Here is a 57,671-nt window from a genome sequence, read left to right on the forward strand (position 1 = left end):
ATGAATGAGTGCAGATAGCAGACACAAAGGACTACTCAACGTTAGGTGAGACCCTGAATCCAGTCAAACCGGGCTTCCACGGCCTGTTTGTACAGAACTGCCCACACCTGTGGACAACTGCCCTGGCCGCGGTCCTGCCGTGGCATTGTGAGTGATGTCCCAAGTGGCACGGGGGCGCAGGAATCCAGCTACCGAGAGCCGAAATGATGATCTAGGCTTGGCGCTGGGTGTTTTATCCACGGGTGTGCATAACTCTGTGGATGATCCTCCGGAATCCAGGCCTGGTTTCCGGTTTCTTAGATCGCCATGCGGCGTCACGAGAGGTTTTTGTGGGTACGGACGAAATCAACGATGTCGGCAGCTCCTGGCGCAAGGTCATCCGAACCCTGGAGACCGACGACAGGGTCTCTCCCCGTCAGCGCGGTTTCGTGGTCCTTGCACAGGCGCAGGGACTGATTGGAACCACTCTGCTGGTCGCTGTTCCCAACGAACTCACCCGGGAAGTACTGCAGACGCAACTCAAGAACATCCTGGATGAAGTACTCAAGACGGTTTTCCAGGCAGATATCCAATGCGCATTCGTCATTGATGCGGATCTGACGCCGGTTGCCCAGGCCGAGCCGGAACCCGAGCCCGAAGAGCCTGCCCCGTCTCCGGTACCTACAGGAGAGAGTGCTCCGTCCCCGACGCCGCCCAGCACGTCACAGGAATTCGGCCGGCTGAATCCGAAGTACGTCTTTGAGACGTTCGTCATCGGCTCATCGAACCGGTTTGCCCACGCGGCAGCAGTAGCCGTGGCTGAAGCTCCGGCGAAGGCCTATAACCCCCTGTTCATCTACGGGGACTCCGGACTGGGCAAGACCCACCTGCTGCACGCCATCGGCCACTATGCCCGGCACCTCTACACCGGCATCCGCGTGCGCTACGTGAACTCCGAGGAATTCACCAACGACTTCATCAACTCGATCCGCTACGACGAAGGCGCCAGCTTTAAGCAGCTGTACCGGAACGTGGACATCCTGCTGATCGATGACATCCAGTTCCTGGCCAATAAGGACGCCACGCAGGAGGAGTTCTTCCATACCTTCAATGCGCTGCACAACCACAACAAGCAGGTTGTGATCACCTCTGACCTGCCCCCGAAGCAGCTCTCGGGATTTGAAGAGCGGATGCGCTCCCGCTTCGAGTGGGGCCTGCTCACCGACGTCCAGCCGCCGGAACTGGAAACGCGCATTGCGATCCTCCGCAAGAAGGCCATCGGGGATTCGCTCAGCGCCCCGGACGACGTCCTCGAATACATCGCTTCGAAGATCTCCACGAACATCCGGGAACTGGAGGGTGCCCTCATCCGGGTTACCGCCTTTGCGAGCCTGAACCGCCAGCAGGTCGACGTCGGCCTGGCCGAAATCGTGCTGAAGGACCTGATCACCGATGACGGCGCCCAGGAAATCACGGCAGCGTCGATCCTCGGACAGACAGCGGCGTATTTCCAGATCAGCCTCGAGGAACTGTGCAGCAAGTCGCGGACCCGGACGCTGGTGACCGCCCGGCAGATCGCCATGTACCTCTGCCGTGAGCTCACTGACATGTCCCTGCCGAAGATCGGCCAGGAGCTCGGCGGCAGGGACCACACCACCGTGATCCACGCCGACCGGAAGATCCGCGAACTCATGGCGGAACGCCGGGCCATCTATAACCAGGTCACCGAACTGACAAACCGCATCAAGCAGCAGCAGCGTGAAGCCTAGAAAACCCCGTCCCTCCGCGGATGTAAGGGCCCCGAAGGGGCTCGAAATTAACAAGTGTGGACAAGGGTGTGGATAACTCGGTGGACAACTCGTCGTTAGGGCGTTCAGCCTGTGGATACGCGGAACTGTCAAAAAGTTCCCAACAGGGTCCATCAGCGCGTAGGCTGACTGTCCACAAGTTATCAACAGCCTTAATCCGCCAACCCGGCTCGGCAGAGCGAGTTATCCACAGTATCCACAAGGGTTATTAACACTACGAATCTTAAGAATTTGGGTTCCACCAAATAACATCTGACCTTCCAGCCCAGACATCCGATGTTCCAACGAGCCCTTCTTTCAACCTGGCAGGTGCCCATTGGGCAACAGCACAATCGCTCCCGGATGCCCTTCTTGCGGCCCATGCAGCCAAGCACCGCTGAAGGTAAGCTGGCACAGGGTATTGTGGTGATTCCCAGGCGGACAGCCGCGCGGCCCAGCCGCACGCAATGCTCCCTCACGTTCATGAAAGTTCAGTAGTACTGATAAGTACGTTGTGAAAGGCGGCACCCTGCAGTGAAGTTCAGAGTTGAGCGGGATGTCCTGGCCGAGGCGGTTACCTGGACGGCACGGTCCCTCTCACCCCGCCCGCCGGTTCCTGTCCTTTCCGGCCTGCTGATCAAGGCCGAGTCAGGTTCGTTGAGCATCGCGAGCTTCGACTACGAGATCTCCGCACGCCTCCAGATTCCTGCTGACATCTCCGAAGAGGGCACGATCCTTGTCTCGGGACGGCTCCTTGCCGAGATCTGCCGCAGCTTGCCTTCCGCTCCGGTCGACGTCGAAACCGACGGGTCGAAGGTGACTCTCACCTGCCGCAACAGCCGCTTCAACCTGGCCACCATGCCGGTCTCGGAATACCCGGAACTCCCGGTACTGCCCGATGTCAGCGGCGTCGTCGACGGAGACGCGTTCGCCCAGGCCGTCTCCCAGGTCATCATTGCCGCGAGCCGCGATGACACCCTGCCGATCCTTACGGGCGTCCGCATGGAGATCGAAGACGACCTGATTACCTTCCTTGCGACTGACCGTTACCGGCTGGCACTGCGGGAGCTTCCCTGGAAGCCTGCAACCCCCGGTATTTCAACGAGTGCTCTGGTCAAGGCGAAGACCCTCAACGAAGTTGCCAAGACCCTCGGCGGCGGAGGCGACCTGAACATTGCACTTTCCGAGGACAGCGAGCTGATCGGCTTCGAAAGCGGCGGCCGGCGCACCACCTCGCTGCTGGTCGACGGCGACTACCCGAAGATCCGTTCCCTTTTCCCGGACAACACCCCGATTCACGCCACCGTGGAAACATCCGCTCTGGTTGAAGCGGTGCGGCGTGTGTCGCTCGTTGCCGAACGGAATACTCCGGTGCGGCTGGCCTTCACTGACGGCCAGGTGACCCTCGATGCCGGCACGGGAGAGGACGCCCAGGCATCCGAGGCACTTGAAGCTTCACTGATTGGTGACGAGATCACAGTCGCCTTCAACCCGCACTACCTCAGCGAAGGCCTTGGCGCCTTCCCGAGCAAGTACGTCCGTTTCTCCTTCACCACCCCGCCGAAGCCTGCTGTGATCTCCGCCCAGGAAGAACTCACCGGTGACGACCAAGAGGATTACCGGTACCTTCTGATGCCAGTCCGGCTGCCTAACCAGTAAGGCTTCCACCGGAGCAGTTCGGGAGCCTTTCCGCCCACCTTCGTGGACAGCAGAGAGGAACCGACATGCACATTGGCCTCATTGGACTGGGCAAGATGGGCTTCAGCATGCGCGAGCGGCTGAGGAACAACGGCATCCAGGTGACAGGGTTCGACAAGAACCCCGTAATCAGCGATGCCGGATCCCTTGCCGAACTCGCTGCTGAACTGCCTGCACCCAGAATCGTATGGGTCATGGTTCCCAGCGGGGCCACCACGGCAGCGGTCATCAGCGACCTCGCCGAAGTGCTCGACGGCGGGGATCTGGTCATCGACGGCGGCAACTCCCGCTTTTCTGATGACCTGCGCCATTCCGAACTTCTGGCGCGAAAGGGCATCCGTTACCTCGACTGCGGCGTGTCAGGCGGAATATGGGGCCTCGAAAAGGGATACGGCCTCATGGTCGGCGGTTCCGCCGCTGATGTTGACCGGGCGTTGCCGCTTTTTGACGCGCTGCGTCCTTCCGGCCACCGGGCGGACAGCTTCGTCCACGCCGGCGGAACCGGAGCCGGACACTACGCCAAAATGGTGCACAACGGGATCGAATACGGCCTGATGCAGGCCTATGCCGAAGGGTATGAGCTCCTAGCGGCCCAGGAGATCATCGACGACGTTCCAGGGATCCTGCGGGCCTGGCAAAGCGGAACCGTCATCCGTTCCTGGCTGTTGGAACTGGCGGTCCGGGCCCTGGAGGAGGATCCGGGACTGGAGAGAGTAGCGGGATTCGTTGAGGATTCCGGGGAGGGACGGTGGAGGAAGCAATGGCCGCTGAAATTCCGGCTCCTGCCATCGCGTCGGCTGTCTTTGCCCGGTTCGCCTCCAGGCAGGACGATTCTCCTGCCATGAAGCTGGTTGCTGCCCTGCGCGGACAATTCGGCGGCCACGCAGTGAAAACGGCCCGGCAGGAACAGGATCCGGGACGGGGAGGGGTTCCGCTGAGCGCAGCGGAACAGGCCATCCGCGATGCCGGGACGCCGGAGTAGCCGGCGGTAGGCTGTTCAGGACGGATGCCTGGCTTCAGGGCCGGCAGTGATGGCATTGAGGAAGACGGACAGGACGGATAGACCAGGTGGCCCAGCGTGTACGTTGATTACCTTTCGCTGACGGGTTTCCGCAGCTACGGGCAGCTTGACCTGAGTCTGGAGCCCGGAGTCAGCGTCTTTGTCGGCCCCAACGGCACAGGCAAAACCAACATTGTGGAATCGATTGGGTATCTCGCGTCCCTGTCCTCACACCGGGTCAGTTCCGATGCTCCGCTCGTGGCGTTCGACGCCGACCAGGCCCTGGTTCGGGCACGGATCGTGCGCGGGTCCCAGGCCACGGCGCTGGAAGTGGAAATCAATCCCGGCCGGGCCAACCGTGCACGGATCAACCGTGCCAATCCCGTAAGGGCCCGCGACATTCTCGGCATTTGCCGCACGGTGCTCTTCGCCCCTGAAGACCTGGCCTTGGTCAAAGGGGATCCCTCCGCCCGCCGCAGGTTCCTCGATGACATGATCGTTTCCCTCGTTCCCCGGCATGCCGCGACCCGCGCCGACTACGAACGCGTGCTCAAACAGCGCAATGCACTGTTGAAATCGGCCCGGATGAGCGGGCGTTTCACTTCTGCGCATGAAGCAACCCTGGACGTCTGGGATCACCACATGGCCGCTGCCGGAGCACAGCTCCTTGCGGCCCGGCTGCAGGCTCTGGACCGGCTGAGCCCGCACCTTGCCGGCGCCTACGCAGACCTGACCGACGGCTCGAAAGCCGCCAGGGGCGTGTACCGGTCAACTTTGCTGGGACAGGTAGAGGACGACGGCGCCGCTGAGGGACCTGCAGATTCTGCAGAACTGCTGGGACTGGGACAGGAGGAACTGCAGGAGCGGTTCCTGCAGGCCTTCGCCGCCAACCGCAAGCGCGAAGTGGACCGCGGAATTTCCCTGGTCGGTCCGCACAGGGATGAAGTTGAACTGCTGCTGGGGCCGGCGCCCGCCAAAGGCTATGCCTCGCATGGAGAAACCTGGTCCCTCGCGCTGGCCATGCGGCTGGCATCCTACTACCTGCTGCGGGACGACGACGATGCTCCCGGCAGCGGCCCGATCCTGATCCTGGACGATGTCTTTGCCGAACTCGATGCCGGCCGGCGCCAGCGCCTGGCAGCCATAGTTTCCGGCGCCGAGCAGGTGCTGGTGACGGCTGCCGTGGGCGAAGACATTCCGGCTGCCCTCTCCGGCCGGCAGATTCCGGTTATCCCTGGAGGCGTCAGTGCTGCCGCCGGCTAATTCTCCGGAGCATGCCGGGCCGGACGGAGGGGACGACCGCCCCGATGCTGCCCGGGAACAGCTGAATCGGATGCGCCAGGCTGCGCAGGCGCGCGGCAACCAGCGCGTTCCGGCGAGCCGGCGCAAACAGGGACAGCGCCGGCAAACCCCTTTTGTTCCGGGCGAATACACCGGGCGCGACCCTCAAGGCCTGGGCAAAGTCTTCAACCGGTTCGTCAACGAACGGGGCTGGAATTCTCCGGTGGCCGTCGGTTCCGTAATTTCCCGCTGGGAGGAGCTGGTAGGCCCGGACGTTAGTGCGCACTGCAAACCGGAGTCCTTCTCGGACACCACCGTCCAGGTCCGCTGCGATTCCACTGCCTGGGCCACGCAGCTGCGGCTGCTTCGGGAGACGCTGATTGCCCGTTTCGAAGCGGAACTGGGTCCCGGCGTCGTCACCCGGATCGAAGTCATTGGCCCGGCAGCACCCAACTGGCGGAAGGGACTGCGGAGCGTCAAGGGCAGGGGACCGCGGGACACCTACGGATAAAGCACGCGCGGCCGGAAAAAAGTTGTTGAAAAATGCCGGTTTCTGTGCTCGCGTTCACACCCGCTGCACCCGCCATAGACGGCTGAAAACCCCATCGGACGTATCCGGCCTCGTCTGGGGCCCGGAAAAGCGCGTGGAACCCGCTTTAGTGGCCTCCTAAGGGGTGTTTTGGCCAGCAAAGGTACCCTCAGCACGGTAGAATTGCTAGGAGAGGTGCCCTCTCCGCTGGTCAGGGTGCCAAATTCTGACCGACACAAGAGGAGTCGACAGCACCTGTGGCTAACGACAATGAGCTAGACAACACGGAGCCCGCCCCGGAGGATCACAACGACGCTCAGGCGCCCCACGAATACGGCGCCAATGAGATCACTGTCCTGGAAGGCCTTGAAGCCGTCCGCAAGCGTCCGGGCATGTACATCGGCTCTACCGGCCCGCGCGGGCTGCACCACCTGGTCTATGAAGTGGTGGACAACTCCGTTGATGAAGCGCTGGCCGGCTACTGCGACCGCATCGATATAACGCTCCAGGCCGACGGCGGTGTCCGCGTCTCGGATAACGGCCGCGGCATCCCCGTGGACATGCACCCGACCGAGAACATGCCCACCGTCCAGGTGGTCATGACCATCCTGCACGCCGGCGGCAAGTTCGGCGGCGGCGGCTACGCCGTTTCGGGCGGCCTCCACGGCGTGGGCATTTCCGTAGTGAATGCCCTTTCTGCCCGGGTGGAAACCGAAGTGAAGCGGCAGGGCTTTGTCTGGCGCCAGACCTTCGAAAACGGCGGCGTCCCGGTCGGAAGCCTGCGCAAGGGTGAAGAGACCGAAGAAACCGGTACCACGCAGACGTTCTACCCGGATCCCGAGATCTTCGAGACCACGGAATTCGATTTCGAGACACTGCGCGCACGCTTCCAGCAGATGGCCTTCCTCAACAAGGGACTGCGCATCGTCCTGACGGACGAACGCACCCTGGACGAATCCGCTGAGGAGATCGCGGAGGACGGCGCCGAGACCGAAGAGAGCGCACCCAAGCACCGCACCGTTGACTACATGTATGCCAACGGCCTGCTGGACTATGTCCACCACCTGAACAGCTCCAAAAAGGTCGAGGTCATCCACGACGACATCATTGCCTTCGAGACCGAAGACAATGACAAGAAGATGGCCGTGGAAATGGCCCTGCAGTGGACCACCGCGTACTCGGAGAGCGTCCACACCTACGCGAACACGATCAACACGCATGAGGGCGGCACCCACGAAGAAGGCTTCCGTGCCGCCATGACCTCGCTGATCAACCGGTACGCACGCGAGAAGAACATCATCAAGGAAAAGGATGACAACCTCACCGGTGACGACATCCGTGAAGGCCTGACCGCCGTCATTTCCGTGAAGATCGCCGAACCGCAGTTCGAAGGCCAGACGAAGACCAAGCTCGGCAACTCCGAGGTCAAGGGCTTTGTCCAGCGTGTTGTCACGGACCAGCTCGGCGACTGGCTGGAACGCAACCCCGGCCCTGCCCGTGATGTGATCCGCAAATCGATCCAGGCCTCCCAGGCGCGGCTTGCAGCCCGCAAGGCCCGCGAATCCACCCGCCGCAAGGGCCTGCTGGAGTCCGGCGGCATGCCGGGCAAGCTCAAGGACTGCTCCTCCAAGGATCCCTCGCGGTCGGAAATCTACATTGTGGAGGGTGACTCTGCAGGCGGCTCCGCCGTCCGCGGACGCAACCCCGAAACCCAGGCCATCCTGCCGCTGCGCGGCAAGATCCTGAATGTGGAGCGCGCCCGCCTGGACCGCGCCCTTGGCAACGCCGAAGTCCAGTCCATGATTACGGCCTTCGGCGCCGGCATCGGTGAGGATTTCGACGTCGAAAAGGCGCGGTACCACAAGATTGTGCTGATGGCCGATGCCGACGTTGACGGCCAGCACATCACCACGCTGCTGCTGACGCTGCTCTTCCGCTACATGCGTCCGCTGATCGAGCAGGGCTACGTGTACCTGGCGCAGCCCCCGCTGTACCGGATCAAGTGGTCCAACCACCCGCACGACTACGTCTACAGCGACCGCGAACGCGACGAAACCGTGGCCCGCGGGCTGGCCAACAACCAGCGACTGCCCAAGGACAACGGAATCCAGCGCTACAAGGGCCTTGGCGAAATGGACTACACCGAACTCTGGGACACCACCATGGACCCGGACCACCGCACTCTCCTGCAGGTAACCATGGACGATGCCGCCTCGGCGGACCAGATCTTCTCGGTGCTTATGGGTGAGGACGTCGAATCCCGCCGCAATTTCATCCAGCAGAATGCCAAGGACGTGCGCTTCCTCGACATCTGATCCTGCCGGCGGCTTCGCGCCGCCGCAGGACAGGGTCGCCGGTGGTCGTGCAAACGCCCCGGGAAACGTACACGGACTTGAACTTAGAACGGAACAGAATTAAATGAGTGATGAGACCCCGGAGGTCCCCGGCGGCGAACTCGAGCCCCTGAGCGGGAACGTCCTCTCCGACCGCGTCGAGCAGATCGACCTGCAGACGGAAATGCAGCGTTCCTACCTCGACTACGCCATGGCAGTCATCGTTGGACGTGCCCTCCCCGATGTGCGTGACGGCCTGAAGCCTGTGCACCGCCGCGTCATTTACGCGATGTACGACGGCGGCTACCGGCCGGACCGTTCGTTCAACAAGTGTGCGCGCGTGGTCGGCGAAGTCATGGGCCAGTACCACCCCCACGGCGACTCCGCGATCTACGATGCGCTGGTCCGCCTCATCCAGGACTGGGTCATGCGTGCCCCGCTGGCGCTCGGCCAGGGCAACTTCGGTTCCCCCGGAAACGACGGCGCTGCCGCCCCGCGTTACACCGAGACCAAGATGGCGCCGCTGGCGATGGAAATGGTCCGTGACATCGACGAGGAAACCGTCGACTTCATGGACAACTACGACGGCCGTAACCAGGAACCCACCATCCTGCCGGCCCGGTTCCCGAACCTCCTGGTCAACGGATCCTCGGGCATCGCCGTCGGCATGGCCACGAACATCCCGCCGCACAACCTGCGCGAAGTTGCCGACGGTGTGCAGTGGTACCTGGAGCACCCGGAAGCCAGCAACGAGGAACTCCTCGAAGAGCTGATCAAGCGGGTGAAGGGACCTGACTTCCCCACCGGTGCGACGATTCTTGGGCACAAGGGCATCGAAGATGCTTACCGGACCGGCCGCGGCTCCATCACCATGCGCGCCGTGGTCAACGTCGAGGAACTGCAGGGACGCACCTGCCTGGTTGTCACCGAGCTGCCGTACATGGCCAACCCGGACAACCTGGCCATCAAAATTGCCGAGCTGGTCAAGGACGGAAAGATCACCGGCATCGCCGACATGCGCGATGAGACCTCAGGCCGCACGGGCCAGCGCCTGGTGATTGTGCTCAAGCGCGACGCCGTCGCGAAGGTCGTACTGAACAACCTGTACAAGCACACCCAGCTGCAGGAAAACTTCGGCGCGAACATGCTCGCAATCGTCGACGGCGTGCCGCGGACGCTGAGCCTGGACGCTTTCATCCGTCACTGGGTCACCCACCAGATGGAAGTTATCGTCCGGCGTACGCGCTACCGGCTGCGCAAGGCCGAGGAAGTTGCGCACATCCTGCGCGGCCTGCTCAAGGCACTCGACGCGCTCGACGACGTCATCGCCCTGATCCGCCGCTCCTCCACCGTGGAGGAAGCCCGGACCGGACTGATGCAGCTGCTGGACATCGATGAACTGCAGTCACAGGCCATCCTGGATATGCAGCTGCGCCGCCTGGCCGCACTGGAACGGCAGAAAATCCAGGACCAGCACGCCAAGCTGGAACTGGAAATTGCCGAATACAACGCGATTCTCGCATCGGATGAACGCCAGCGGCAGATCGTCAGCGAAGAACTGGCCGAAATCGTTGCCAAGCACGGTGATGACCGCCGCACCAAGATCCTGATGGGCTACGACGGCGACATGAGCATGGAAGACCTCATTCCCGAAGAGGAAATGGTGGTCACCATTACCCGCGGCGGCTACGTGAAGCGCACCCGCAGCGACAACTACCGTGCCCAGCACCGCGGCGGCAAGGGAATCCGCGGAGCCCAGCTGCGCGGGGACGACGTCGTCGAACACTTCTTCGTCACCACCACGCACCACTGGCTGCTGTTCTTTACCAACTTGGGCCGGGTTTACCGGGCCAAGGCGTACGAACTGGCCGAGGCCGGACGGGATGCCAAGGGCCAGCATGTGGCCAACCTGCTGGCCTTCCAGCCGGGAGAGCATATTGCCCAGGTACTGGACCTGTCCGACTACGACGTCGCTCCGTACCTCGTCCTTGCGACCAAGCGCGGACTGGTGAAGAAGACCCGCCTGCAGGACTACGACACCAACCGTTCCGCCGGCATCATCGCGATCAACCTGCGTGAAGGCGATGAACTGGTCTCGGCCCAGCTCGTGAGCGAAACAGATGACCTGATGCTGGTCTCCCGCATGGGACAGTCGCTGAGGTTCACTGCTTCCGACGAAGCGCTTCGGCCGCTGAGCCGGGCAACCTCCGGCGTCACGGGCATGAAGTTCCGTGAGGATGATGAGCTGCTGGCTGCCGACGTCGTCACCGAGGACTCCTTCGTCTTCATCGTGACCGAGGGCGGCTATGCCAAGCGGACATCGGTAGACGAATACCGGGTCCAGGGCCGCGGCGGGCTCGGGATCAAGGTCGGAAAATACAACGAGGAGCGCGGCCATCTGGTCGGCGCCATGGTCGTCCAGGAAGAGGACGAAGTCCTGGTGGTCATGCAGGGCGGCAAGGTTGTCCGCTCCGCTGTTTCCGGCGTTCCGGCCAAGGGCAGGGACACCATGGGAGTCATCTTCGCCAAACCGGACAAGAACGACCGGATCATTGCGGTAGCCCGTAACTCCGAACGCGACTTGGCGGTCGAAGAGGTGGACGGCGATGAGAATGCCGAGTCTGTGGAGGTGTCTGTGGATGAAGTACCGTTGTCTACAGATGAAACGGCTGGGCGCGACGCGCAGTCTGCTGAAGATGGAGGTACCGAGTGAGCTCGACCAACTCTAACGCCAGGTCCGGCGGCGGTCCGCGGGTAAAGGCCCCGGCCCGGCCCGCCCAGCGGCCTGGTACGGGTCAGAGCGCGTCAGGCAACCGGCAGCCACTGGTCAAGCCGGCACCCAAGGCCAAGGCCCGCAAGGCCCGGCTGCTCGTAAGCAAGATCGATCCGTGGTCGGTTCTGAAGATGTCCTTCCTCCTGTCCGTGGCCCTGGGCGTGGTGACTGTTGTCGCCGCCATCGTGCTGTGGACCGTTTTGGACCTCACCGGAATCTTCGACCAGGTGAACCGGCTCCTGGGCGAGATCGCAGGGTCCGAATCCGGCGGCTTCGACCTCCGCGAGTTCGCCTCGCTGGGCCAGGTAGTCTCTTTTGCGACCATCATCGCGGTGGTCAATGTGCTCCTGCTGACGGCGCTTTCCATGCTTTCAGCGGTCCTGTACAACATCGCCTCCACCTTGGTGGGCGGCATCGGCGTCACCCTCACGGACGACTAATTCCGCCGGTGTTCCGGCGCGGACTCCAGGTCCGCGCCGGAACATTGGGATCCGGATTTGGGGAACGGGTCGAGGGTACGGTAGAGTCTTATCTCGGCCCGGTGAGGTATCGGGGCGTATAGCTCAGGCGGTTAGAGCGCTTCGCTGATAACGAAGAGGTCCCAGGTTCAAGTCCTGGTACGCCCACGGAAGACCACGAAAGTGGTTGACCACAACGGCAAGGAGACACTGTGAAGAAGTTGTTCGCACTCGCGGCAGTAACGGCAGCAGGCGTCTTCGCCTTCAAGAAATGGCAGGAAACTGCTTCGGAGAAATCCGACTGGAAGGCTTCAACCGATAAGGTTGAGTAGCTCCGCAGGAACCGGCTTGGTTTGAACACCCGCCAGGGTGGGATATACTGGAGCAGTTCCAATTCGGGGGCATGGCGCAATTGGTAGCGCACCTGCTTTGCAAGCAGGGGGTTCGGGGTTCGAGTCCCCGTGCCTCCACCGAAAGAAAGTCCCGGCCCCTGCGGCCGGGACTTTCTGCGTTAACGCGCATGGTCTCCTCCGCCATGGACCATGCTCCGGCGCGGCCGCCAGCGGGCGCCGGGAGCAGGCCCTAATCTCATTGAGTGACCTTTTTCCTTGCCCTCGTCGGCGTACTGGGTGTCTCGGCTTCCGGGCCCATCATGGCTGCCACTGCTGCCCCTGCACTGGCGATCGCTTTTTGGCGCAATGCGCTGGGCGCACTGATCATGGGAGCGCCGGCAGCGCTGCGGAGACCGGCTGACTTCCGGCGCCTCACCAAAAGCGACCTGCGCTGGACCGCGCTTGCAGCTTTGGCCCTGGCACTGCATTTTGCCTGCTTCATCACCGCGCTCCAGCTGACGTCCGTCGCTGTCGCGACCGCACTGGTATGCCTCCAGGCGGGCTGGATTGCCCTCTTTGGGGTGTTCCGCGGGATCCGGATCGCACCAGCGACACTGGCTGGCCTCCTGGCTGCCTTCGCCGGCGTCGTCGTGATCACGGGTTTTGACGTGGCACTCTCGCCGCAGGCACTTCTCGGGGACGCCCTGGCGCTGGCCGGAGGTGCGCTGGCCGGCTTGTACACGATTGCCGGCGGCAGGGCTCGCCAAACCATGACCACCGGAACCTACACGACCCTCTGCTACGGGGCTTGCGCGGTCATACTCGCACTCATGTGCGCCGTCTTCCGGCAGCCGGTCATCGGCTTCGAGCCTGGTGCCTGGCTCGGGATCCTGGCGGTCACAGTGATGGCGCAGCTTCTGGGGCACACCGTGTTCAACCATCTCCTGGCAGTGATCAGTCCACTCGTGGTGTCCATGATCATCCTGCTTGAGATCCCGGGTGCGGCCATCCTGGCAGCGGTCTTCCTTGGCGAGGAACTGCCCGGCGGGACATATCTTGGGCTGGCGGTCATTATCGCCGGACTCGCCGTCGTTCTCTGGGGACAGGCTAAACGCCGGGGGAAGGAGCCGAATGGTGCGGCGGAGGATCCGCTGCCCCCTGCCCCGCCGGTCCTTGGCGGTGACGTGGATCGTTAGGAGAAGCTCCCGCAGGTCCCGGATCCGCGGCTGCCGTGCAGGCCAGGCCCAAACGAAGGAAGGGACCCCGGATTACCGGGGTCCCTTCCTTCGGTCCGGCCGGAAGGCCGGATTAATGCTACTTCTCGTTCTTGTCAGCCTTGGCGCTGGAATCCGCGTGCGCTCCGCCGGACTTGGCGGACGTGGATGCTGCTTCCTTGCTGTGCTTGGCGGCCTCCGTGGCCTTCTCGCCTGCCTTGGAAGCGGAGGAAGCAGCAGCTTCCTTCACGGTCGCAGCGGAGTCCTTGGCCTTGCCGGCAGCGGCAGAGACTGAGTCCTTGGCCTTCTCGGTGGCCGAAGGAGCGGACGGCTTGGTGGCTTCGGCCGCGGGAGCGGGCGCCGGGACCGGGACTGTTGCCGGCTTCGGCTGGGCCGGAGCGGGAGTCTTCCACGGGTCTTCCACCGGACGCGAAGCCCGCCATGCCGCAACAGCGGCAACTGCCGCAGAAACGATGATGCCGAACACAAGCCAGCCCTTGCCGCCGCGCTTCTGCTGCTTCTTCAGTTCCTTGGCAGCCTTGGCAGCGGCTTTCTGGGCCTGCTTCATGGCCTTCTTGTTGCCGGTCGCCTTGGCCACGGCTGCCTGCACCGGCAGCGAGGCGTTGCCCAGTCCGCGCGAGACGGAGTCTGCAGCGTCTCCGATACGGGAGGACAGGTTGGGGATGTAGTCGTCGACAACCTTGTCCTTGGCATGAGTCAGGGCCGGGGTCGCGCGGTCAAGCGTCGTCTGGATCCTCGGCGTTGCGTCGTCGACGACCTGGCTGATTCTCGGTCCCACCTTCTGGAGGCCGTCCTGGATCCGCGGGGTCACCACGGCAACGCCCTGCGCGATCTCGTCGGCAGCACGCTTGAGCCCATCCTGGATCTTGGGCGAAGCGGTCTCGATTCCCTTTTCGATGCGGGGAACCGCCCATCCGACAGCTGCTTCTACTTTGGGGGTTGCCCAGTCACGCGCCGATTCCACGCCTGCGGTGACATTCGCTTCGAAGTCACGGGCAATGCGGTCCTTCTTGTTCAAAACTACCTCCCAGGAAAGTGACGGTTCAGCCTTAGCCTACGTGCAATGACAGTTCTGTGCTATCAGAGGGCCAGGGGCGGCGAAGTTTTCACTGTGCGCTGAACAGGCCGTTTTCCCCCCACGCCAAAGTCGGCCGTGGAAGAATGTTGTTATGACTGCTATTCCTACAGCACAAGCAACCGTCCACACCTCCAAGGGCGATATCCGCATCAACCTCTTCGGCAACCACGCCCCGAAGACGGTCCGGAACTTCGTCGGCCTTGCCACAGGTGAGATCGAATGGACCGATCCGGCGACCGGCGAGAAGACCAGCCGCCCGCTCTATGACGGCACGATCTTCCACCGCATCATCAAGGACTTCATGATCCAGGGCGGCGATCCCCTGGGCCGCGGCACCGGCGGACCGGGTTACCAGTTCGACGACGAAATCAGCCCCGACCTGGACTTCACCGCTCCGTACAAGCTGGCCATGGCCAACGCAGGCATCCAGATGGGCCGCGGAACGAACGGATCGCAGTTCTTCATCACCTCTGTGCCGACCACTTGGCTGCAGGGCAAGCACACCATCTTCGGCGAGGTGGCAGACGACGAGTCCAAGGCCGTCGTTGACGCGCTGAATGCTGTCGATACCGACATGCGGGACAAGCCGACCGAAGACATCGTCATCAACAACATCACGGTCGAGCAGCTCTAACCTGACCGCCGAATGTACCCCGGCCGGGATCCGGCCGGGGTACATCCATAAGCACTCATCGGAGCCGAACACCAATGTCCTACGGAGTACCGGCCGGAGAGCCGGCCCATGATGTACCCGTCTGTCCGCGGCACCCCGACCGGGTCAGTTACATCCGCTGCCAGCGCTGCGGCAGGCCGGCGTGCCCGGAATGCCAGCACAGCGCGCCCGTGGGCATCCAATGCGCGGACTGTTTCCAGGAGAGCCGGGCCGGCACGCCTGCCTACCGGACGTCATACGGCGGCGCGGTCCGTTCCGGTAAGCCTGTAGTCACGATCACCCTCATGGCCCTGTGTGCCGCCGCCTATGTCCTGCAGTGGATTGCACCGGGTTTCACCGAACTCTTCTGGTTTGCTCCCGTCTACACGGACATCGAGCCTTGGCGGCTGCTGACAGCTGCTTTCCTCCACTCCCCCGGGTTCATCTTCCACATCGCGTTCAACCTCTATGCCCTCTGGCTTCTGGGAAGGTCACTTGAGCCGCTGCTTGGCAGGCTGCGCTTTACGCTGCTGTACCTGATCTCCGCGCTGGGCGGCTCAGTCGGCGTAGTCCTCCTGGCGCCGGCCTTCCAGGCAGTTGTGGGTGCATCCGGCGCAATCTTCGGCCTCTTTGGTGCTCTCTTCGTGATCCAGCGCCAACGCGGAGGCGAAGTCAAAGCCCTGCTGATCCTGATTGGCATCAACCTGGTGCTGGGCTTTGTCTATCCCAACATTTCCTGGCAGGCACACCTGGGCGGGATTCTCACCGGTGCTGCCTGTGGGGCTGTCCTCGCCTACGCCCCCAAGGGTCCCCGCCGGGCGTTGGTTCAGTTTGGCGGCTTGGGCGTTATCGCCCTCATCCTGACAGCAGTGGCCCTGCTGTGGACGCCTAACTTCTAGGTTCCAGTTTGGCAGCGGCCCCCGGATTTCCCGGGGGCCGCTTTTCCTTTAAACGGAGCGGGGCCCGGACCGGATCGCACACGGCCCTGGTACTGAACGGCGACACTCTCCACAGGGCATAGCAGTCTTATCCACAGAGATACCCACATTGTTAATAACTTACAGGCGTGTAACTCATGGTCCTGCGGGGGTGACCTGGCTATCTGACGCAGCTCCCGGAACCCTACCTCAGGGTTTTCCACAGAGCATTCGTGAAGTTGTGCACAGGCGGTGCCCAAAGCCGTTGAAGAGTTATCCAGTGTTGTCTCCGAGTTACACACATGTAATTCCACAGGTGTGGATAACTCGGATCCCTAGGCTGGCGCGGTTTGGCTCCTGAAGGGGCCGAAAGTTCTCCACAGTTGTGGACAACTCTGTGCACATGTTGGGTATAGGGTCCCGGTTGTTAGCTCCCGGTTATCCCCAGCTTATCCACGTTGAACTGTGGATAACCCCCTTCGGGGGACACCTTTCTCTGTGCAGGGTGCCCCTGCGTTCTTGAACAGGTTATCCACGGCTGTGGATAAGTGTCTGTGGATAAGTAGGGTGCCTGTGGGTAAGCCTGTTTAAAACAAAACTCCCGGTGTGGCAGGCACACCGGGAGTTTGAACCAGTCGCAGGTCAGCGCCACCGGGTCGTCATCAGGAAGCCCACGATCGCAACGCCGAAGCCAACCAGGATGTTACCGCCACCGAGGGCCGGAATCGGGTACACACCCTGGGAAATGTAAAACACGATGATCCAGAGCAATCCGATGATCATGAGGCCGAACATTACCGGCTTGTACCAAACGGGATTCGGCTTGGGGGCTGCCTTTCCCTTGGCTGCAGCGGGCGCCGCTGCGGCTGCTGGCTTCTTGCGGGACTTTGACTCGGGCACGGATCCTCCTAGCGGAACCGGCTCACTGGACGCCGGTGCGGGTTATTGTCTCTGGGAGCCCCGAACTTCACTCGCCCGGCAGGGCCTGGGCCTATATCCTGTCTGGGTATCGGCGGTGGGCTGGGCAGCTGTTGCAGGGTCCCTCTCTTCAATCGTAGCGAATGACCAGTTCCGACGCGGCAGTACGCCGGATGGATTACCGAGAGGACCAGTGACAGTATGACGGGTGCGGTGGACCAAACGGCCGACTCCGCTTCGGGAAGACTCACGGAAGACAGGCCGGAAAACCGGCGGAACAGGAACGGCAGGCCGCGCAGCCGCGGTTCCATGGCCGTGCAGGTGCTCGGGGAACTGCTTATCACTGCCGGACTGGTGATCGTACTCTTCGTCGTCTGGGAACTGTGGTGGACCAATATTGAGTCTGACCGTTTGCAGGACGCCGCCATGGAAGAGCTCTTTGACGGTTTTGAGGTGCCGCCCATGTCCAGCGAGGCTCCCCCGCCGGAGGACTACGGTGATCCGGCGGTGCTGCCCTCACCCGAGTCGGACGGCACTACGTTTGCGGCCATTTACATTCCCCGTTTCGGTCCCGACCATGCGAGGCCCATCACCGAGGGAATCGGACCGGAAGTGCTGGACACTCTCGGCTTGGGCCACTATCCAGAGACGGGAATGCCGGGGGAAATAGGAAACTTTGCCCTTGCCGGACACAGACAGACCCATGGACAGGTGCTGGACGCCGTCGACACCCTGGTCCCGGGTGACCGCATCTACGTCCAGACGGCGGAGGGGTACTACACCTACGTGTACCGCAACAGCCAGATAGTTCTGCCGGAGCAGGTCGACGTGCTGGCAGCCGTCCCGACGCAACCGGGTGCGGAGCCGCAGGAACGCATCCTGACGCTGACGACCTGCAATCCACGGTTCGGGTCGCAGGAAAGATTCATCGCCTACGCGGTCCTGGACTCGTGGCAGCCCGCCGCAGCCGGGCCCCCGGAAGAAATACGGACTGTGGCATCGGCCACCGCGTCAAGACAGGGATAAAATGTACGCTTGGATCTTCCGGCATTTGCCCGGGCCGCTGTGGATACGCATCGTCACTGCGGTGGTACTCGTCGCCGGTGTGGTGCTGGCCCTTATGACCTATGTCTTCCCCTGGTTCTCGGAGTTCAGTTTCCTGAGCCCCCTGACCGATTCAACGATTGGCGGTTCCTGACCCAATGAGCACCCGTATCCTCGTTGTCGATAACTACGACAGCTTCGTCTACACGCTGGTCGGCTACCTGCAGCAGCTCGGCGCGGAGACTACCGTCGTACGCAATGACGATGTAAGCCTGGATGAGGCAAAGGAACTCGCAGCATCCCGGGACGGAGTCCTGGTGTCTCCGGGCCCGGGAGCGCCGGCTGACGCAGGGGTCTGCATTGAGCTCATTCGCTGGTGCCGCGACAACGGCAAGCCGATGCTCGGAATCTGTCTTGGACACCAGGCCCTCGCCGAAGCATTCGGCGGAACCGTCACCCACGCACCGGAACTGATGCACGGTAAGACCTCGGAAATTGAGCACCACGGAACCGATGTCTTCGCCGGACTTCCCAGCCCGCTGACCGCAACGCGCTACCACTCCCTGGCTGCGGTGGCGGAACAGATCCCCGGCGAGCTGGACGTCACCGCCCGAACCGCCAGCGGAATCATCATGGGGCTCCGGCACCGCACGGCGCCTTTGTCAGGGGTGCAGTTCCATCCCGAATCGGTCCTGACGGAAGGGGGCTACCAAATGCTGGGCAACTGGCTGGAGAGCCTCGGCCTCGAAGGGGCAGCAGCGTACGCGGCAACCCTGAGCCCGCTGATCAGCTCCCGTTCCTAACCCCGTGGGTTAGTCGCCCCCGCGACGGTTGCCCGGTTCCGACGGTGACTCGGAAGTACTGGGCGAGGGTGACGGTTTGGCTGGTTCTTTGGCAACCGTCAGTGTGATGGTGCTGCCCTGCGGAACATCCGATCCGGGGGCTTCGCTCTGCGCAGTCACCGTTCCCGGCTTCACCACGCTGTTTTCCACTTCTTCCACCGTCGCCTGCAGCCCGTACGCAGGATCCGCCAGATACGCCTTGGCTTCTTCCACATCGATATCCACAAGGTTCGGCACAGTGACCTTGCCTGTCGAAAGCACCAAATCTACGGTGCTGCCGACCTGCACCGAGGTACCCACACCGGGCTTTGTCTCGATGACATGCCCTTCCTGCACATCAGGGCTGTTGGCTGTGGCTGTGTTACCGCCCTGAAGGCCCAATAGGCGCAGGGTGTCCCTGGCCTGGGCCTCGCTCATTCCCGGAAGGGTATCCGGAATGAGAACAGCCGATGGTCCCTGGGAAACTAACAGCGTGATGTCGCTGTCGAACCTGACGGTACTGCCGGCACCGGGTTCTGTGCCGATCGCCAGACCGGGTTCCACAGTGTCGCTGTACTCCTGCTCGATCACGGGAGCACGGAATCCATCAGCAGTGATGGTGTTGATGGCATCCGTCTGGCTCATGTTAGCTACATCCGGAATAGCCCCGGTCACGGGCGGGGGCGGCGGCTGGTTGGCCCAGTTGTAGGCAAAGATGCCTCCGGCAGTCAGCAGCAGGGCCACCGCCGTAAACAAGGTGATGATCCAGGCACGGCTCCGGGACTTGTGCCGGGGGTCCCGCTCCTCCCGGGTGCCGACAGACAGTGGGGACTGATCATTGTCGTCTTCGAGCGACTCATCCACGGGAGTTGAGGTGAGCGGTCCGCCCTCGCGCACCCGTGCCATGGCCCGTGTCTGCGGTTCTTCCTCCGGAACTGGCACTGCTGGAGCCTTGGAGACCGCAAGGGCCTCCGTGGGAGCGGTGTCGCCTGAGCGCTGTGGCACGGCGGAAGTCCCGTTGCGGGCTGCTTCAAGGGCGTCCCGGAAGGCATGAGCGTTCTGGAACCGCTCGCTGCGGTCCTTGGCGAGGGCATGCTCCAATACGGCATCAAGGGCCGCAGAAACTTCAGGATTGAAACTGCTGGCTGCCGGTGGAGCTTCCCGAACGTGCTGGTAAGCCACCGATACCGGGCTTTCGCCCACGAACGGCGGCCGTCCGGCGAGCATTTCGAAGAGCAGGCAGGCAGCTGAATACAGGTCACTGCGTGCGTCCACGGTCTCGCCCCGGGCCTGCTCCGGAGACAAATACTGCGCCGTGCCAATGACCGCCTGGGTCTGCGTCATGGTGGCAGCGGAGTCGGCGATGGCGCGTGCAATGCCGAAGTCCATGACCTTGACGTTTCCCTCGGCGGTGACCATCACGTTCGCCGGCTTGATGTCCCGGTGGACAATGCCTGAACGGTGGCTGTACTCGAGGGCAGAGAGAACGCCGAGGGTGTAGGTGATGGCATCGTCCGTGCTGATCTCCCCCGCCTTGATCAGGTCACGCAGCGTCCGCCCGGAGACATACTCCATGACAATGAAGGGCAGCCGGACGTCGTCGGGAGATCCATTGGCGATTTCCTGGTCGCCGGTGTCATACACGGAAACGATTGAGGGGTGGTTCAACCCCGCGACAGCCTGCGCCTCACGCCGGAAGCGGGACTGGAACAGTGGATCCCGGGCCAGGTCTGGGCGCAGCACCTTGATGGCCACTGACCGGCCCAGCCGGGTATCCCGGCCAAGGTAGACGTCGGCCATGCCGCCACGGCCAATCAGTTCACCGACGTCGTAGCGACCGTTGAGGATGCGGTCGGTGTTCAGTGTTGGGTGCCCTCTCAGGAAATCCGCGCTCATGGTTGCCTACGGGGTGTCCGCTTCGGGGGATTCGGGACCCGGACCGGTGGAGACTACGACGGTCACAGCCGAGCCTTTGGCTACAGTGGCACCCTGCTGAGGATTGACGCTGATGACGCGTCCCTCAGGAACGTCGTTTGAAGGCTGTGAGACAACGTCAGGCATGAGTCCAGCGTTGACAAGCTGCTGGCTCACAGCGCTTTCAGGTTGGTTCAGCAGGCCGCCGGGCACGGTTACCTGTTCAGGACCGGATGAGTACGTAACCGCGACGGCATCGCCGCGGGACAGCGTACCCACGGGATTGACGTCCAACACGGTGCCTTCGGGCTGGTCGGACGGTACGGGGTTCCGGCTGACAGCCAGGCCCAGGGAGCTCAGCTCCTGGGAAACAGTGTTCACGTCACGGCCCTGGTACTGGGAAGCGTTGACGGTGATTTCTTCCTCCGCAGCCGACGTGGTGGGGCTGGCTGAAGTCGTTGTCGGGGACGCGGAGCTGGATGTCGGCGAGGCGCTGCTGCGCGTGGGGCTGGCCGACGTAGAACTCGAGGCCGACGGCGACTGTGTGGTCCGGTCCCCGGCGGGATCGGAGTTTAGGTTCACTGCGATGAGGGCGATGATCGCGACCAGGACAAGGGAAAGGACCACGATCAGCGGAATGAGCCACTTCTTACGCTTGGGCTCGTCGTCGTAGCCGTCGTCGTTGCCGTAACCGTCGTCGTCGACGTCGTCATCCGTCCATTCCCGTGAGGCAGCCACCGAACCGGTGTCCTGGCCTGCCGAAGCGGTAACGGGAAGGGCCGAGGTGGAGGGTGAAGCATCCACTCCACGGGTTGCAGAGGTATCCCCCTGCATAGGTACGGGAGCCGTCATCGTTCCCGTGGCAGCGCTGTCTCCTGAACCGAAAAGCAGCATTCCGGGGACTGCCTGCTCGGCCGCGCTGATGTCTCCGCGGCGAATAGCTGCGACGGCACGGGCAAGGGCTTCGGCGTCGGCCGGGCGGTCCGCAGGGTCCTTGGCCAGCATGGACATGATCAGTGCCCGCACCGGAGTGGGGATGGATTCGGGCAGCGGCGGCGGGGTGTCATTGACCTGGGCCAGTGCAATGGCGATCTGGGACTCGCCGGAGAACGGACGCGTTCCGGCGAGCAGCTCGTACCCAATGACGCCGAGGGCATAGATATCGCTTGACCCGGTAGCCTGCTGGCCCGTGGCCTGTTCCGGGGCCAGGTACTGGGCCGTTCCCATGACCTGGCCGGTGGCGGTGAGGGGCACCTGGTCGGCAAGGCGCGCAATGCCGAAGTCGGTGATCTTCACCCGCCCGTCAGGCAGGATCAGGAGGTTGCCGGGCTTGACGTCGCGGTGCACGAGCCCCTGCCGGTGGGCAACGGCCAGCGCGGTGGCAGTCTGGCCGATGATGGACAGGGTACGGTCCGGAGACAGGACCTTTTCACGCTCAATGATGGTGGAGAGCGGCTGGCCGGGGACCAGCTCCATCACGAGGTAGGCGGATCCCTCTTCCTCGCCGTAGTCGAAGACGTTGGCGATGCCTTCGTGATTCAGCAGGGCCGTGTGGCGTGCCTCGGCACGGAAACGGTTCAGGAAGCCCGGATCGCCGGTGTACTCCTCCTTGAGGATCTTAATGGCGACTATCCGGCCCAGGACGAGGTCCCGTGCCTTCCAGACTTCGCCCATGCCGCCGATAGCAATACGATCGGTCAGCTGGAACCTGCCGCCTAAGGTGATTCCCGAAGTAGGCCTCACTTATTCAACACCGCCTCTAGGAGTTTTTGCGCGCTTGGAGTGGTCAATTGGGATCCGGTGGTCAGGTCAACGTTTTCCATCACGATGGAAATGACCACTTCGGGGTCGTCTGCCGGGGCGAAGCCGGTGAACCAGGCATTGTCGCCGCGGTCCTGGACTTCGGCGGTGCCGGTCTTGCCTGCCACCTTCACGCCCGGGATGCGGGCTGCGGAAGCTGTGCCGTTCTCGACTACGCTCACCATCCAGTCGGTCAGCTGCGCGGCGGTGCCGGGGCTGATGGACTCATTCAGGACGGTGGGTTCAGGTTCGTCGAGTACTGACAAGTCCGGCGCCCGCACCGTTTTGATGAGGTTCGGGGTCATTTGGACACCGTTGTTGGCAATGGCGGCGGAGATCATGGCCACTTGGAGCGGCGTCGCGGTGACGCTGCCCTGCCCGATGGAGGACAGGGCGAGCTCTGCCTGGTCCTCGGTCTCCGGGAACTGGCTGGCAGTGACTTGCGTGGGGATGCTGAACGATTCCCCGAAGCCGAACTTCTCTGCCTGCTGGGCCAGGGCATCCTGGCCCACGTCCCACGCAATCTGCGCAAAGACCGTATTGCAGGACTGTTCCAGGGCGAACTGGATGTCGGCCTCGCTGCGGCTGGCACAGGCACCGTTGGTGAAGTTCGGGAGGGAGATATTGGTCCCCGGCAGGGGCAGGGCCGCCGGATTGGGGATCACGGAGTCGGCGTTGAACTTCCCGGTTTCCAGGGCCGCCGCCGCATCCACCAGCTTGAACGTGGAGCCCGGTGCCAGCAGGGACTGGGTCGCCGGGTTCAGATACGGGGACAGTCCCGGGACGGTGAGCAGCTGCTCCATGTTCGCGTTGGCGATTTCGGTGTCGTGGCCGGCCAGCAGGTTCGTGTCATAGGACGGTTTGGACACCATGGCCAGAATGTCACCGGTCTTGGGATCCATCATGACGATCGATCCCTTCTGGCCCTCGGGAATGAGGTCATAGGCAAGCCGCTGAAGCTGCGGATCGACGGTGAGTTCAACGGATGCACCCTCGGCCTGGGCGCCGGAGAACAGCTGGACCAGCCGGTCGTAGAACTGCTGGTCAGTGTTGCCCGTCAGCTCGTCGTTCATCGCGAGCTCGAGCTGGTAGCTGCCCTGGGAGAGCGAGAAGAACCCGGTGAGCGCTGAATACAGCTCAGGATCGTTGTAGACCCGCTGGTAGTTGAACTGGTCATTCGACGGCACCGACTCTGCGATCGGAACACCGTCAACCAGGATGGAACCCCGGTTCTTCCCAAAGTCCTGATACAGGCTGCGGCTGTTGATCGGATTCTTGTTCAGGTCATCTGCGGCAAAGAACTGAACGTAGGTCAGCGAGCCGAGGATGGCCAGGAACATTGCCAGGGCGACGATCCAGCTATTGCGGATTGCTTGGTTCACGAGCGTCCTCCCTCGGCATCATTGGTGGTGTGGCGGCGTGGCCCGGCTGCGGCCGGAGCGGCCAGAGCCGGCTCCATATCCAGGGGCAGCCCGGTGGCCGCCGGGCGCCGGGCGGCGTCGGAAATCAGCAGGAGCAGGGCCACGATGATCCAGTTGGCCAGCAGTGAGGAGCCGCCGGCCGACATGAAGGGTGTCGTCAGGCCGGTGAGGGGGATCAGGCGGGTGACGCCGCCGATCACGACGAAGCACTGCAGCGCGATCGTGAAGGAAAGGCCGACGGCGAGCAGTTTTCCGAAACCGTCCCGGGTGCCGAGCGCCGCGCGGAACCCGCGCGAAACGAGCAGCACATACATGAGGACTATTGCGAAGACACCGATCAGTCCCAGCTCCTCACCGAGGGCAGCAATGATCATGTCCGAGTTCGCATACGCCACGAGATCCGGCCGGCCCTGCCCCAGGCCGGTGCCGGTCATGCCGCCGCTGGCAAGGCCGAAGAGGCCCTGAATCACCTGGTAGCTGCCGCCCGGTGACCGCTCGATCACTTCAGGATCGAAGGCGTTCAGCCAGCCGTCGATGCGCAGGGCAACGTGGCTGAAAATCTGAACGGCAACGAACCCGCCGGCGCCGATGAGCGCCAGGCCAATGAGGACCCAGCTCACGCGGCTCGTCGCGACGTAGATCATGGCCATGAAGAGACCGAAGAACAGGATGGAGGAGCCGAGGTCACGCTGGAACACCAGGACACCGATGCTTACGGCCCAGGCGGCCATCATGGGGCCCATGTCCTTGAACCGGGGGAGCTGCAGCGGCCCGACCTTGCGTCCTGCAAGCAGGATCAGGTCACGGTTCGTGGAAAGATAACCTGCGAAGAATATGGCCAGGGTGATCTTGGCGATTTCGCCGGGCTGGAACGTCCCGCCTCCCACACTGATCCAGATCCGCGCCCCGTTGATCGTCACGCCCAGCGGGGTGAGGGGCAGAAGCAGCAGGACCGCGCTGACGATCAGGGAAATGTAGGTGTAGCGGCGCAGGATGCGGTGATCCTTGATCAGGAAAAGGACAGCTATGGCGGCGGCTACGGCTACGGTGCTCCAGAGGAGCTGCCGGTCTGCGGCATCAGAGCCCTTCGCGATGTCCAGGCGGTGGATCATGGCCAGGCCAATGCCGTTCAGAGCGGTCACGATCGGAAGTATTACCGGATCGGCATACTTAGCCCGGAACCGCAGGACGACGTGGAAAGCCAGTACCAGCGCTACGAGCGTTCCGCCCTGGAGCCAGAAATCCGAGTCGAAGGCACGGTCTTCATCGATTCCCACCAGCATGTTTGCCCCGACGCCGACGGCGAGGGCCACCACCAGCAGGAGGGCTTCGATGTTGCGCCGCGGCTTGGCCGGGGCTGCGAGTTCTGACATCACTGTTCCCCTCCGCACGGGTTGGCGGGTACGGCCGCTCCGTCGTCGGTGGACTCGAGCGCGTCCGCCAATGCCGTGGCTGAGGGCGAGGGCGAAGGATTCGCCGGCTGCGGGCACAGGATCGCCTTGGCGGTCCCCCGCAGCTGGTCAACGATTTGCTCGGCGTGCACCAGGTCCCTGGCTGGAACGGTGTCGTTGACCCGGCCGCGCCAGTATTCGGGGAGGCTGTCTACCGGAATGTTGCTCGTCTCCGCCACGTGGGAAAGCTTGATGGGACCCAGCGTCTGGGAGACCCCGTTGAAGATCGCCACCCGGTTTTCCGATGCGCCCACGTAGTAGCGGGTTTGGGTCCAGGCATAGCCGACCCACAGTACCGAGGCGAGCAGTGCTGCTATGACGGCCAAGACCACCACGAGGATCCAGCGCCTGCGCTTCTTGGGTTCCTGCACTTCTTCCGGCTGGTCCCCAGTGTCGTCGTCGGCCTTGTGCATCAGCATGCGCGCTGCTCGGCGTTCCGCTGAGCGCTCGGTGACGATGGGAATCTGGCCGGTCTCGGTCGCCAGCGCAGCAGCACCAACCAGCTGGTGCGGACGCGAAGCCAGATCGCGGCGGATGATCTCGGCGCGCACAGGATTCGCAGCGTCGCGGTCCTGGTCCGGATCTTCGGTATCGGCGTCGTCCTTGGCTGCGGTTTCGGGGCCTGCAGCAGCCGGAACAGTTCCGGCAGCGTCCCGGGAGCGGGAAGCCGAAGCGGCTTCCTGCACCGGGTTTCCGCCGGTAACGGGTGCGGGTTCCCGGGCAGGTGACGGAGCGGGCGCGCGCTCCTCGTCAGAAATCTCGGCCACTTCGATGATCGCGACGGTGACGTTGTCGGGGGAGCCTCCGGCGAGCGTGAGTTCCACCAAAGTGTCGACGGCCGTGGCGATATCCCTGGATCCGCGCAGGACGGCTTCAATGTCGTCGTCCCTTAGCACTGCGTTCAACCCGTCGGAGCAAAGCAGCCATTTCTCCCCGGCGGCTACCTCAAAGGTTGCCAGATCCAGTTCGGGACTGGCGTCGACGTCCCCCAGCACGCGCATCAGCACGTTCTTATGCGGGTGGGTCTCGGCCTCTTCCGGGCGCAGACGGCCTTCGTCGATCAGCCGCTGCACGAAAGTGTGGTCCACGCTGATCTGCTCGAAGGTATCGTCCTTGAGCCGGTAGGCACGGGAATCGCCGATGTGGGCGAGGGCAACCTTATTGCCTTGGAGCAGCATGGCTGTGACCGTGGTCCCCATTCCCGAGAGCTCAGGAGACGTGGTCACCAGTTCGGAGAGCAGGGAATTTGCTGCCTGGATTTCGTCTGCCAGCACGGTAACGGCGTCGTCATCGAGGTCGGGACGGTCCAGATGGACCAGGTCCAGGACCGTCGAGGCCGATGCCACGTTGCCGCCGGCGTGTCCGCCCATACCGTCGGCAACGACGGCAAGGTAACGCCCGACGTAGGCAGAATCGTCGTTCTTGAAACGAACCATTCCTACGTCGGAGCGGGCAGCGTACCTGAGGGCAAGCGTCACTGCTAGGCCCTCAATTCGATGACCGTTTTGCCGATGCGGATCGGCATTCCCAGGTCAACGGGTTGTGCGCGGGTGAGCTGGGATCCTCCGAGGAAGGTTCCATTCGTCGAACCGAGGTCCTCGATGAACCAGCGGCTTCCCTGCGGGAACAGGCGTGCGTGCCGGCCGGACGCGTAGTCGTCCTCCAACACCAGGGTTGCTTCCTGGGCGCGGCCGAGCAGGATGGGGCTTGCTGCCAGATCAAGGGTGGTGCCGCGGAGCGGACCTTCCGTGACAACCATCTGGCGGGCCTGGACCCGCGCCGGTGCCGGCGGGGTGCGTTCCAGCTCTGGATTCTTCCGTACCTGCCGGGCGGTGGGTACTCCGGTTTTGTTGCGTGCCCCCAGGACGAGATCCCTGCGAATGGCACCCACAACGGCCAGGACCATCACCCACAACAGGAGCAGGAAGCCGTAACGCAGAAGCGTGAGAACAAGGGTGCCGTCCACTACCGACCCCCGGGCCGTACGGGCAGCAGCCGGAAGACAATGCGGGTGCGACCCATGGCAATAGTGGAACCGTCGGTGAGGATGGTTTCTCCTTGGACTTTTTGGCCGTTGACGTAGCTGCCGTTGGTCGAACCGAGGTCTACGGCCCGGACGGTGGAACCATCAGAGCGGATCTCGAGGTGGCGGCGGGAGACTCCGGTGTCATCAACGAGGATATCTGCCTCGGACGATCGGCCCAGGACAACCGATGAAGCGTTCAGCGAATAGCGCTGCCCGTCTATGTCCAGCACCGGCTGCATCCGGGTGGGACCCTGCCGGGGAGCAGGCGGCTGCGGAACGCGTGCAGCAGGTCCCTGGGACTTCTCGGTCTTCGAATCGATTTCGAGGGCGCCCGGCTTGAGGGTGGAGTCCCTTGTGAAGGAGACACGTACGGGGCCCTGGAGAGTGTAGGTCTGGCTGCGCGCATGCTTGATGACGACGTCGCACAGCTCTTCGGCCAGCGGAGCGCCCCACTCCTGGGCGCGGGCGAAGTCAGCGTCTGAAAGGCGTGCGGTGAAGACGTTCGGGGCCAGGGTGCGTCCCTGTCCGACCGTCATGGACTTCTCATCCAGTTCCCGGCGAAGGGCTATTGCCAGTTCCAGCGGTTCAACACGCCCCGAGGAACCGGTGGAAAAAGCTCCACGGACCATTCGTTCAATGCCGCGCTCAACGTTGTCGAGTAGACCCATCTCCGCCTCCTTCCCTTGTCTGGACGTGCCCGCTGTTCGGTTTCATACCTTGCTCCGTCCCGGCTTGGCGCACAGGGCGGTAAGGGAAACAATCTCCGTCGGCCCGTGCAGGGCTGCAGGCAGCCGGAGAGGTTCCAATCACTCCGATACTACTGGGGTCCGCTGAAAATTGTCTTAACACCCTGGCGGTGGGTTCAGATCGCTGATTTAGGTCCCGACGGGTGCGGGGGAAGCGCATCGCAGCCGCAAAAGGGCGATATTCGGAACGCTCAGGCCCTGGTCCGGCGCCGCATGCTGCGGGAGCCAGCGGCCGTGGCGGGGCCCGCCGGCCCCGTTTAGGTGTTTCGCAAAAATGCCGGTATGCTTGATTCTGCTGTTCCCGAGGAATAGGAATGCTCAGGTCTCACCGCACGATGTGAGAAACAATGCATCCGAAGCTGAGGGAAATCACTTTGCGCGAGTGGCGGAACGGCAGACGCGCTGGCTTCAGGTGCCAGTGTCCGAAAGGGCGTGGGGGTTCAAATCCCCCCTCGCGCACCAAACAGAATCACCCCGGCTGGATGGCCGGGGTGATTTTTTTATGTCCGGTACACGCCCTGGGGCCAGTACGGCTGGTTGGGAGGCCCAACACGCCGTGACTGGCCCCTGGGTGGGTGCCGCTTGGGTTTAGCTGCTGGGCTTCTTAGCCGCTTCTTCCTTGACGCGCTTGGCCTCAGCGCGGACAGCGGCAAAGCTGGCACGCTCGGCAACGAGCCAGGCCGGGGGAGCGGCCAGCAGTTCAGTGATCTGCGCGGTGGTCAGCGGATCCGTGATGCCGCCGCGGGCCAGGCCGCCGATCGAGATGTTCAGCTTCTGGGCGACAACCGGGCGCGGGTGCGGACCGTTGCGGCGGAGTTCGACCAGCCATTCCGGCGGGGCAGCCAGCAGTTCGTCGAGCTGCGCGCGGGTCACAGGATTGTCCTGGAACTCCTGCGGAGCTGCGGGAAGGTAAATGCCCAACTTCTTTGCAGCCGTCTCAGGCTTCATGGACTGGGAGGATTTTTCGGGGGTCATGTATCAAGGGTATCCGGCCCTCCACCCGCCCGGCGGTGGGCTACTGTGAACAGGTGTCCCACGAGTCCTCCCAGCCGGTCCGACCGGCAGCTGCACCGCTGAAAGTCTCCTATGTTCCCGGTGTGACGCCGGGCAAGTGGATCTCGCGCTGGAATGAACGCCAGGGCCGGTCCCTGGAGGCACAGCAGGTCGACGAAGCGGCCGTTCTGGAAGAACTGGCTGCCGGCAGGGCGGACCTGGTGTTCCTTCGTATCCCGGAGGACGGCTTCCAGCGCCCCGAGGGCCTGCACGCGATCCCGCTCTACCGGGAGCAGCCCGTGGTTGCCGCGCCGAAAGACCACCCGGTGGCCGCGTTCGAGGAACTGGCCCTGGCCGACCTTGCGGGCGAGAACGTCATGGACCCCGCTGACCTTGGGAGCGTTGCCATGGGGCTGGAAGTGGTTGCTTCCGGCGTCGGGCTCCTGATCCTGCCGATGTCCGTGGCGAGGATCCACTCACGCAGGGACATCATTGCCCGGCCCGTCCAGGACGCACCGGGCACCCGGATAGCGGTGGCCTGGCGCGAAGACTCCGAAGACCCCGACGTCGAAGAGTTCATCGGCATTGTCCGTGGCCGCACGGCCAACAGCTCCCGCCAGCCGTCGGCGCAGGCCGAACCGGGCAAGAAGGCCAGGCGGGGTTCGTCCGCCGGAGAACGATCAGGCCAGGGCTCCGCAGGGAAGACCCAGTCCGGCTCCAAACCGGGCCGGGGCAAGGCAGCACCCGGCAAGCAGGCAAGGCCCGGCAAAGCTGCAGGGACTAAACCGCCCCGCCGTCGTCCCGGCAAAGCACGCTAACCGGGGCGTCTGCGCAACGGATCAGGTGATCCAGCCCCGGAGGGCGTTGAATCCGCCCTCAATGACACCGTAGATCGCGTACACCGAGACGGGCACCATGATGGCCCACTCCCGCCATGACCCTGCGCGGCCGATGACCGGCAGCGACAGGCAGCCGCTCGTTTTCCACAGCTTCGCAACCAGCGGCATCGAAGCGATTTTCCGGGGGCGCTTGATGCGCAGGGGCCACAGGATCATCACCCCCTGATGAGTCAGCAGGTCACCAATGATGTGCACGCCAACGCCCAGCCCGACGGCGAGGGGCAGCCAGCCGTTGTTCTCCGGGGCGTAGAGCGCAATAAAGAGCGACAGGCCGACCGCCAGCAACCAGCTGCGGGCCGCACCTCCCGCAATTTTCAAGGCCTTCAGCGCAAACCCCATCAGCAGCACCGAGAGCAGGCCGGCTCCGATCTCGATCGTCCCGAAGCCGCGGACCTCCGTTGTCATTTCACCCAGCGCACCGGCCAGGGCTACAAAGACAGCCAGTCCCAGCAGGGAGTGGGTGCCCCGGCGGTGGCCGCCGCTGACCCGTTCCGTGATGCGGGCAAGGATCTTGGTCACCGGGGGCAGCGAGTTGGCGATCGTGCCGCTGTGGTGGTCCAGGTCCGGAAGCAGGGCAGCTCCGGCGGTCAGCAGGGCTCCGCTGACTATGCCAAGCGGGCTCACGGGGTACCAGCCCAGGGCATAAGGCGCAGTGGAGGCTACGGCTACCCAGGCTGCAGCGCCGCTCGCGGCGTGGTGGCCACCCATCATGGTGTCGTGCTTTCCTTCCGGGCGGTCAGTTCGCCGGAAATCCGGCAGTTATCCATCTTGCCACCCGGCACTGACAGAGCTGCGGTGATCAGCGGGCCCACACGGTGGAGAAGACCGGAATCACCACGGACTGGAAAGCACTGACGGCCGCGGGCCCGCATTTTCGCGGGCCCGCGGCCGTCAGTTAATCGTGGGGGGCAGCCTAGACCGTGGCGGCTTTATCTGCACCCTTCGGGTGGACAACGTTGGCGGTGGGCGTCAGGTTCTCAGCGTCGACCATCCAGGCGTACTGCTCGAGCTTGCCGATAAAACCGTGCAGGATGTCCGCGGTCGTCGGGTCCTCTTCGTCTACCTGGTCATGGACGTCCCGCATGGTCTGGACAGTTCCACGCAGCAGTGCCACTACCAACGTGACGGTGTCCTTGGTGTCAACCAGGCCCGCGGGGAACGGCGGCAGGGACGTGCCTTCGGCGACGGCCTGGCTGCGGCCATCGGGGACGGCTTCAAGGGCGCGCATACGTTCGGCGAGTTCGTCCGCGAAGAGACGGGCGTCGTCGATAATCTCGTCCAACTGCAGGTGGAGGTCGCGGAAGTTCTTGCCCACCACGTTCCAGTGCGCCTGCTTCCCCTGCAGGTGAAGTTCGATCAGGTCCACAAGGACGGCCTGCAGGTTGGTGGTCAGCTGCTTTGATGCCTTCATATTTCCTCCACTGTTGACGAGAAATGGCCGGTTCGGCCGCGGCGCCGTGCGGGATCTCCGTTTCGGGCCGCGACGGGATATAAGCAAGCTTACCTTCAGCTTGTGATCTGTTGTCCAGTTGGTTACGGTGGGGCCGGGGATGAAATAAGGCCCCTTAGTATTGGGGACTGTTTCACACAGAACAGTGCCACCCGCGACTGAAGGGACACTATGCACACCGTAGAAGAATCCATTGACGTTGCTGTACCTGTGACCACGGCCTACAACCAGTGGACGCAGTTTGAGTCTTTCCCGCACTTCATGAAGGGTGTGGAGTCCGTCACCCAGATCACGGACATGGAATCCCGCTGGACCACCAAGATCGGGGGCGTCGAGCGGACGTTCGACACGAAGGTCACGGAACAGCACCCGGATGAGCGTGTTGCCTGGAAGAGCATCGACGGAAAGTCACACGCCGGCGTCGTGACATTCCATCGCCTTGGTGACGCCGAGACCCGTGTCACTGTTCAGCTGGATTGGGATCCCGAGACGTTTGCTGAAAAGATCGGTGCTGCTGTGGGTGCCGATGACCACCGGGTCAAGGGAGACCTCGCAAGGTTTAAGGAATTCATCGAGTCAAGGGGATCTGAAACAGGCTCCTGGCGCGGAAATGTGGACGCTGCCCCAACAGCGGCCACGGGCGCCGGGGGCCTGAAGGCCGCCCCAACGGCCGACCCCTCACTCGATGATCCGGAGTCGGGCGGCCCCAGGGCGAGCGGCGTTTAGCCGCATCCCTGTCCGATCCGGACATAAAGCCCGGTGCCCCTCCCGTCTAGAGGAGGGACACCGGGCTTTTTGTGTCCTGGACACGGCCGTGCGCGCCCGCTTACGCCGGATCCAGTCCCCGGACCGCGGGTCCTTCCAACACCTCGCCCGTGGCTGTGAAGCGGGAGCCGTGCAGCGGGCAGTCCCAGGAGGCCTCGGCGTCGTTCCAGTTCAGGATGCCGTGGAGGTGCGGGCAGATGGCTGAGCGCCGGGTCGTGACACCGTTGACGGTGCAGACTGCCACCGGCGTACCGCCCTCCCTGACCACGACGCCGAGACCTTCGGACGGGACAGAATCAGCCGTGCGGGCGAGTCCGCCGGCCCAGCCGCTGATCATCTGGAGGCCTACCTCGGCGTTGTCCTTCACAGTGGACATGGCGTCGGGCACGCTGATCTTCGCCTTGTACAGGTCCTGGGACGGATCGGGTTCCCCGAGGATCTTTGCCGCCAGCGACAACGCAGCCGCCACAGCGTTGGTCATGCCCCACTTGTTGAATCCGGTGGCTGCATAGATGTTCTTGCCGAGCAGGGGCAGTTCCCCCACGTACGGTACTGCCGACGCCGGTCCGTAATCCTGGGCAGACCAGTCATAGCGGGCCTCTGCGACATTGAAGTGCTCCTGCGTCCAGCGGAACAGGTCGGTGACGCGGTCACGCGTATGGGAAGCACGGCCCACAGGATGGCCGTTGCCGCCGGAGACCAGATATTGTGTGCCGTCCACACTGGCCGTTCGGAGTGAGCGCGCCGGCTGGTCTACGGACAGGTACATGCCGGTGGGAACCTCACCCGTCACGGGAAAAGCAGCTGCGTAGGAACGAAGCGGCTTGACGACGGCGAAGTAACCTCCGCGGTCCAGGATCGGTATTCCGGTGGCAAGGACTACGGTGCCGGCCTCGATGGATCCGTCCGCAGTGTCCACGCGGACCTTCCCCTCAGGCGTGTGATGGACTTCGGTGACCCTAACGCCCTCAACGATGACCCCGGTGTGCTGACGAATTTCACGTGCCAGGGCTGCCAGTGCCTCCAAAGGGTGGAACTGCGCCTGGCCGGGGAGCTTCAGGGCAGCCCTGACGGCGAACGGCAGCTCGGTTTCGGTCATGCTCTGCACCGGAAGTCCGGCCGCAAGGCAGGCGTCACGCTCCTCGGCCAGCGAGGACGCGCCCGCTTCGGTGACGGCGTAGGTCCAGGCGTCCCGGACCTCGTAGTGCACACCTGCCTCGGTGCAGAACCGCAGCAGCCACTCCTGTCCGCGGCGGTTGGCGTCGACGTACGCGGCGGCTGTTCCGGTGTTGTGGTGCCTGGCAACCGAGGAGATGACAGTGCCCTGCAGGAGGCTGATTTTCGCTGTGGTGTTTCCAGTCGTGACAGCGCCGGTTTTCCGTGCTTCGAGTACGGCAACGCGCTGTCCCTGCCGGGCAAGGAGGAGGGCAGTGGTAAGCCCGGTGAGTCCCGCACCTACGACAACCGTGTCATAGCTGTTTCCCGGGACGAAGGTGTCAGAGGTGATTGCGGGAGCAGTATCCAGCCAGAGCGATTGCATGGCGTTCCTTCCTGTGGACCGGGCTCCAGCCCACAGGCCGTGAGACCGTTCGTCAAGGTCTGTTGAGCACTTTCGCGTACACGTTAACACTGGATAGTAAGCCTACTTCCCAAGGGCAAGCCGCTGTGCCACAGTTTAAGGCGTAGGTTTACGGGCCTCCGTATGGCCGGAGTCCACGACTCTTCGCCGGAGCTAAGGAGTTGGCCATGTCTTACGCAAGCAGCAGCCGGGGACTGTCTTCCCACAGAACCAGCACCCAGATAGCCGCGATTGTCTTTGGCGTGATTTTCCTGGCTATTGGTGTACTCGGTTTCATCCCCGGAATCACCACGAACTACGGCGCGCTTTACTTTGCCGGGTATACATCAGAGGCCGCACTTTTAGGCCTCTTCCAAGTCTCCGTACTCCATAATGTCGTTCACATGCTGCTCGGATTCATTGGCCTGTGGATGGCCAGAACCCACTCGTCAGCCCGGACATACCTGATTGGTGCCGGTGTCCTGTACCTGCTTCTGTTCATTTACGGATTGATTGTGCCCCTGAATGGAGCAGGTAATTTCGTCCCGTTCAACTGGGCTGACAACTGGCTGCATCTGGGGCTGGCAGTCGTCATGATCATTCTCGGTTTTGTGCTCGGCCCTGAACGGGCGCGCGGAAGCAGCGGCAGCCGGGGATCCCCTGGTGAAGGCAGTATTCCAAACTGAGGGTTCCAGGAAGGCACGGCATGCCGCCGTGCCTTTCGCATGTCCGAAGCGTGTCACTCGAGAAAGCGAGTATGACGGCAGATTCCCGTACTCGGCGCGCAGGCTGTAATTTAGACAGCATCCTTATGAAGGGAGTGCTGCCGTGCACCTGCAACACATCGATGATGGCCGACCCTCCGCCAGGACACTGTCCGCCGGCATCCGCCGATGACGGGCGCAGTCCGGCTGGCATCCGCGTTCCGGGAGCCCTCAACCGATGCTGCCCTCGCCGATCTGGCGAGCCTGGCAGGGGGCATCAACGGTTCGGCCGTGTCGGCGCTCTCGATCCTAAAATCAGCGGCCGTGGAAGCTCCGCTGCCGGGCCATGGGTCAACGCGGTATCTGTGGGAGCTGCTCGCCACCCTGGGCGCCGCCGATCTGACGGCAGCACGGGTGGTCGAGCCTCATCTCGATGCTCGCGCCATCCTGTCCGAGTCCACCGCCCACCCCGAGCATGATGAATATGCTGCTAAGGGCATATCTTTCGACGCCGGGTCATGGGGCGTCTTCGCGGCAGAAGCGAGCGGGATGGGCCTCGAAGCAGAGCAGCAGGACGGTGAGTGGACAATCACCGGCCGCAAGCCGTGGTGCTCCCTGGCCGACCAGTTGGATTATGCGGTGGTGACCGCCCGTACCGGCGCAGAAACCCGCCGGGCGTTCGCCGTCGACCTTCGGGACCCCGGCGTAGTGGCCTGCCAGGGGCCCTGGATTAGCCGGGGGCTGGCCGCCGTGGACAGCGCGCCGGTCGATTTCTCGAACGTTCCCGGCGTTCCCGTCGGGGCAGACAACTGGTACTTGCAGCGCAGCGGCTTCGCCTGGGGCGGCATGGGGGTGGCTGCCGTCTGGTACGGCGGAGCCGTAGGCGTTGCACGCCGTCTGCTGCAGGCGAGCCGTGAACGTACGCCGGACCAGATTGCGTCGATGCTGATGGGGCAGGTGGACACCGCCCTGTTCGCGGCCCGCACGGCGTTGGCCTCGGCTGCGCTTGAGGTTGATGCCGGCCGGGCAGACGGCCCTGCCGGCGCCGTTTTGGCGGCCCGAGTCAGGAGCGTTGTCGCCGGGGCAGCGGAACGGGTGCTCGTCGCGGCTGCCCATGGCATGGGGCCGGGGCCGCTGGCGACGGAAGAGGAACATGCCCGGCGGGTAGCCGACCTGCATGTGTACATACGCCAGCACCACGCCGAGCGCGACGACGCTTCGCTGGGCAGTGCCGTGCTGGCTGGAGGAGCAGATCCTTGGTGAGTTTTACGCACTTGGACCAAACCCGCAGCGAGCCCGCCTGGCTGGAGGTGCTGCGGGACGTCCAACCGCTGTCCGGTGACCTTCCCGGCGTGCCGTCCCGGCTGGTGGTGCTTGCCGCGCACCCGGATGACGAAACCCTGGGAGCCGGCGGGCTGATTGCATCCCTGGCAGCTGCGGGGACCGCAGTCGATGTGGTGGTGGCAACCGCCGGGGAAGGATCGCATCCAAACTCAAAAACGTACTCACCTCAGGCGCTGGCTGCGCTCCGGAACAAGGAGCTGCACGACGCCGTCTCCCGGCTTGCGCCCGCAGCGCGGGTCCATCTGCTCCCTTTGCCGGACGGCGGACTGTCCGCACACCGGACGGAGCTGGACCGGATCCTGGCGGAAGTGGTCGGGGAAGACAGTGATGATCTGTGGCTTGCCGCACCGTGGCGGGGCGACGGGCACACAGACCACGACACTGCCGGCCAGGCGGCAGCTGCATTCGCCGCAAAGGCACGCATACCGCTCCTGGAGTACCCCATCTGGCTTTGGCACTGGGGGACGCCCACCGATGTGCCGGCTGAACTGCGTGTGTTTCCGCTGGGGCAGGACGCTGCCGCGGCAAAACGCGATGCCATGGCCGCCCATTCCAGCCAGGTGAATCCGCTCTCCGGCCTGCCCGGGGACGAGGCACTGCTCGCACCGGAAGTCCTGGCACATTTCGAGCGTCCGTTCGAAAGCTTCGCCGTCACGGTTCCCAAATCCCAGAGCAGGGTCTTCGAGGAGCTGTACGCCCGCTCCTCCGATCCATGGAACTTCGAGGGAAGCTTCTACGAACACCGTAAACGCGCCCTGACGCTCGCCATGCTGCCCCGGGAACGCTTTGGACGGGTCTTCGAACCCGGGTGCTCCATCGGGGTGCTGACAGCGGAACTGGCCCGGCGTGCTGACTCAGTAATCGCCATGGACGTCTCACAGCGGGCGCTGGACCTGGCCGGGGAGCGGCTGGCTGCCGAGCCGGGGGTCCGCCTGGTCCGGGGCAGCATTCCCGGTGACTGGCCCGCAGGAGAATTCGATCTTTTGGTCATCTCCGAAGTTGGCTATTTCATGTCCCCGTCCCAGCTTCGCGAAGTTGTGTCGCAGGCTGCCGGAACGCTCGCGGAAGACGGTGTGCTGCTGCTCTGCCACTGGCGGCACCCCATGGCCGACTGGCCGCTCGGCGGTGACGACATCCATGAGGCGTTCCGGGACGGCAGCGGCCTCGACATCCAGGCCGAGCACATCGAGGAAGACTTTCGGATCGACGTCCTGGTGCATCGGCCGGCAGTATCGCCCGCCCGCCGTGAGGGCCTGCTTTGACCCTGCGACGGACCGGCGTTGTCATTCCTGCACGGAATGAGGAAGAACTGCTGCCGCGGACGCTGGCCTCGGTAGCGGCGGCCTGCTCGCCGGAAGCCGGGGTGACCGGCGCCGTGAGTGTCGCCGTCGTGGTGGATTCCTGCACCGACGGCACCGCTGACGCCGCACACCGGGCGGCGTATGAACTGGGACTTCAGCTCCACCTGCTGGAAACCGGTACCGGGAACGTTGGAGGGGCACGGGCCGCCGGGGTCGAGGCACTTCTGGACGCCGGTGCCCAGTGGATCGGCAACACAGATGCGGACACAGTAGTTCCGCGCAACTGGCTGCACACCCAGCTGCAGTTCGCCGCTGCCGGCTACGGGCTGGTGCTGGGGACAGTCGTGCCCGACGCCGCCGACCTCACTCCGCGGCACCTGGCCCTGTGGCACGCCCGTCATGAACTGGCCGAGGGGCATCCGCACGTTCACGGGGCGAATCTTGGTTTTTCTGACCGGGCCTACGCGGCGGCAGGTGGTTTTTCGCCGGCCGCGGAGCACGAAGACGTGGACCTGGCCAACCGGATGAAAGCCGCCGGCGTGCCGTGGGTTGCAACGGACTGGAACCGTGCAGTCACATCGGGCCGTTCCCAAGGCCGGGCACCCGGCGGTTTCTCGGGCTTCCTCCGTCAGCTGCCCGGATGAAAACCGGCGTGCGGGTGTGGTGCCGGTGCGCCTCGCTGAGTACCGTGGGCCCATGGATACCGAGCAGATTCAGTCACGCATCCAGGAACTGGTGGACCAGGAGCAGGCCCTGCGGGAGGCGGGGCCCAACCAGGATCCGGATCAGCACGCTCAGCAGCTGCGACGGGTAGGCGAGCAGCTCGACCAGTGCTGGGACCTGCTCCGGCAGCGCCGGGCCCGCATTGATGCCGGCGTGAACCCGGACGAAGCATCAGTCCGGCCTGTCAGCGAAGTCGAAGGCTACCGGCAGTAGTAGCCTCCTCCCTTCACCGCCTCAGCGAACGCATCAGCGTGGCGGCGCCAATCGTCCGGCGGAAGGGGCTGCGGCCGCGGAACGTCTCACCGGCGGCCCACCACATCATCGATCCCTGGCTGGCCCGGTGAAGCAACGTCCGGTAGCGGGGCGTGAGCGCCATCGAAGAGGCCGCCCCGAAACCTGCCCAGGCGAGGAGCGGAAGGTTGGGGCGCTGGAAAACGGTCTGCTTGCCGCGACGGTCACGGAAATAACTCGTAAAGCTCATCCCTTACGCGCCTTTCTTGGTTTTCCGGCTGGAGGATTTCGCCGCCGGTTTTTTCTCGTCTGGTTCCTTCTTCGTGGCGGTTCCGCTCTTCTTGCCACGGTTCTTCTCGACGCTGCGGCGAAGTGCCTCCATCAGGTCCAGGACCTTTCCGCCCTCCTCCTCCGCCTCTTCGCCGAAGGTTTCCTGCGTGTCCAGCGCTTCGCCCTTTTCCAGCTTGGCCTCAATGAGGGTCCGCAGCTGTTCCTGGTATTCGTCGGTGAATCCCGACGGGTCGAAGTCGGAGCTGAACGAATCGACCAGCGCGGAGGACATCTCCAGCTCCTTGGCCGAAATGCGGACGCTTTCCTCCAGGGAGGGGAAGGCAGCCTCGCGGACCTCGTCTTCCCAGAGCAGGGTCTGCAGTGTCAGGACGTCGCCGCGGACCCGCAGTGCACCCAACCGGCTCTTTTGCCGCAGGGAGAACTGCACGATGGCTGTCCGGTCCGTCTCTTCGAGGGTCCGGCGCAGGAGCACGTAGGACTTTGTGGATTTGGAGTCCGGCTCCAGGTAGTAGGTCCGGTCGAAGAGGATGGGGTCCACCTGATCGCTCGGAACAAACTCCACGACGTCGATTTCACGGCTTTTCTCCACCGGCAGTGATGCCAGGTCCTCATCCGTGAGCACAACTGTCTGCTCGCCGTCGTCGTAAGCCTTGGCAATGTTCTTGTACTCGACGACTTCGCCGCAAATTTCGCAGCGCCGCTGGTAGCGGATCCGCCCGCCGTCCTTTTCGTGTACCTGATGCAGGCTGACGTCGTGGTCCTCGGTGGCGGAATACACCTTCACCGGCACGTTGACCAGCCCGAACGCTATGGCACCCTTCCAGATCGCTCTCATGTACCCAGTGAACACCAAGCAGGCTGAGAGTTTCCAGACTTCGGCACCGCGGCCGATTTCCCGAGGGTCCTTGGCGCTGCGGTGATCCGCCTTTAGCCTATGAGCAGTTATCCGGCGCTCGGGGCGGTAGCTGACCCATAAGGAACAGCCAATCCGGGAGAAACCCCATGATCCAGGAACAAGACCTAGAGACGCTGCGCGGATTGGTCAGCGGGATTATCGGCCTGCCGGGCGAAGCCGCCTACGCCGAGGACACTGCGGCCTATAACCTCTCGCAGGTGCACCGGCCGGATGCCACACTGGGAGCGCTCGATGCCGGCGACGTCGCCCGGGCAGTCGGATGGGCGGCCGAACGCAGCATTCCGGTGGCCGTCCAGGCAACAGGACATAACGCCGCTGCGCCCATGGACGAAGGACTGCTGGTCAACGCGTCGCGGCTCCAGGAGGTTGCCGTGGATCAGGAAGCCGGGGCCGTCACGGTTGGGGCGGGCGTTCGCTGGTCCGCGGTGCTGGAGAAGCTGCTGCCGCTGGGCCTGACAGCGGCGCACGGCTCCAGTTCCAGCGTGGGCGTGGTGGGCTACACCCTCGGAGGCGGGCTGCCTTTGATGGGCCGGACGCTCGGCTTCGCATCGGACCATGTCCGGAGTTTCGATCTGGTCACCCCCGAAGGCCGGCATCGCCGAATCGATCCGGAGACTGAGCCGGAGCTCTTTACCGTGCTGCGAGGGGGCAAGGGAAATTTTGGAATTGTCACATCCATGACACTGGGAGTGGTTCCGCTGGGGGATTTCTACGGCGGGCAACTCGTTTATGCGGAAGATTCCTCTGCCCGGGTGCTGGAACTTTTCCGGCAGTGGGCACCGACGCTGCCGCGGGAGGCTTCAGTGTCGCTGGCATTCATGCACCTTCCCGACCTTCCGTTCCTTCCGGAAGAGGTGCGGGGTACGGCCCCGGTCATCCTGCGCTTCGCGTTCTTTGGGGAAGCACGGGACGCTGATACGCTCCTGGGGCCCATGCGGGAAGTGCAGACCCTGCGGGACACCGCCGGCCCCATGGACTACCGGGACGTCGATGCAGTACACGGCGACCCCACGGATCCCGCTCCCGGCATGGAACGGGGAGTGCTGCTGACGGAGCTCAGCGACGAAGCGGCCGGCGAACTGCTGCAGCAGATTGGCCCGGGTTCCGGGACACCACTGGTCATGGCCGAACTGCGCCTTCTTGGCGGGGCGCTGGGCGAAGCCCCCGCATTCCCGGATGCCGTGTCGGGACGCACTGCCGCCTTCCATCTCTTTATCCTCGGCGTCGCGGGCCAGTCCGACGGCGATCCCGTCCAGGCTGCACTGACAAGGCTGGCTCTAGCGCTGGAGCCCTGGGCAGCCGGCAGTCTGATCAACTTCCACGGCCCGGCGGGGGACGAGACCGACCGTGCCCGGGCCTGGGAACCGGAGATGTACTCCCGGCTCCGGGATGCCAAAGCCGCCTGGGACCCGCAGAACCTCTTCCGCTACGGCCACGCCGTTCCGCCGGTTGGTTTAATGGAGACGGCATCCGGCTAATTTTCGGCCGGTCCGGCGGGGAGAGGCAGGAATCACGGTATGGACTCTCAATCCCGGGTACGTGATGAACTCACAGTGGGACAGGTCGCTGAGCGAAGCGGCGTCGCCGTCTCCGCCCTGCACTTCTATGAACGCCAGGGCCTGATCCGCAGCCGCCGGACCGGCGGAAACCAGCGTCGTTTCGACCGCTCGGTGCTGCGCCGGGTCGCGGTGATCCGGGCCGCCCAGCGGGCGGGAATCCCGCTCTCCCATATCGCCGCGGTTTTCGCCGAGCTTCCCGACGACGGTGTGCCCGACCAGGATGACTGGCGGCGCATGAGCGCCGTCTGGCGGACCGAACTCGATGACCGGATCCGGCAGCTGGAGGCACTGCGTGACCGGCTCGGAGGATGTATTGGCTGCGGCTGCCTGTCCCTGGCCGAATGCGGTTTCGTGAATCCGGAGGATGCTTCGGGGCTGCAGGCACCGGGAGCGCGGATGCTGGAACCGGGTCTCTGATTTGACCTCAACTATTGTTGAGGTTCTAACGTTGAGGCATGACTTCAACGGCAGTAACCCATCCCCTCGTTGATGACTTCAAAGACGCCTTCCGCGGCCATCCCGCCGGAGTCGCCATTATTACCGCCGAGGGGTCGGAAGGTCCCGTCGGACTGACGGCATCTTCCGTGAGTTCGGTATCCGCCGTTCCGCCGATCGTGGCCTTCTCCCTGGCCTCGGCGCAGGGATCAGCCGGCGTCATCGGGGCTGCGGAAACCGTGGTGGTGCATCTGCTCGGTGCCGACAACGCAGAGCTGGCAGCTGTTTTCGCGTCTGCCGGCTCCGAGAGGTTCGGTCCGGACCGTGCCTGGACTCGTCTTCCCGGGGGAGAACCGCTGCTGCACGGCGTGCCCCGTGCTTTGGTGTGCCGCGTCATGTCACGGATGCAGGCCGGAAGTTCAATCCTGTTAGCCGCCGGCGTGGAGGAGATCGTGACCGGCCCGCCCGCAGCACCCCTGGTTTACCATGACCGCACCTTCCACCATTTGGGTGACCACTCGGCCCTCTAGCTGTTAGCTCTGGCGGAGGTCCCGCCCTGCGGCCCGTGCCAGCGCTTCCGCCACGCGCTCGAGTGCCGGAATCTCCACTCGCCACTGCTGCCAGAAGAGGGGAACATCCAGGACCTGTCCTGGATCGAGAAGTACCAGGGAGCCGTTTTCCACCAACGGGTCGCTCTGGAGGTCCGGAAGCATGCCCCAGCCCAACCCCAGCCGCACCGCCTGCAGGAAGTCTGAGGACGCAGGAACGTAGTGGCGCGGCGGCATGACCCCGGACCCGAATCTCTCCTCCAGGAATCTTTCCTGGAGCGCGTCCTTGCGGTTGAAGACGATCATGGGTGCCAGGGCGGCTGCCTGGGCCGTCCACCCTTGGGGAAACCAGCGGCGGCAGAACGCAGCGCTGGCCATCGGCCGGTACCGCATGACCCCGAGCGGTGTGGCGGAGCAGCCCTGTACGGCCGCCGGGCTTGAGGTCACGGCTCCCATGGCAGTCCCGTTCCGCAGGCTCTCCGCCGAATGGTCCTGGTCCTCCAGCGTGAACTCCAGGCTCACGTCCGGCAGTCCCGCCAAGGCCGGAAGCACCCAGGTCGCCAGCGAGTCGGCATTGACCACCAGCTGCACACTGGGTGGCCGTCCCTGCTCCGCCAGTCCCAGCCGTTCGACGGCGTCGCTCTCCAGGGCGGCGATTTGCCGCGCCAAACGCAGCAGGACGGCGCCGGGCTCCGTGGCCGCCACCGGACGGGTACGGCGGACCAGGATACAGCCGGCCCGCACCTCAAGTGCCTTCACCCGCTGGCTGACGGCGGACGGGGTGAGGTGCAGTGCGGCGGCAGCGGCGTCGAATCCGCCGTGGTCAATGACAGCGCTCAGGGCGCGCAGCTGGTCCGCATTGAAGTCCATGTTTAGAAATACTAATGTTCCGTGAAAATAATTAGCTAGGAAGCACGTTCGCGGCCCCCTAACGTAGGGAGCATGACCCCCGATCTCGTTTCCCTGCTCACCGGCTTCGGCAGTGGACTGGCACTGATTGTCGCCATTGGCGCGCAGAACGCCTTTGTCCTTCGGCAGGGAATCCGGCGCGAACATCTGCCTGCAGTGCTCGCTGTCTGCATCCTCAGCGACGCCGTCCTGATCCTCGCCGGAACAGCAGGCATCGGCAGGCTGACCGAATCTGCCCCCTTCCTGGTGGAGGTGCTGCGCTGGGCGGGAGCAGCATTTCTCCTGGTTTACGCAGGACTGTCCCTTCGGCGGGCTATCCGGCCTTCAGCGCTGCATGCAGCTGGATCAGGGAGCGGATCGATGGCGGCGGCTGTCCTCACGTGCCTGAGCCTCACATGGCTCAATCCGCACGTGTACCTGGACACGGTGGTCCTGCTCGGTTCGCTTGCAGCCACCCACGGAGCGGACGGCCGCTGGATCTTTGCTGCCGGCGCCGTGACAGCCAGTGCCGTGTGGTTTACCGCCCTGGGTTTTGGGGCCCGGCTCCTGGCGCCGGTGTTCGCCCGGCCCAGGGCATGGCGGGTGCTCGACCTGGGGATCGCCGTCTTCATGGCCGTACTTGCCTTCAGTCTTCTCCGGACCCCTGTGTAGGCGCAGAAGGCCTGCTTAGGCGGAGCCCGCCCGTACCTGTGCGTCAATCAGGATTTCCGCGGCCCGGCGTGCCTGGTGGGCCGGTTCTGCGGATCCGCAAATCGCCGCCGTCGTCTGTGCTCCCTCGGCGAGCAGGGCCAGCTGGGGGCCGAGCCCCGGAGCCCCGCCGGCTGCCGCAACCAGTTCGTCCATTACGCGCTGGAAAGACTCCTTATGGGCCCGCGTACGCTGTGCCACGTCGGGGGACTGGCTTCCCAGTTCGCCAAAGGTGTTGATGAAGGCGCAGCCGCGGAAAGATTCCTCCGCGAACCAGCCGGCAAGGTAGTCGTAGACGGCCAGCAGCTTCTGCCGCGGTTCCGCTGCTTCTTCGATCCTGGCCTGCAACCCGGTAGTCCAGGTGGTATGGCGCCGGTCCAGCACGGCGAATAGTATGGCCTGCTTGGACGGGAACAGGGCATAGAGCTTCTTCAGCGGGAGGCCAACCTCGCGCCGAAGTTCAGCCATGCCGACAGCCTGGACGCCGCGCTCATAAAAAAGGCGGTCCGCGACGTCGATCACGTGTCCACGTTCGTCCGCTAAGTTCATAGACTCCATTGTACTTCTCTGAGAACGATCGTTCCCTAGAGTGGTCACCGAATGGAGAATGATGATTCTCACCGCTTCACGAGGAGGAACAAGAATGGGACGCATCAGTGTTGGTACGGAAAACAGCACCTCGATAGACCTCTATTACGAGGACCACGGCTCCGGGCAGCCGGTTGTCCTCATCCACGGCTACCCGCTGGACGGGTCCTCCTGGGAGAAGCAGACCGCTGCACTGCTGGCGGCGGGCTACCGGGTGATCACGTACGACCGCCGCGGTTTCGGCCGATCAGGGAAGCCGGCCACAGGCTACGACTATGACACCTTCGCAGCGGACCTCAACTCCGTGCTCAACACCCTGGACCTCCAGGACGCCGTACTGGTCGGCTTCTCCATGGGTACCGGGGAAGTCGGCCGCTACCTCGGTACGTACGGTTCCGGCCGCGTCGCCAAGGCCGTGTTCCTGGGCTCGCTGGAACCGTATCTGCTGAAGACGGACGACAATCCGGAAGGTGTCCCGCAGGAGGTCTTCGACGGGCAGCTGGAGGCCGTCACTGCGGACCGGTATGCCTTCTTTACCGAGTTCTTCAAGAACTTCTACAACGCCGATGAACTGCTGGGCACTTCGCGGCTTAGCCAGGAGGTCATGGACGCCGGGTGGAACCTGGCCGCCAGCGCCAGTCCCGTCGCCTCAATTGCGGCACAGCCCACCTGGCTGACCGACTTCCGCCAGGACATTCCCAAGATCGACGTTCCCGCCCTGATCGTCCACGGCACAGCGGACAATATCCTGCCTATTGACGCAACGGGGCGGCGTTTCGCCAAGGCACTGCCTTCGGCCGAGTACATCGAGATTGAGGGAGCGCCCCACGGCCTTCTGTGGACTCACGCAGACGATGTCAACGATGCACTGCTGAAGTTCCTGGCGCAGTAGTCCCAAGTCCCCGGCCCGACTGCCGCAGGGATGGACTACAGTGTGCTCCATCAATGGGGGAGGGCCGGGGAAAGCGGCAGGTCCGGCGGCCAGGACGCGGCCGCCGGCTTCCCCCCGGACAAGCTAAGGGGACACTGCCCATGACCAGCAGGCAGAGCGACTTCGATCCGCGTTATGACGCCGCCTTCCAGCGTGGAGGCGGGGACGGCGGGACAGGCATCCAGCGGTTTACCGCCGAGGCTCCCCAAGTTGTGGAGATCAGTGACGTCCCGGCAGTATCGCACCCCACCAGCGCTCCTCCGCAAGTCTGGGTGGAACTTGAGCGGCGCCAGCGCAAATACCGTCTCGCGGCCTGGGGCCTCGCGGGCGGACTGGTGGTGCTGGGCCTCTTTGGGCTGTTCGCGGACCTCATCATCCCGCCGGAACCGGCAGAGCCGCAGATGAACTACAGCGGGTATATGAACGAACCGTGGACCATGAGGCTCCGCTATGCGGCACCGAACCTGATTATGCTGGGGGTAATAACCGCCATCGTCCAGGTCGTCATCGAACAGATGCAGGCTTTCCGGATGCGGATGGGCCGCTGAAGGCCCAAGCCGGGCATGGCAAGCCAAGCGAGGAGAATCAATGAGCGGGAAAAAGTCTTTCCAGGACCTGACGTCCGACCAGAAAAAGGGTCTCGGGATCCTCTCGAGCATCCAGTTCCTGCTGGCAGGCGCCGCGCTCGTGGACATCTGGCGCCGTCCGGGCAGTGAAATCAACGGTCCCAAAGCTGCCTGGAGCGCAGCCTGTGCCGTGAACTTTATTGGCCCGATCGCCTACTTCGTGTTCGGGCGCCGCCGGAACTAGCTCTTCGCCTGCGTGGAATATTCCGTCCACGGAACATTCCAGTCCCCGTAGCCGTCCCACATGGCTGCGGGGCCAACGCCGGTGTTCAATACCTGCACCAGGTCCCCCGGTTCGAAGGTGTCGTAGAAGTACTTCGCCCCTTCAGGTGACATGCCGATGCAGCCGTGGGAGACGTTGATGACGCCGAGTGCGCCCATGGCCCCGGGCAGCGCCTGATGGACAAAGACGCCGCTGTTGGTCAGGCGGCTTGCCCAGGATGCGTCGAACGGTTCGTAGTAGGCGGGGTCTCCCGGCTTCAGCCCAATGCTCTCGGCCCGGAACGGCAGCGTCGAATGCTGGGACATGACCACCTGGTAGCCGCTGGGGGAAGGCCATTCCGAGTCGCCCAGGGTTACGGGGAACGAACGGGTGAGCTGCCCGTCAATAAAGACCTGCATGGTCTTGGTCAGGTTATCCACGACGGCAACGCGGCTGTTATGGACCTGGAAGGTCCGCTTTTCGTTGAAGTTGCCGATCATCGAGTTTCCGAAATCGACACCGAACAGCTTCATGTCCACGGTCACGGTGGAGTTTGGTTCCCAGAATGTTTCCGGCCGGTAGCGTGCCTTGTTATCCGAAATCCAATAGAAGGCGCCAACCTGCCCGCTGGTGCTGGTGACCGTGATGGCAGCTTCGACGGCTTCCTTATTCAGCACAGGTTCACTGAAATTGATCTCGATCGGATGCCCGACGCCGACGACGGACTGGTCCAGCGGACCCATAAAGGCGTTGGCTTCATTCGGCGGGGTGACGGTGTGAAAGGCCTGCGATGAAGTCTTCGTCTCGCCGTTGGAATCCGCCAGCGTGAACGTGAAGGTGTACCGGGTGTTGAAAGCCAGGGGCTCTGATGCTGCCCATTCTGTCCGGTTCCCGGCGAATTCGCCGGGAACGTCCTCACCGCCGGCTTCCGGGGCAAGGCTCACGGATTCGATGGTGCCGTGCTGGACCTTCAAGGTGGGGACCGTTACCGGATTGACCTCGACTGCGGCATCTGCGGGTTCGGCGGTGAATTCAACCGGGATGGCAGGTTCGGCCGGCTTACTGGGCGACGGAGCGGACCCAGGTGCCTGCGCGGTGGTTCCGCCGTCGAACGCGCCGGTGGCAGCTGCCACGCCGGCGGCGCCGCCGATGACCAGGACCCCGGCCGCAGCGGCCAGGATCCACCGCTTACGGCTGCTCTTTTCCTGCAATGTTCAATCCCCTTGGTTCTGTTTGGCTGAAGTCATACTACGTGAGCGAGACTGTTCGGCGGCATGGCTGCGTCATCCCCGGACCTCGCCGGCCGTTTCCCCGGACAGTGCGTGGGCCACCAGCGGTCCCAGGGACACAGCACCGGCAGCGGACAGATGGTAGGCATCGGCGTAGAGCGGTGTGCTGCCCACGAAGGAGGGGCAGCGTCCGTCAACGCAGAACCACGCGGTGGTGTCTATCCACCGAACGTCGGGGTTTCCGGCCGTGGCGGCGCGGGCTTCGAGCGCCGCCCGGTCACCGTGTCCTTCCGGAAGGGCCTGCTCGCAGTCCTTCGGGCTGCTGAACCTGGTGGCGCACTGTGCCGGATCCTTTGCTTCCGGCGGTGCCCCCAGGACCAGGGTCCGTTGCGCCTTTGACGCCAGCCGCTCATGGATTCGCTGCGTTCCGCTCTCCCACTCGGCGTCGGCGGCTTTCCCGGTGGCGCCGCTGGAGAGCGCCGGCTCGTAGCGGAACGATGCCATGAGCAGCACCTCCGGGCTCAGCTCGCCGATTCTCTGGACTGCCCAGTCCCGGAAGACCGGGCACTCGGGATAGGGGGCGCCGCCGATCCGCGTTTGGGCAACCTCGGCCGGAGTGCAGCCCGCAGCGGTGTAGACGTGGATCCGCCATTGTCCGGGGTCAAGGACAGCCCTCAGCGCGGGAAGATAGGCCATCGCCACCGAGTCCCCGTACAGGACAAGGTCCCGGGATGCGCCGGGGTCCCCGTAGACGCAGTGCGCCGTGTTGGCGACGGGATCCGGGTTCCTGGCCTCATTGCTGCCAAGGCAGCCGTCCTGGATCCACTCAACCGGTTTCGCGTTGCGCCCGCCCTCGGTGAAGGATGCAGGATCCGGTGAGAGGGCCGGCCATTCCGGGCTCTGAAGGGCTGCGCGCAGGGCCGCGGTGTGGGCCGTCAGGGGATCCTGGGGTGCGGGGACGGTTTCGCCGGGAGTCTCCGCGGGAACGGGGGACTCCACGCTGGACGGCGCCGGAATCGGTACGGGCCGCTGCAGTGTTTCTGCCGCTGCCGGCGGCAGGCTGTCCTGCAGGGCAGTATCGATGGCGACCGCCGCCAGACCCGATGCCAGCAGGCCCGTTGCGGCGGCCATGGCGGCCAGCCGGGCCGGACGCGGTGCCGTGGCCGGCTGGAAGTAGCGCCGGCCCCGTTCACGCGCGGTGTACCGGGGCATCAGCCAGCGCGAGTGCCGGACGGGATCCTCTAGGAAGTGGAAGGAGAGACTGGCCAGCAGCAGCGACACCAGGAGGGCGGGCAGGGCAGGGGATTCCGGAAAGAGGGCGGTGAAGAAGACGATGACCGGGAAATGCCAGAGGTAGAGGGAATAGGAAATGCGTCCAACGTAGCGGCTGGCAGGATTCGTCAGGGGCCACATGATCCGGTTGTAGCCGTGCCCCGGGACACCCGTTCCGGCCGCGATGAGCAGGACGGTGGAGGCTACGGGAAGCAGTGCCCAGGGTCCGGGGAAAGTGCTTTGCGACGACAGGACAGCGAAGGACAGGGCGAGGCCGCACAGTCCAATCCATCCGGCAACTGCCCGGAAGAGACCCGGCAGGCGGACAAGCCACGGTGCCGCGACCGCCAGCATGGCTCCGGCACCGAGTTCCCAGGCCCTGCTGAGGGTGGAGAAATACGCCGTCGTGGGCCGGTGCACGGTTTCCCACAGGGCAAAGACGAAGGTGAGCGCGCAGAAACCGGCGATCAGGGCGAGCAGCAGCACACGCATTCCGCGGTCGGTGCAGCGCAGCACCGCGGCCAGGGCGATGCCTGACATCAGCAGCCAGGGCCAGGCAAGGTAGAACTGTTCCTCAACGCCGAGGGACCAGAAATGCTGCAGCGGGGAAACTGCCGCTCCGGCGTTCAGATAGTCCGTCCCGGACGCCGCAAAGCGCCAGTTGCCCAGGAAGAAGAAGGACCATACGGCGTCTTCGAGGATCGCCGCCGCGCGTCCGGGCCCAAACACCACGAAGGCGGCCGTGACAGTGGTTGCGAGGACGGCCACCGCGGCGGGAACCAGCCTGCGGATCCGGCGGCGGTAGAAATCGCCGAGGGAGAGCCTCTCCGGAGAGGTAATGTCGCGCACCAGGATGGTGGTGATGAGGAAACCCGAAATGACAAAGAAGACGTCCACGCCGGCATAGCCGCCTGCCGGCCACGCATACAGGTGGTTTCCGAGCACGGCAGCCACCGCGACGGCGCGCAGGCCCTCGATGTCATACCGGAAGGCAGGGGCCGACCGTTGCTGCCGCGCCTGTGCACGGGTGGACGGTGGCAGGGACACGTTGGACGCTTTCGGCAGGGGAGCGGGATTGGAACGAATCTAGCCCGCTGACCGGCTGCGCAGCCAATCCCCGCGCGGAGCAGGGAAAACTGGAATCAAACCTTGACAAAGGGCCTGGGTGAAGCATTACCCCAGTTCCGCCAGCCTGGCCGCCTGGCGGGTAATGTTCTTCGCCATGGACGGGAAGATCAACCCGTGGAAGGGATAGATCAGCCACCAGTACAGCCGTCCCAAAAGCCCCCGCGGAAAGTAGATGGCGCGCTGGCTGTAGACGCTTCCGCCGCCGTCGGGATCCACCCGAAGCTCCAGCCAGGCTTTGCCGGGGACCCGCATTTCCGCCCGCAGCCGCAGCAGCGTCCCGCGTTCGAGGAACTCCACCCGCCACCAGTCCACGACGTCGCCGGTAAAGAGTGTGGCCGGGTTCCGCCTTCCGCGGCTCAGCCCGGCACCGCCCACGGTTTTGTCCAGGACGCCGCGGATGGCCCAGGCCATCGGAAGGGAGTACCAGCCGTTGTTGCCGCCGATGCCTTCGATCACTTTCCATACGTGGCTGGAGTCAACATCGGAGCGGCGACGGCGCTGGTCCACGTAGACCGTCTGGCCGGCCCAGTCGGGGTCTGACGGAAGGGGCTCCGACGCGAGATCGGCCGCGCTGGAGGCGCTGGCCCACGTGGTCTCCACCTCGTTGCGTGCCTCTCTGCCCAGCGCCCGGGTGACGGCGTCGTGGTAGTTCGTCAGTCCGTTCTGCGGTTCCGGGATGTAGCCGTTGATGTCCCGTTCCTTCGCCACGGCATCGTGCTGGAGGGATTCAACCAGGGGCCGGGACATGGAGAGCGGGATGGGCGTTACCAGTGCCACCCACAGGCCGGCCAGCTTGGGTGCCGGGATGGGCAGGGCATAAATCCGCCGCCGGGGCAGTCCTGCCACCTCCGCATAGCCGTTCATGATGTCGGCGTACTCCAGGACGTCGCCGGAGCCGAGGTCGAAGGTGCGGTTCAGGTTTTCGGGCAGGTCGACGGCGCGGGTCAGGTAGTGCAGGACGTCCCGTACGGCGATCGGCTCGATTTTCCGGCGCACCCAGCTCGGCGCGGGCATGACGGGCAGGGTCTCGGTCAGGTGCCGGATCATTTCGAACGACGCCGAGCCGGAACCGATCACCACCCCGGCCTGGAACACCACTGCGGGAACGGCCCCTCTGAGCAGGATCTCGCCGACGGCGGTCCTTGACGCCATGTGGGGTGAGAGCTCGCCCTCGGAGGGATGCAGGCCGCCCAGGTACACGATCCGCTTGACGCCGGCGGTCTCAGCGGCTTGGGCCACGATGGTGGCGATGTTCTCTTCCTGCGCGGCGAACCCTTTGCCCGAGGCCATGGAATGGACCAGGAAATACACCGTGTCGATGTCTTGGAACGCGGAGTTGACGGAGTCCGCATCCGACAGGTCGCCCTGGACGATCTCGACGTCGTCGTGCCACGGGACATCGTTCAGCTTGTCGGGTGAGCGGACCAGCACCCGCACGTCGTGCCCGTCCGCGAGGAGCAGCGGCACCAGCCGCCCGCCGATGTAGCCGGTTGCTCCAGTGACCAGGACCCGCTGCGTGTCAGTCATTTCCCCAACATACACACGATGCCTGCGTGCCGGAGGTCCCTGCGCGAACCCGTCCCAAAAGCCCCGCAACATTTTGTAAGCATGCTGATGGCTACTGGAAATCGGCTGCTAATCCCGGTAAGACTAGGGGGCATGGCAACTACGGGAACGGCCCCGAAGCAGCGGGAAACAGTCAACGTGGACGGACACCGCCTGCGCCTGACCTCGCTGGACAAGGTGCTCTACCCCGAAACCGGTACCACCAAAGCGGATGTGCTGTCCTACTATGCCGCCATTGCGGACACCCTGATTCCGTACGCCCGCAACCGGCCCGCCACCCGCAAGCGCTGGGTCAACGGCGTCGGAACTCCGCAGAAGCCCGGGCAGGTCTTCTTCCAGAAGAACATCGACGACTCCGCGCCCAGTTGGGTGAAGCGCAACGCCATTGAGCACAAGGAGAGCACGAACGTCTATCCGCTGGTCAATGACCTGGCCACGCTGACCTGGCTGGCCCAGCTGGCTGCCCTGGAAATCCACGTCCCGCAGTGGCAGTTCGGGCCGCGGGGAGGAAAGCAGAATCCGGACCGGCTGGTCCTGGACCTGGATCCCGGGGAAGGCGCCTCGCTGGCGCAGTGCGCCGAGGTAGCCCGCCTGGCCCGGGGCATCCTCACCGACATGGGGCTCGACGCCCGCCCGGTCACCAGCGGTTCCAAGGGCATCCACCTTTACGCTGCCCTGGATCAAAAGCAGACGTCGGATGAGGTGAGCGCCGTCGCGCATGAATTGGCGCGGGCGCTGGAAGCTGACCACCCGGACCTGGTGGTGAGCGACATGAAGAAGACGCTGCGCAAGGGCAAGGTGCTGGTGGATTGGAGCCAGAACAACGCCAACAAGACCACCATTTGCCCGTACTCGCTGCGCGGACGGTTCCGCCCGACGGTCGCCGCGCCGCGGACCTGGGCGGAACTGGAGGACCCCGACCTGGCGCAGCTGGACTATGAGCAGGTCCTGGAGCGGGTGGACACCCTGGGGGATCCGCTGGCCGGAATGCACTCCGGACAGGCGGATGCCGGCGACCTTGACGCGTCGACGGCACCGGACAGGCTCCACAAGTACCGCAGCATGCGCGATGCCGCAAAGACACCGGAGCCCGTTCCGGAAGAAGCGCCCAAGGCCGTGGAGGGCGACGGCAACAGCTTCGTCATCCAGGAGCACCACGCCAGGCGGCTGCACTGGGACTTCCGGCTGGAGCGCGACGGCGTCCTGGTCTCCTGGGCAGTTCCCAAAGGCCCGCCCACTACGCCGAACAGAAACCACCTGGCGGTGCAGACAGAGGACCATCCGCTGGATTACGGCGGCTTCTCAGGTACCATTCCCAAGGGTGAATACGGTGCCGGTGAAGTGACGATCTGGGACCACGGCACCTATGACACGGAAAAATGGCGCCCGGACAAGGAAGTCATTGTCACCGTGCACGGCCAGCCCGACGGCGGCCTGGCCCGGGACGGTGCGGCGGACCGGCGATTTGCCTTCATCCATACCGGCGGCGAGGACGGCAAGAACAATTGGCTCCTGCACCTGATGAAGGACCAGCGCCCGGCGGAAGCTCCGGAGACAGGAGGGGGCTCGGAGTCTGCGGCCAAGCGGACCCCGTCCACGAAACGCGCCACGTCCACTCCGAACCCTGCAGAGGCAGTGAAGACCGCGGCCAAAGCCCGGCCGGACCCGCTGCCGCTTCCGGACGCTTCGGCGGTCAGGCAGGACATCAAGGACTCCGGCATGCCGTCCCTGAAACCCATGCTCGCCACGCTGGGTTCCAAGGCGGATATCAACGACGACGCCGACTGGGCGTTCGAGATGAAATGGGACGGTGTGCGGGCGATCGCCGAAGTGACCCCGGAGGGCACCCGGCTGATCAGCCGCAACGGCAACGACATGACCGTGGCGTACCCCGAACTGCAGGAACTCGGCCGCTCGCTGAACGGTGGGCGGGCGGTGCTGGACGGGGAGATCGTGGCACTGAACAAGGCAGGACGCCCGGACTTCGGCCTGCTCCAGCCGCGCATGCACCTGACCCGCGCCCGCGACGCGGAAGCCGCGGCAGCCAAGACTCCGGTGCAGTTCATGATCTTCGACCTGCTCTGGCTGGACGGGAACTCCCTGCTGGAGCTCAGCTGGGAACAGCGCCGCGAAATCCTGGAACAGGCCGTGGAATCCAGCGACGACGGCGGGCATATCCAGGTTCCGCCCGCCCTGGACCTGGGCATGGAGGACGCCGTCGAGGCCAGCAAGGAACTGGGGCTTGAGGGCGTCATGGCCAAGCGCCGTTCAGCGGACTACTCAGCCGGCATCCGTTCGCGCAGCTGGATCAAGCTGAAGAACCAGTTCAGCCAGGAAGTAGTCATAGTGGGCTGGCGGCCGGGCCAGGGCAACCGGGCCAACAAAGTCGGGTCCCTGCTGGTGGCAGTGCCGGACGGAACCGAGCTGCAGTACATCGGCCGGGTCGGCTCCGGGCTGAGCGAGAAGGACCTCGCCCTGGTGGGCTCCCGGCTGAAGAAACTCTCCCGCAAGACCGCTCCGCTGGACGACGTGCCCCGGGCCGACGCCTCCGACGCGCACTGGGTCCGCCCGGTCCTGGTGGGTGAGGTGACCTACGCGGAGCGGACGGGCACCGGCAAGCTCCGGCACCCGGTGTGGCGCGGGCTGCGGCCGGACAAACGGCCCTCCGACGTCGTACCGGAAATTCCCGCACCGTCCTAGGGCAACCGCCTGGGACAGCCAAGAACGTCCACCACCCCCAACCGGGAGGAACGCAGCAATGACCGATACCCGAACCCCTGAAGATCGACTGCCCGGAACGGCACTGCCGCCCCAGGACCAGCTGCAGGCGGTGGATGCGTGGTGGCGGGCGGCCAACTACCTCTCCGCCGGCCAAATCTACCTGCGGGACAATCCGTTGCTGCGCCGGCCGCTTGAACCGGGCGATGTGAAGGCCCGCCTGCTGGGACACTGGGGAACCACCCCCGGCCTGAACTTCATCTACGCGCACCTGAACCGGCTGATCAATGAGACCGGCCAGCAGTTCCTGTTCATTACCGGCCCGGGCCACGGCGGCCCGGCCAATGTTGCGAACGCCTGGCTGGAAGGGACCTACTCGGAGATCTACAGCCACGTCGGCGAGGACGAGGACGGGCTGCATACGCTGTTCAAGCAGTTCTCCTATCCCGGTGGTGTGCCCAGCCATGCGGCGCCGGAAACGCCCGGGTCCATCCATGAGGGCGGCGAGCTGGGCTACTCGCTGGCGCACGCCTATGGCGCCGTCTTCGACAACCCGGACCTGGTGGCGGCCACGGTCATTGGCGACGGCGAGGCCGAGACCGGGCCGCTGGCCGCTTCCTGGCATTCCAACAGCTTCCTGGACCCAGCCGCGGACGGAGCGGTCCTGCCGATCCTGCACCTGAACGGCTACAAAATCGCGAACCCCACCGTGCTCTCCCGGATGCCCGAATCCCAGCTGGTGAAGCTGCTCGAAGGCTACGGTTACCGCCCGCACTTCGTGACCGTGACGGACCCGGACGCCATAATGACCGCGCATGAGGACTTCGCCGCGGCGCTGCGCACCTGCCTGTCAGAGATCCACGCGATCCAGGAGCCGTACCGGTCCGGCGAGAAGCAGGCCGTTCCGGCCGACGCTCCGGTTGCCGGCGACGTCGACCCCCACGCCCCGCGCTGGCCCATGATCGTTCTCCGTTCCCCCAAGGGCTGGACCGGTCCGCGGGAAGTGGACGGCAAACCCGTGGAAGGCACCTGGCGGGCGCACCAGGTGCCGCTGTCCGAGGTACACGACAACCCGGAACACCTCACCCAGCTTCAGGACTGGCTGCAGTCCTACCGTCCGGAGGAACTGTTCGACGGCGACGGCCGCCTACGCGGCGAAATCGCGGCCCTGGCCCCGGCCGGCAACCTGCGCATGAGCGCCACTCCGTATGCGAACGGCGGCCGTCTGCTCCAGGACCTGCGCCTGCCCGCCTACGCGGACTTCGCCGTCGCGATTGAGGAGCCGGGCGGGGAACGCGTGAGCCCCATGCTGAACCTCGGAAAGTACCTGGCAGAGATCATCCGGCTAAACCCGGAGAACTTCCGGATCTTTGGCCCGGATGAGACCGCCTCCAACCGGCTGCAGGAGGTTTACGGGGTCACGGACAAGGTGTGGCAGCAGCGGATCGAGGCTGTGGACGAACATCTGGCCCGCAGCGGCCGGGTGGTGGAGGTGCTCAGCGAACACCTCTGCGAGGGCTGGCTGGAAGGCTATCTGCTCACCGGCCGGCATGGCGTTTTTAACTGCTACGAAGCCTTCGTCCACATTGTCGATTCGATGTTCAACCAGCACGCCAAGTGGCTGAAGGTCAGCAGGGAGCTGCCCTGGCGGCAGCCCATCGCGTCACTGAACTACCTGCTCTCCAGCCATGTCTGGCAGCAGGACCACAACGGGTTCTCGCATCAGGATCCGGGGTTCATCGACCACGTGGTGAACAAGAAAGCCGACGTGATCCGGGTGTACCTGCCGCCGGATGCCAACACGCTGCTGGCCGTCACGCAGCACATCCTCGGGACACGGGACCGGGTGAACGTGGTGGTCTCCGGCAAGCAGCCGGCGCCCGTGTGGCTGGATCCGGAAGAGGCCAAGCTGCACGTCAAACGCGGTATCGGCGTCTGGGACTTCGCCGGCAGCGAAGATGAGTCCCCCGGCGTGAAGCCGGATCCCGACGTAGTCATGGGCTGTGCAGGGGATGTGCCCACCCTTGAAACCATCGCTGCCGCCGCACTGCTGAAGGAACGGCTGCCGCAGCTGCGGATCCGCGTGGTGAACGTAGTGGACCTTATGCGGCTGCAGGATTCCACCGAGCATCCGCACGGGCTCTCCGACCGGGACTTCGACACCCTGTTCACGAAGGACAGGCCCGTGGTTTTCGCCTATCACGGCTATCCGTGGCTGATTCACCGCCTGACGTACCGCCGCACCAACCATTCCAACCTGCACGTGCGCGGCTACAAGGAAGAGGGCACCACCACCACGCCGTTTGACATGGCAATGCTGAACCAGATTGACCGGTTCCAGCTGGCCATCGACGTGCTGGACCGCGTACCGTCGCTGGGGTCCACCCAGGCCGGCTTCCGGCAGTGGCTGCAGGACGAGCGGCAGCGGTGCCGCCAGTACACCCGGGACGAGGGGCAGGACCCGCCGTTCATCAGCGGCTGGACGCTCGAAGAGGCCCAGCGTTCAACGCAAGACTAGGTTTCCCGCGGGCTACCGCCCGCCGGGATGGCATGATCCGTCTACACGAAGGAGCACTATGTCCAACGAACAGTCGACCATTTCCGTATCCCGCGTCATCGACGCACCGGCAGGGGACATCTTCCACCTGCTCTCCAACCCTGAGCGGCACCACGAGCTGGACGGTTCGGGCATGGTGGTTTCGGATGAGAAGACCGACCGCATCGCCAAGGTCGGCGATGTGTTCACCATGAACATGAACAACTCCAAGATGGGCGAGTACAAGACGGACAACCACGTCACAGGCTTCGACCACAACAAGCTCCTGGCCTGGAAGACTGCCGTTGCGGGCACGGAGCCCGCTGGTTGGGAATGGATGTGGGAGCTGGCTTCCATGGGGCCGGATTCCACCGAAGTGACCCTGACCTATGACTGGAGCAAGGTCACGGACAAGGAGACCCTGAAAAAGGTGTCCTTCCCGATGGTCAGCAAGGAAGAGCTGGAAGCCTCGCTGAACAAGCTCGCGGCTGCGGTTTCCGGCTCCTGACCCCCCGCCGAGAGGCCAGTTACGGCTCTTATGAGGCGTGAAACGAGCCGTAACTGGCCTCTCGAATGACGACGGCGGCCGGTTCCCTTCCGGAGAAGGGAGCCGGCCGCCGCCGTTGTGTTTGGTGCGGTTAGCCCGCGGACCAGCCGCCGTCAGAGGGCAGGATGGCGCCGTTGATGTTCACGGAGTCATCGCTGAGCAGGAACGTGATGGAGGCTGCCAGGTCCTCGGCCGAGGCCAGGCCGGGAATCATCACGCGGGCCGGCGTCAGGCGGGCCTCGCCGTACTCGGAGGTCTTGCCGCCCATCGGAATGCCGGTGGCAACGCCGCCCGGAGCAACCGCGTTGATGCGTATGCCTTCCTTGGCATACATGAAGGCGGCGCTCTTGGTGATGCCAACAACGGCGTGCTTGGAGGCCGTGTAAGCCACACCCGAGGCGGAACCGCGCAGGCCTGCTTCGGAGGTGACGTTCACGATCGTGCCCTTGCGGGCTTCCAGCATGCCGGGAAGCACGGCGCGGGTCAGGCGCACCAGGCCGTCCACATTCACGGCAAAGATCTTCTGCCACATGGCGTCGGAGACCTCGTGCAGCGGGCTGAAGTCGTCATTGATGCCGGCAACGTTGGCCAGGCCGTCGACCTGCCCGCCGGCAGCAGCGATGATCCGGTCCACGGCGTCGAGGTCCGTGAGGTCGGCGGCTACCGGGACAATGGCGTCACCAAGTTCCTCGGCCAGTTCCTTGATCTTCGTTTCGGCGATGTCCACGGCAATCACCCTGCCGCCTTCGCGGGCGATCCGGGACGCGGTCGCCCGGCCGATGCCGGAGCCGGCGCCGGTGACGATCACGGTCTTGTTCTCGA

General features: G+C 64.3%; 51 protein-coding genes, 3 tRNA genes and 2 pseudogenes (1 of these 56 running past the window's edge). 35 read left to right on the plus strand and 21 right to left on the minus strand.

The window, feature by feature from the left end; translation table 11 throughout:
• Positions 1–329 precede the first annotated feature (329 nt).
• The 12 genes and pseudogenes from dnaA to NF551_RS00060 all read left to right on the plus strand — a co-directional run bounded on the left by dnaA (position 330) and on the right by NF551_RS00060 (position 13,366).
• Positions 330–1,748, plus strand: coding sequence for a chromosomal replication initiator protein DnaA (gene dnaA / locus NF551_RS00005; protein ID WP_227896423.1), 1,419 nt, complete (start codon positions 330–332; stop codon positions 1,746–1,748).
• Between the two features lie 552 nt (positions 1,749–2,300).
• Complete coding sequence (dnaN, locus tag NF551_RS00010; protein WP_227896424.1) at positions 2,301–3,425, plus strand: DNA polymerase III subunit beta; 1,125 nt, start codon at positions 2,301–2,303, stop codon at positions 3,423–3,425.
• A gap of 65 nt (positions 3,426–3,490) precedes the next feature.
• A pseudogene (gene gnd, locus NF551_RS00015) lies at positions 3,491–4,446 on the plus strand (phosphogluconate dehydrogenase (NAD(+)-dependent, decarboxylating)).
• Between the two features lie 96 nt (positions 4,447–4,542).
• Complete coding sequence (recF, locus tag NF551_RS00020; RefSeq protein WP_227896425.1) at positions 4,543–5,727, plus strand: DNA replication/repair protein RecF; 1,185 nt, start codon at positions 4,543–4,545, stop codon at positions 5,725–5,727.
• Positions 5,711–6,256 (plus strand): DciA family protein, encoded by a 546-nt coding sequence (locus NF551_RS00025; protein ID WP_227896426.1) that lies wholly within the window; start codon positions 5,711–5,713, stop codon positions 6,254–6,256. Before recF ends, NF551_RS00025 begins: the two co-directional genes overlap by 17 nt.
• A 275-nt stretch (positions 6,257–6,531) precedes the next feature.
• Complete coding sequence (gyrB, locus tag NF551_RS00030) at positions 6,532–8,589, plus strand: DNA topoisomerase (ATP-hydrolyzing) subunit B (RefSeq protein WP_227896427.1); 2,058 nt, start codon at positions 6,532–6,534, stop codon at positions 8,587–8,589.
• Between the two features lie 103 nt (positions 8,590–8,692).
• Positions 8,693–11,320, plus strand: a complete 2,628-nt coding sequence (gene gyrA / locus NF551_RS00035) for a DNA gyrase subunit A (RefSeq protein WP_227896428.1) — start codon at positions 8,693–8,695, stop codon at positions 11,318–11,320.
• Positions 11,317–11,820, plus strand: coding sequence for a DUF3566 domain-containing protein (locus tag NF551_RS00040; RefSeq protein ID WP_227896429.1), 504 nt, complete (start codon positions 11,317–11,319; stop codon positions 11,818–11,820). Before gyrA ends, NF551_RS00040 begins: the two co-directional genes overlap by 4 nt.
• Before the next feature lie 112 nt (positions 11,821–11,932).
• A tRNA-Ile gene (locus NF551_RS00045) sits at positions 11,933–12,006 on the plus strand.
• Positions 12,007–12,050: 44 nt separating this feature from the next.
• A complete protein-coding gene (locus NF551_RS00050; RefSeq protein WP_227896430.1) occupies positions 12,051–12,170 on the plus strand; it encodes a DLW-39 family protein in 120 nt (39 codons plus the stop codon).
• A 65-nt stretch (positions 12,171–12,235) separates the two neighbouring features.
• Positions 12,236–12,308 (plus strand) — tRNA-Ala (locus NF551_RS00055).
• 125 nt (positions 12,309–12,433) lie between these two features.
• Positions 12,434–13,366 (plus strand): DMT family transporter, encoded by a 933-nt coding sequence (locus tag NF551_RS00060; RefSeq protein ID WP_227896431.1) that lies wholly within the window; start codon positions 12,434–12,436, stop codon positions 13,364–13,366.
• A 118-nt stretch (positions 13,367–13,484) separates the two neighbouring features.
• Here NF551_RS00060 and NF551_RS00065 read toward each other — a convergent pair whose 3' ends face one another.
• Entirely contained in the window at positions 13,485–14,423 is a 939-nt protein-coding gene (locus tag NF551_RS00065; RefSeq protein WP_227896432.1) for a hypothetical protein, read from the minus strand.
• A 151-nt stretch (positions 14,424–14,574) separates the two neighbouring features.
• Here NF551_RS00065 and NF551_RS00070 point away from each other — a divergent pair, with 151 nt between their 5' ends.
• Both NF551_RS00070 and NF551_RS00075 read left to right on the plus strand, forming a co-directional pair.
• Positions 14,575–15,117, plus strand: a complete 543-nt coding sequence (locus tag NF551_RS00070; RefSeq protein WP_227896433.1) for a peptidylprolyl isomerase — start codon at positions 14,575–14,577, stop codon at positions 15,115–15,117.
• Positions 15,118–15,191: 74 nt separating this feature from the next.
• Positions 15,192–16,034 (plus strand): rhomboid family intramembrane serine protease, encoded by an 843-nt coding sequence (locus NF551_RS00075; protein ID WP_227896434.1) that lies wholly within the window; start codon positions 15,192–15,194, stop codon positions 16,032–16,034.
• Between the two features lie 660 nt (positions 16,035–16,694).
• On the opposite strand, the gene NF551_RS00080 is transcribed toward NF551_RS00075, so the two are convergent.
• Positions 16,695–16,952, minus strand: a complete 258-nt coding sequence (locus NF551_RS00080) for a cell division protein CrgA (protein WP_227896435.1) — start codon at positions 16,950–16,952, stop codon at positions 16,695–16,697.
• Positions 16,953–17,279: 327 nt separating this feature from the next.
• Between NF551_RS00080 and NF551_RS00085 the strand changes: the two genes are divergently transcribed.
• Genes NF551_RS00085 through NF551_RS00095 form a run of 3 tightly spaced genes read left to right on the plus strand, consistent with a single transcriptional unit; the run spans position 17,280 to position 18,817 of the window.
• Positions 17,280–17,996: a class E sortase gene (locus tag NF551_RS00085; protein WP_227896449.1), complete on the plus strand. Its 717-nt coding sequence runs from the start codon at positions 17,280–17,282 to the stop codon at positions 17,994–17,996.
• A gap of 1 nt (position 17,997) precedes the next feature.
• The gene (locus NF551_RS00090; RefSeq protein ID WP_227896436.1) at positions 17,998–18,168 is read left to right on the plus strand and encodes a hypothetical protein; all 171 of its coding nucleotides are present in this window, start codon (positions 17,998–18,000) and stop codon (positions 18,166–18,168) included.
• Between the two features lie 4 nt (positions 18,169–18,172).
• The gene (locus NF551_RS00095) at positions 18,173–18,817 is read left to right on the plus strand and encodes an aminodeoxychorismate/anthranilate synthase component II (protein WP_227896437.1); all 645 of its coding nucleotides are present in this window, start codon (positions 18,173–18,175) and stop codon (positions 18,815–18,817) included.
• 9 nt (positions 18,818–18,826) lie between these two features.
• Here the strand turns inward: NF551_RS00095 and pknB are convergent, their stop codons facing one another.
• Genes pknB through NF551_RS00130 form a run of 7 tightly spaced genes read right to left on the minus strand, consistent with a single transcriptional unit; the run spans position 18,827 to position 28,115 of the window.
• Complete coding sequence (gene pknB, locus NF551_RS00100) at positions 18,827–20,731, minus strand: Stk1 family PASTA domain-containing Ser/Thr kinase (RefSeq protein ID WP_227896438.1); 1,905 nt, start codon at positions 20,729–20,731, stop codon at positions 18,827–18,829.
• 6 nt (positions 20,732–20,737) lie between these two features.
• Positions 20,738–22,492 (minus strand): protein kinase domain-containing protein, encoded by a 1,755-nt coding sequence (locus NF551_RS00105; protein ID WP_227896439.1) that lies wholly within the window; start codon positions 22,490–22,492, stop codon positions 20,738–20,740.
• On the minus strand, positions 22,489–23,931 hold the full coding sequence (locus tag NF551_RS00110; protein ID WP_227896440.1) for a peptidoglycan D,D-transpeptidase FtsI family protein: 1,443 nt from the start codon (positions 23,929–23,931) through the stop codon (positions 22,489–22,491). Before NF551_RS00110 ends, NF551_RS00105 begins: the two co-directional genes overlap by 4 nt.
• Entirely contained in the window at positions 23,928–25,343 is a 1,416-nt protein-coding gene (locus NF551_RS00115; RefSeq protein WP_227896441.1) for an FtsW/RodA/SpoVE family cell cycle protein, read from the minus strand. The genes NF551_RS00110 and NF551_RS00115 overlap by 4 nt, the downstream gene beginning before the upstream one ends.
• On the minus strand, positions 25,343–26,899 hold the full coding sequence (locus NF551_RS00120; protein ID WP_341481687.1) for a PP2C family protein-serine/threonine phosphatase: 1,557 nt from the start codon (positions 26,897–26,899) through the stop codon (positions 25,343–25,345). The genes NF551_RS00115 and NF551_RS00120 overlap by 1 nt, the downstream gene beginning before the upstream one ends.
• Before the next feature lie 2 nt (positions 26,900–26,901).
• The gene (locus NF551_RS00125) at positions 26,902–27,387 is read right to left on the minus strand and encodes an FHA domain-containing protein FhaB/FipA (RefSeq protein ID WP_423721922.1); all 486 of its coding nucleotides are present in this window, start codon (positions 27,385–27,387) and stop codon (positions 26,902–26,904) included.
• Positions 27,387–28,115 (minus strand): FHA domain-containing protein, encoded by a 729-nt coding sequence (locus NF551_RS00130; protein ID WP_227896442.1) that lies wholly within the window; start codon positions 28,113–28,115, stop codon positions 27,387–27,389. Before NF551_RS00130 ends, NF551_RS00125 begins: the two co-directional genes overlap by 1 nt.
• A gap of 454 nt (positions 28,116–28,569) precedes the next feature.
• Between NF551_RS00130 and NF551_RS00135 the strand changes: the two genes are divergently transcribed.
• Positions 28,570–28,655: transfer RNA gene (locus tag NF551_RS00135), tRNA-Leu, on the plus strand.
• 126 nt (positions 28,656–28,781) lie between these two features.
• Here the strand turns inward: NF551_RS00135 and NF551_RS00140 are convergent.
• Complete coding sequence (locus NF551_RS00140) at positions 28,782–29,141, minus strand: DUF5997 family protein (RefSeq protein WP_227896452.1); 360 nt, start codon at positions 29,139–29,141, stop codon at positions 28,782–28,784.
• A gap of 80 nt (positions 29,142–29,221) precedes the next feature.
• Between NF551_RS00140 and NF551_RS00145 the strand changes: the two genes are divergently transcribed.
• Positions 29,222–30,004 (plus strand): LysR family substrate-binding domain-containing protein, encoded by a 783-nt coding sequence (locus tag NF551_RS00145; protein WP_227896443.1) that lies wholly within the window; start codon positions 29,222–29,224, stop codon positions 30,002–30,004.
• 21 nt (positions 30,005–30,025) lie between these two features.
• On the opposite strand, the gene NF551_RS00150 is transcribed toward NF551_RS00145, so the two are convergent.
• Both NF551_RS00150 and NF551_RS00155 read right to left on the minus strand, forming a co-directional pair.
• Entirely contained in the window at positions 30,026–30,796 is a 771-nt protein-coding gene (locus tag NF551_RS00150) for a metal-dependent hydrolase (RefSeq protein ID WP_227896444.1), read from the minus strand.
• Between the two features lie 202 nt (positions 30,797–30,998).
• Entirely contained in the window at positions 30,999–31,496 is a 498-nt protein-coding gene (locus tag NF551_RS00155) for a Dps family protein (protein WP_227896453.1), read from the minus strand.
• Positions 31,497–31,706: 210 nt separating this feature from the next.
• On the opposite strand from NF551_RS00155, the pseudogene NF551_RS00160 reads away from it, so the two are divergent.
• A pseudogene (locus tag NF551_RS00160) lies at positions 31,707–32,150 on the plus strand (SRPBCC family protein); the annotation flags it as partial.
• Positions 32,151–32,361: 211 nt separating this feature from the next.
• Here the strand turns inward: NF551_RS00160 and NF551_RS00165 are convergent.
• Positions 32,362–33,840, minus strand: coding sequence for an FAD-dependent oxidoreductase (locus NF551_RS00165; protein ID WP_227896454.1), 1,479 nt, complete (start codon positions 33,838–33,840; stop codon positions 32,362–32,364).
• Positions 33,841–34,046: 206 nt separating this feature from the next.
• On the opposite strand from NF551_RS00165, the gene NF551_RS00170 reads away from it, so the two are divergent.
• The 5 genes from NF551_RS00170 to NF551_RS00190 all read left to right on the plus strand — a co-directional run bounded on the left by NF551_RS00170 (position 34,047) and on the right by NF551_RS00190 (position 38,143).
• Positions 34,047–34,544 (plus strand): DUF4383 domain-containing protein, encoded by a 498-nt coding sequence (locus NF551_RS00170; protein WP_227896455.1) that lies wholly within the window; start codon positions 34,047–34,049, stop codon positions 34,542–34,544.
• Positions 34,545–34,751: 207 nt separating this feature from the next.
• Positions 34,752–35,825 carry an acyl-CoA dehydrogenase family protein gene (locus NF551_RS00175; RefSeq protein WP_227896456.1) on the plus strand — a complete coding sequence of 358 codons (1,074 nt, stop codon included), beginning with the start codon at positions 34,752–34,754 and terminating at the stop codon, positions 35,823–35,825.
• On the plus strand, positions 35,822–37,168 hold the full coding sequence (locus NF551_RS00180; RefSeq protein WP_227896457.1) for a bifunctional PIG-L family deacetylase/class I SAM-dependent methyltransferase: 1,347 nt from the start codon (positions 35,822–35,824) through the stop codon (positions 37,166–37,168). Before NF551_RS00175 ends, NF551_RS00180 begins: the two co-directional genes overlap by 4 nt.
• A complete protein-coding gene (locus NF551_RS00185) occupies positions 37,165–37,851 on the plus strand; it encodes a glycosyltransferase family 2 protein (protein WP_227896458.1) in 687 nt (228 codons plus the stop codon). The genes NF551_RS00180 and NF551_RS00185 overlap by 4 nt, the downstream gene beginning before the upstream one ends.
• A gap of 52 nt (positions 37,852–37,903) precedes the next feature.
• The gene (locus NF551_RS00190) at positions 37,904–38,143 is read left to right on the plus strand and encodes a DUF2630 family protein (protein ID WP_227896459.1); all 240 of its coding nucleotides are present in this window, start codon (positions 37,904–37,906) and stop codon (positions 38,141–38,143) included.
• Positions 38,144–38,156: 13 nt separating this feature from the next.
• Here the strand turns inward: NF551_RS00190 and NF551_RS00195 are convergent, their stop codons facing one another.
• The gene (locus tag NF551_RS00195; RefSeq protein ID WP_227896460.1) at positions 38,157–38,411 is read right to left on the minus strand and encodes a hypothetical protein; all 255 of its coding nucleotides are present in this window, start codon (positions 38,409–38,411) and stop codon (positions 38,157–38,159) included.
• Positions 38,412–38,414: 3 nt separating this feature from the next.
• Entirely contained in the window at positions 38,415–39,287 is an 873-nt protein-coding gene (gene ku, locus NF551_RS00200; RefSeq protein ID WP_227896461.1) for a non-homologous end joining protein Ku, read from the minus strand.
• Between the two features lie 167 nt (positions 39,288–39,454).
• Here ku and NF551_RS00205 point away from each other — a divergent pair, with 167 nt between their 5' ends.
• From NF551_RS00205 to NF551_RS00215, 3 genes are read left to right on the plus strand one after another with little or no spacing between them, the layout of a single operon-like run.
• Entirely contained in the window at positions 39,455–40,846 is a 1,392-nt protein-coding gene (locus NF551_RS00205) for an FAD-binding oxidoreductase (protein ID WP_227896462.1), read from the plus strand.
• Positions 40,847–40,885: 39 nt separating this feature from the next.
• A complete protein-coding gene (gene soxR, locus NF551_RS00210) occupies positions 40,886–41,344 on the plus strand; it encodes a redox-sensitive transcriptional activator SoxR (RefSeq protein WP_227896463.1) in 459 nt (152 codons plus the stop codon).
• Between the two features lie 38 nt (positions 41,345–41,382).
• Complete coding sequence (locus tag NF551_RS00215) at positions 41,383–41,892, plus strand: flavin reductase family protein (protein WP_227896464.1); 510 nt, start codon at positions 41,383–41,385, stop codon at positions 41,890–41,892.
• Between the two features lie 3 nt (positions 41,893–41,895).
• On the opposite strand, the gene NF551_RS00220 is transcribed toward NF551_RS00215, so the two are convergent.
• The gene (locus tag NF551_RS00220) at positions 41,896–42,780 is read right to left on the minus strand and encodes a LysR family transcriptional regulator ArgP (RefSeq protein ID WP_227896465.1); all 885 of its coding nucleotides are present in this window, start codon (positions 42,778–42,780) and stop codon (positions 41,896–41,898) included.
• A 72-nt stretch (positions 42,781–42,852) separates the two neighbouring features.
• Here NF551_RS00220 and NF551_RS00225 point away from each other — a divergent pair, with 72 nt between their 5' ends.
• Positions 42,853–43,470 (plus strand): LysE/ArgO family amino acid transporter, encoded by a 618-nt coding sequence (locus NF551_RS00225; protein ID WP_227896466.1) that lies wholly within the window; start codon positions 42,853–42,855, stop codon positions 43,468–43,470.
• Between the two features lie 15 nt (positions 43,471–43,485).
• Here NF551_RS00225 and NF551_RS00230 read toward each other — a convergent pair whose 3' ends face one another.
• Positions 43,486–44,055, minus strand: a complete 570-nt coding sequence (locus NF551_RS00230; protein ID WP_227896467.1) for a TetR/AcrR family transcriptional regulator — start codon at positions 44,053–44,055, stop codon at positions 43,486–43,488.
• 94 nt (positions 44,056–44,149) lie between these two features.
• On the opposite strand from NF551_RS00230, the gene NF551_RS00235 reads away from it, so the two are divergent.
• The 3 genes from NF551_RS00235 (at position 44,150) to NF551_RS00245 (ending at position 45,835) form a co-directional block, all read left to right on the plus strand.
• Positions 44,150–44,986, plus strand: a complete 837-nt coding sequence (locus NF551_RS00235) for an alpha/beta fold hydrolase (RefSeq protein WP_227896468.1) — start codon at positions 44,150–44,152, stop codon at positions 44,984–44,986.
• Between the two features lie 140 nt (positions 44,987–45,126).
• Entirely contained in the window at positions 45,127–45,573 is a 447-nt protein-coding gene (locus NF551_RS00240; protein ID WP_227896469.1) for a hypothetical protein, read from the plus strand.
• 40 nt (positions 45,574–45,613) lie between these two features.
• On the plus strand, positions 45,614–45,835 hold the full coding sequence (locus NF551_RS00245; protein ID WP_227896470.1) for a PLD nuclease N-terminal domain-containing protein: 222 nt from the start codon (positions 45,614–45,616) through the stop codon (positions 45,833–45,835).
• On the opposite strand, the gene NF551_RS00250 is transcribed toward NF551_RS00245, so the two are convergent.
• The 3 genes from NF551_RS00250 to NF551_RS00260 form a co-directional block, all read right to left on the minus strand.
• Positions 45,832–47,064: a L,D-transpeptidase gene (locus tag NF551_RS00250; RefSeq protein WP_227896471.1), complete on the minus strand. Its 1,233-nt coding sequence runs from the start codon at positions 47,062–47,064 to the stop codon at positions 45,832–45,834. The two genes, NF551_RS00245 and NF551_RS00250, sit on opposite strands and share 4 nt — an antisense overlap.
• A 72-nt stretch (positions 47,065–47,136) precedes the next feature.
• Positions 47,137–49,401, minus strand: coding sequence for an acyltransferase (locus NF551_RS00255; protein WP_227896472.1), 2,265 nt, complete (start codon positions 49,399–49,401; stop codon positions 47,137–47,139).
• Between the two features lie 126 nt (positions 49,402–49,527).
• On the minus strand, positions 49,528–51,009 hold the full coding sequence (locus tag NF551_RS00260) for an SDR family oxidoreductase (RefSeq protein WP_227896473.1): 1,482 nt from the start codon (positions 51,007–51,009) through the stop codon (positions 49,528–49,530).
• A 132-nt stretch (positions 51,010–51,141) separates the two neighbouring features.
• Here NF551_RS00260 and NF551_RS00265 point away from each other — a divergent pair, with 132 nt between their 5' ends.
• The 3 genes from NF551_RS00265 to NF551_RS00275 are packed head-to-tail and all read left to right on the plus strand — an operon-like array spanning position 51,142 to position 56,810.
• The gene (locus tag NF551_RS00265) at positions 51,142–53,748 is read left to right on the plus strand and encodes an ATP-dependent DNA ligase (protein ID WP_227896474.1); all 2,607 of its coding nucleotides are present in this window, start codon (positions 51,142–51,144) and stop codon (positions 53,746–53,748) included.
• A gap of 58 nt (positions 53,749–53,806) precedes the next feature.
• Positions 53,807–56,284, plus strand: coding sequence for a phosphoketolase family protein (locus NF551_RS00270; protein WP_227896475.1), 2,478 nt, complete (start codon positions 53,807–53,809; stop codon positions 56,282–56,284).
• Positions 56,285–56,342: 58 nt separating this feature from the next.
• Positions 56,343–56,810 carry an SRPBCC family protein gene (locus tag NF551_RS00275; RefSeq protein ID WP_227896476.1) on the plus strand — a complete coding sequence of 156 codons (468 nt, stop codon included), beginning with the start codon at positions 56,343–56,345 and terminating at the stop codon, positions 56,808–56,810.
• 130 nt (positions 56,811–56,940) lie between these two features.
• Here NF551_RS00275 and NF551_RS00280 read toward each other — a convergent pair whose 3' ends face one another.
• Positions 56,941–57,671, minus strand: the 3' portion of a protein-coding gene (locus tag NF551_RS00280; RefSeq protein ID WP_227896477.1) for an SDR family NAD(P)-dependent oxidoreductase. It continues 268 nt past the right edge of the window; the window shows 731 of its 999 coding nt (coding positions 269–999); its start codon lies beyond the right edge, outside the window; its stop codon occupies positions 56,941–56,943.

It is taken from the genome of Arthrobacter caoxuetaonis, from assembly GCF_023921125.1.
Lineage (GTDB): Bacteria > Actinomycetota > Actinomycetes > Actinomycetales > Micrococcaceae > Arthrobacter_B > Arthrobacter_B caoxuetaonis.

Excerpts from the sequence above, each read along its gene's own strand:
- NF551_RS00070 (WP_227896433.1), top strand. The coding sequence starts at position 14,575 with ATGACTGCTATTCCTACAGCACAAGCAACCGTCCACACCTCCAAGGGC.
- pknB (WP_227896438.1), bottom strand. The coding sequence starts at position 20,731 with ATGAGCGCGGATTTCCTGAGAGGGCACCCAACACTGAACACCGACCGC.
- NF551_RS00170 (WP_227896455.1), top strand. The coding sequence starts at position 34,047 with ATGTCTTACGCAAGCAGCAGCCGGGGACTGTCTTCCCACAGAACCAGC.
- NF551_RS00085 (WP_227896449.1), top strand. The coding sequence starts at position 17,280 with ATGGCCGTGCAGGTGCTCGGGGAACTGCTTATCACTGCCGGACTGGTG.
- NF551_RS00195 (WP_227896460.1), bottom strand. The coding sequence starts at position 38,411 with ATGAGCTTTACGAGTTATTTCCGTGACCGTCGCGGCAAGCAGACCGTT.
- NF551_RS00140 (WP_227896452.1), bottom strand. The coding sequence starts at position 29,141 with ATGAAGCCTGAGACGGCTGCAAAGAAGTTGGGCATTTACCTTCCCGCA.
- NF551_RS00245 (WP_227896470.1), top strand. The coding sequence starts at position 45,614 with ATGAGCGGGAAAAAGTCTTTCCAGGACCTGACGTCCGACCAGAAAAAG.
- soxR (WP_227896463.1), top strand. The coding sequence starts at position 40,886 with ATGGACTCTCAATCCCGGGTACGTGATGAACTCACAGTGGGACAGGTC.
- NF551_RS00090 (WP_227896436.1), top strand. The coding sequence starts at position 17,998 with ATGTACGCTTGGATCTTCCGGCATTTGCCCGGGCCGCTGTGGATACGC.
- NF551_RS00130 (WP_227896442.1), bottom strand. The coding sequence starts at position 28,115 with ATGGGTCTACTCGACAACGTTGAGCGCGGCATTGAACGAATGGTCCGT.
- NF551_RS00115 (WP_227896441.1), bottom strand. The coding sequence starts at position 25,343 with ATGTCAGAACTCGCAGCCCCGGCCAAGCCGCGGCGCAACATCGAAGCC.
- NF551_RS00215 (WP_227896464.1), top strand. The coding sequence starts at position 41,383 with ATGACTTCAACGGCAGTAACCCATCCCCTCGTTGATGACTTCAAAGAC.
- gyrA (WP_227896428.1), top strand. The coding sequence starts at position 8,693 with ATGAGTGATGAGACCCCGGAGGTCCCCGGCGGCGAACTCGAGCCCCTG.
- NF551_RS00205 (WP_227896462.1), top strand. The coding sequence starts at position 39,455 with ATGATCCAGGAACAAGACCTAGAGACGCTGCGCGGATTGGTCAGCGGG.
- NF551_RS00155 (WP_227896453.1), bottom strand. The coding sequence starts at position 31,496 with ATGAAGGCATCAAAGCAGCTGACCACCAACCTGCAGGCCGTCCTTGTG.
- NF551_RS00260 (WP_227896473.1), bottom strand. The coding sequence starts at position 51,009 with ATGACTGACACGCAGCGGGTCCTGGTCACTGGAGCAACCGGCTACATC.
- NF551_RS00095 (WP_227896437.1), top strand. The coding sequence starts at position 18,173 with ATGAGCACCCGTATCCTCGTTGTCGATAACTACGACAGCTTCGTCTAC.
- NF551_RS00270 (WP_227896475.1), top strand. The coding sequence starts at position 53,807 with ATGACCGATACCCGAACCCCTGAAGATCGACTGCCCGGAACGGCACTG.
- NF551_RS00150 (WP_227896444.1), bottom strand. The coding sequence starts at position 30,796 with ATGATGGGTGGCCACCACGCCGCGAGCGGCGCTGCAGCCTGGGTAGCC.
- NF551_RS00235 (WP_227896468.1), top strand. The coding sequence starts at position 44,150 with ATGGGACGCATCAGTGTTGGTACGGAAAACAGCACCTCGATAGACCTC.
- NF551_RS00230 (WP_227896467.1), bottom strand. The coding sequence starts at position 44,055 with ATGAACTTAGCGGACGAACGTGGACACGTGATCGACGTCGCGGACCGC.
- NF551_RS00075 (WP_227896434.1), top strand. The coding sequence starts at position 15,192 with ATGTCCTACGGAGTACCGGCCGGAGAGCCGGCCCATGATGTACCCGTC.
- NF551_RS00175 (WP_227896456.1), top strand. The coding sequence starts at position 34,752 with ATGACGGGCGCAGTCCGGCTGGCATCCGCGTTCCGGGAGCCCTCAACC.
- NF551_RS00165 (WP_227896454.1), bottom strand. The coding sequence starts at position 33,840 with ATGCAATCGCTCTGGCTGGATACTGCTCCCGCAATCACCTCTGACACC.
- NF551_RS00190 (WP_227896459.1), top strand. The coding sequence starts at position 37,904 with ATGGATACCGAGCAGATTCAGTCACGCATCCAGGAACTGGTGGACCAG.
- ku (WP_227896461.1), bottom strand. The coding sequence starts at position 39,287 with ATGAGAGCGATCTGGAAGGGTGCCATAGCGTTCGGGCTGGTCAACGTG.
- NF551_RS00240 (WP_227896469.1), top strand. The coding sequence starts at position 45,127 with ATGACCAGCAGGCAGAGCGACTTCGATCCGCGTTATGACGCCGCCTTC.
- NF551_RS00225 (WP_227896466.1), top strand. The coding sequence starts at position 42,853 with ATGACCCCCGATCTCGTTTCCCTGCTCACCGGCTTCGGCAGTGGACTG.
- NF551_RS00265 (WP_227896474.1), top strand. The coding sequence starts at position 51,142 with ATGGCAACTACGGGAACGGCCCCGAAGCAGCGGGAAACAGTCAACGTG.
- NF551_RS00220 (WP_227896465.1), bottom strand. The coding sequence starts at position 42,780 with ATGGACTTCAATGCGGACCAGCTGCGCGCCCTGAGCGCTGTCATTGAC.
- NF551_RS00275 (WP_227896476.1), top strand. The coding sequence starts at position 56,343 with ATGTCCAACGAACAGTCGACCATTTCCGTATCCCGCGTCATCGACGCA.